Annotated in this window: 52 protein-coding genes; 36 read left to right on the forward strand and 16 right to left on the reverse strand. The window is 46.3% G+C overall.

Features of this window, described 5'->3' with window-relative positions; translation table 11 throughout:
• Positions 1-213: 213 nt before the first annotated feature.
• Positions 214-1,578 (reverse strand): YjiH family protein, encoded by a 1,365-nt coding sequence (locus BBA02S_RS13990; protein ID WP_052475007.1) that lies wholly within the window; start codon positions 1,576-1,578, stop codon positions 214-216.
• Between the two features lie 485 nt (positions 1,579-2,063).
• Between BBA02S_RS13990 and ilvA the strand changes: the two genes are divergently transcribed.
• Positions 2,064-3,323: a threonine ammonia-lyase IlvA gene (ilvA, locus tag BBA02S_RS13995; protein WP_041095505.1), complete on the forward strand. Its 1,260-nt coding sequence runs from the start codon at positions 2,064-2,066 to the stop codon at positions 3,321-3,323.
• Positions 3,324-3,387: 64 nt separating this feature from the next.
• Here ilvA and BBA02S_RS14000 read toward each other — a convergent pair whose 3' ends face one another.
• The 7 genes from BBA02S_RS14000 to BBA02S_RS14030 form a co-directional block, all read right to left on the reverse strand.
• The gene (locus tag BBA02S_RS14000) at positions 3,388-3,855 is read right to left on the reverse strand and encodes a 2-thiouracil desulfurase family protein (RefSeq protein ID WP_041095502.1); all 468 of its coding nucleotides are present in this window, start codon (positions 3,853-3,855) and stop codon (positions 3,388-3,390) included.
• Positions 3,856-3,964: 109 nt separating this feature from the next.
• Entirely contained in the window at positions 3,965-4,654 is a 690-nt protein-coding gene (bshB2, locus tag BBA02S_RS14005; protein WP_041113873.1) for a bacillithiol biosynthesis deacetylase BshB2, read from the reverse strand.
• 38 nt (positions 4,655-4,692) lie between these two features.
• Positions 4,693-5,043 (reverse strand): YojF family protein, encoded by a 351-nt coding sequence (locus BBA02S_RS14010; protein WP_370670961.1) that lies wholly within the window; start codon positions 5,041-5,043, stop codon positions 4,693-4,695.
• 101 nt (positions 5,044-5,144) lie between these two features.
• On the reverse strand, positions 5,145-5,954 hold the full coding sequence (gene pdxK, locus BBA02S_RS14015; protein ID WP_041095498.1) for a pyridoxine/pyridoxal/pyridoxamine kinase: 810 nt from the start codon (positions 5,952-5,954) through the stop codon (positions 5,145-5,147).
• Positions 5,955-6,153: 199 nt separating this feature from the next.
• The gene (gene menC / locus BBA02S_RS14020) at positions 6,154-7,299 is read right to left on the reverse strand and encodes an o-succinylbenzoate synthase (RefSeq protein ID WP_041095496.1); all 1,146 of its coding nucleotides are present in this window, start codon (positions 7,297-7,299) and stop codon (positions 6,154-6,156) included.
• 3 nt (positions 7,300-7,302) lie between these two features.
• Positions 7,303-8,406 (reverse strand): M20 peptidase aminoacylase family protein, encoded by a 1,104-nt coding sequence (locus BBA02S_RS14025; protein ID WP_052475032.1) that lies wholly within the window; start codon positions 8,404-8,406, stop codon positions 7,303-7,305.
• A gap of 58 nt (positions 8,407-8,464) precedes the next feature.
• The gene (locus BBA02S_RS14030; RefSeq protein WP_041095492.1) at positions 8,465-9,271 is read right to left on the reverse strand and encodes a MurR/RpiR family transcriptional regulator; all 807 of its coding nucleotides are present in this window, start codon (positions 9,269-9,271) and stop codon (positions 8,465-8,467) included.
• Positions 9,272-9,381: 110 nt separating this feature from the next.
• Between BBA02S_RS14030 and BBA02S_RS14035 the strand changes: the two genes are divergently transcribed.
• The 5 genes from BBA02S_RS14035 to BBA02S_RS14055 all read left to right on the forward strand — a co-directional run bounded on the left by BBA02S_RS14035 (position 9,382) and on the right by BBA02S_RS14055 (position 12,856).
• Positions 9,382-10,785 carry a YfcC family protein gene (locus BBA02S_RS14035; protein ID WP_041113819.1) on the forward strand — a complete coding sequence of 468 codons (1,404 nt, stop codon included), beginning with the start codon at positions 9,382-9,384 and terminating at the stop codon, positions 10,783-10,785.
• A gap of 380 nt (positions 10,786-11,165) precedes the next feature.
• Positions 11,166-11,846: a uracil-DNA glycosylase gene (locus tag BBA02S_RS14040; protein ID WP_231557183.1), complete on the forward strand. Its 681-nt coding sequence runs from the start codon at positions 11,166-11,168 to the stop codon at positions 11,844-11,846.
• 149 nt (positions 11,847-11,995) lie between these two features.
• Positions 11,996-12,175, forward strand: coding sequence for a hypothetical protein (locus BBA02S_RS14045; RefSeq protein ID WP_041095487.1), 180 nt, complete (start codon positions 11,996-11,998; stop codon positions 12,173-12,175).
• A 17-nt stretch (positions 12,176-12,192) separates the two neighbouring features.
• The gene (locus BBA02S_RS14050; protein ID WP_052477321.1) at positions 12,193-12,477 is read left to right on the forward strand and encodes a YwdI family protein; all 285 of its coding nucleotides are present in this window, start codon (positions 12,193-12,195) and stop codon (positions 12,475-12,477) included.
• A gap of 10 nt (positions 12,478-12,487) precedes the next feature.
• Positions 12,488-12,856, forward strand: a complete 369-nt coding sequence (locus BBA02S_RS14055) for a DUF423 domain-containing protein (RefSeq protein WP_041095485.1) — start codon at positions 12,488-12,490, stop codon at positions 12,854-12,856.
• Between the two features lie 97 nt (positions 12,857-12,953).
• Here BBA02S_RS14055 and gerQ read toward each other — a convergent pair whose 3' ends face one another.
• Together gerQ and hemQ are read right to left on the reverse strand one after the other, a co-directional pair.
• Positions 12,954-13,325 (reverse strand): spore coat protein GerQ, encoded by a 372-nt coding sequence (gene gerQ, locus BBA02S_RS14060; protein WP_370511062.1) that lies wholly within the window; start codon positions 13,323-13,325, stop codon positions 12,954-12,956.
• A gap of 214 nt (positions 13,326-13,539) precedes the next feature.
• A complete protein-coding gene (gene hemQ / locus BBA02S_RS14065; RefSeq protein ID WP_041095483.1) occupies positions 13,540-14,286 on the reverse strand; it encodes a hydrogen peroxide-dependent heme synthase in 747 nt (248 codons plus the stop codon).
• A gap of 192 nt (positions 14,287-14,478) precedes the next feature.
• Here hemQ and pta point away from each other — a divergent pair, with 192 nt between their 5' ends.
• Together pta and lipL are read left to right on the forward strand one after the other, a co-directional pair.
• A complete protein-coding gene (gene pta / locus BBA02S_RS14070; protein WP_041113818.1) occupies positions 14,479-15,453 on the forward strand; it encodes a phosphate acetyltransferase in 975 nt (324 codons plus the stop codon).
• A 197-nt stretch (positions 15,454-15,650) separates the two neighbouring features.
• Positions 15,651-16,496 carry an octanoyl-[GcvH]:protein N-octanoyltransferase gene (gene lipL / locus BBA02S_RS14075; protein WP_041113817.1) on the forward strand — a complete coding sequence of 282 codons (846 nt, stop codon included), beginning with the start codon at positions 15,651-15,653 and terminating at the stop codon, positions 16,494-16,496.
• A 35-nt stretch (positions 16,497-16,531) separates the two neighbouring features.
• On the opposite strand, the gene BBA02S_RS14080 is transcribed toward lipL, so the two are convergent.
• Entirely contained in the window at positions 16,532-17,224 is a 693-nt protein-coding gene (locus tag BBA02S_RS14080) for an RsfA family transcriptional regulator (protein ID WP_041095476.1), read from the reverse strand.
• Positions 17,225-17,442: 218 nt separating this feature from the next.
• Here BBA02S_RS14080 and BBA02S_RS14085 point away from each other — a divergent pair, with 218 nt between their 5' ends.
• From BBA02S_RS14085 to BBA02S_RS14095, 3 genes are all read left to right on the forward strand, one after another.
• Positions 17,443-17,667, forward strand: coding sequence for a YuzB family protein (locus tag BBA02S_RS14085; protein WP_041095474.1), 225 nt, complete (start codon positions 17,443-17,445; stop codon positions 17,665-17,667).
• 230 nt (positions 17,668-17,897) lie between these two features.
• The gene (locus BBA02S_RS14090) at positions 17,898-19,196 is read left to right on the forward strand and encodes an HD domain-containing protein (protein ID WP_041095472.1); all 1,299 of its coding nucleotides are present in this window, start codon (positions 17,898-17,900) and stop codon (positions 19,194-19,196) included.
• 33 nt (positions 19,197-19,229) lie between these two features.
• Positions 19,230-19,733, forward strand: a complete 504-nt coding sequence (locus BBA02S_RS14095) for a YwgA family protein (protein ID WP_041095470.1) — start codon at positions 19,230-19,232, stop codon at positions 19,731-19,733.
• Positions 19,734-19,887: 154 nt separating this feature from the next.
• Here BBA02S_RS14095 and BBA02S_RS14100 read toward each other — a convergent pair whose 3' ends face one another.
• Complete coding sequence (locus BBA02S_RS14100; RefSeq protein WP_255211758.1) at positions 19,888-20,106, reverse strand: 2-hydroxymuconate tautomerase; 219 nt, start codon at positions 20,104-20,106, stop codon at positions 19,888-19,890.
• 93 nt (positions 20,107-20,199) lie between these two features.
• On the opposite strand from BBA02S_RS14100, the gene BBA02S_RS14105 reads away from it, so the two are divergent.
• Positions 20,200-20,844: a site-2 protease family protein gene (locus BBA02S_RS14105; RefSeq protein WP_041095466.1), complete on the forward strand. Its 645-nt coding sequence runs from the start codon at positions 20,200-20,202 to the stop codon at positions 20,842-20,844.
• 27 nt (positions 20,845-20,871) lie between these two features.
• A complete protein-coding gene (locus BBA02S_RS14110; RefSeq protein WP_041095464.1) occupies positions 20,872-21,378 on the forward strand; it encodes a YwhD family protein in 507 nt (168 codons plus the stop codon).
• Between the two features lie 358 nt (positions 21,379-21,736).
• Here BBA02S_RS14110 and BBA02S_RS14115 read toward each other — a convergent pair whose 3' ends face one another.
• Positions 21,737-23,791 (reverse strand): transglycosylase domain-containing protein, encoded by a 2,055-nt coding sequence (locus BBA02S_RS14115; RefSeq protein ID WP_041095462.1) that lies wholly within the window; start codon positions 23,789-23,791, stop codon positions 21,737-21,739.
• A gap of 191 nt (positions 23,792-23,982) precedes the next feature.
• On the opposite strand from BBA02S_RS14115, the gene speE reads away from it, so the two are divergent.
• Both speE and speB read left to right on the forward strand, forming a co-directional pair.
• Positions 23,983-24,813, forward strand: coding sequence for a spermidine synthase (gene speE / locus BBA02S_RS14120; RefSeq protein ID WP_041095460.1), 831 nt, complete (start codon positions 23,983-23,985; stop codon positions 24,811-24,813).
• A gap of 32 nt (positions 24,814-24,845) precedes the next feature.
• Entirely contained in the window at positions 24,846-25,733 is an 888-nt protein-coding gene (speB, locus tag BBA02S_RS14125; protein WP_041113816.1) for an agmatinase, read from the forward strand.
• Between the two features lie 55 nt (positions 25,734-25,788).
• Here speB and BBA02S_RS14130 read toward each other — a convergent pair whose 3' ends face one another.
• Positions 25,789-26,160 (reverse strand): hypothetical protein, encoded by a 372-nt coding sequence (locus BBA02S_RS14130; protein WP_052475000.1) that lies wholly within the window; start codon positions 26,158-26,160, stop codon positions 25,789-25,791.
• Between the two features lie 126 nt (positions 26,161-26,286).
• Here BBA02S_RS14130 and BBA02S_RS14135 point away from each other — a divergent pair, with 126 nt between their 5' ends.
• The gene (locus BBA02S_RS14135; RefSeq protein ID WP_231557182.1) at positions 26,287-26,730 is read left to right on the forward strand and encodes a YwiB family protein; all 444 of its coding nucleotides are present in this window, start codon (positions 26,287-26,289) and stop codon (positions 26,728-26,730) included.
• A gap of 68 nt (positions 26,731-26,798) precedes the next feature.
• Complete coding sequence (gene argS / locus BBA02S_RS14140) at positions 26,799-28,469, forward strand: arginine--tRNA ligase (protein ID WP_041095456.1); 1,671 nt, start codon at positions 26,799-26,801, stop codon at positions 28,467-28,469.
• Positions 28,470-28,603: 134 nt separating this feature from the next.
• On the opposite strand, the gene BBA02S_RS14145 is transcribed toward argS, so the two are convergent.
• Positions 28,604-29,791 carry a phospholipase D-like domain-containing protein gene (locus BBA02S_RS14145; protein WP_041113871.1) on the reverse strand — a complete coding sequence of 396 codons (1,188 nt, stop codon included), beginning with the start codon at positions 29,789-29,791 and terminating at the stop codon, positions 28,604-28,606.
• Positions 29,792-30,008: 217 nt separating this feature from the next.
• Here BBA02S_RS14145 and BBA02S_RS14150 point away from each other — a divergent pair, with 217 nt between their 5' ends.
• From BBA02S_RS14150 to BBA02S_RS14195, 10 genes are all read left to right on the forward strand, one after another.
• Complete coding sequence (locus tag BBA02S_RS14150; RefSeq protein WP_082040231.1) at positions 30,009-32,189, forward strand: (Fe-S)-binding protein; 2,181 nt, start codon at positions 30,009-30,011, stop codon at positions 32,187-32,189.
• 202 nt (positions 32,190-32,391) lie between these two features.
• Positions 32,392-33,570, forward strand: coding sequence for an acetyl-CoA C-acetyltransferase (locus tag BBA02S_RS14155; RefSeq protein ID WP_041113869.1), 1,179 nt, complete (start codon positions 32,392-32,394; stop codon positions 33,568-33,570).
• 144 nt (positions 33,571-33,714) lie between these two features.
• On the forward strand, positions 33,715-34,566 hold the full coding sequence (locus BBA02S_RS14160) for a 3-hydroxybutyryl-CoA dehydrogenase (protein WP_041113815.1): 852 nt from the start codon (positions 33,715-33,717) through the stop codon (positions 34,564-34,566).
• Between the two features lie 34 nt (positions 34,567-34,600).
• Complete coding sequence (locus BBA02S_RS14165) at positions 34,601-35,737, forward strand: acyl-CoA dehydrogenase (RefSeq protein WP_041113814.1); 1,137 nt, start codon at positions 34,601-34,603, stop codon at positions 35,735-35,737.
• A gap of 14 nt (positions 35,738-35,751) precedes the next feature.
• Positions 35,752-36,891, forward strand: a complete 1,140-nt coding sequence (locus tag BBA02S_RS14170; RefSeq protein ID WP_041095451.1) for an acyl-CoA dehydrogenase — start codon at positions 35,752-35,754, stop codon at positions 36,889-36,891.
• Between the two features lie 139 nt (positions 36,892-37,030).
• The gene (locus BBA02S_RS14175; protein WP_041113813.1) at positions 37,031-37,669 is read left to right on the forward strand and encodes a TetR/AcrR family transcriptional regulator; all 639 of its coding nucleotides are present in this window, start codon (positions 37,031-37,033) and stop codon (positions 37,667-37,669) included.
• Positions 37,670-37,681: 12 nt separating this feature from the next.
• Positions 37,682-40,951 carry a fused isobutyryl-CoA mutase/GTPase IcmF gene (gene icmF, locus BBA02S_RS14180; RefSeq protein WP_041113812.1) on the forward strand — a complete coding sequence of 1,090 codons (3,270 nt, stop codon included), beginning with the start codon at positions 37,682-37,684 and terminating at the stop codon, positions 40,949-40,951.
• A 210-nt stretch (positions 40,952-41,161) separates the two neighbouring features.
• Positions 41,162-41,383, forward strand: a complete 222-nt coding sequence (locus tag BBA02S_RS14185) for a hypothetical protein (RefSeq protein ID WP_041095445.1) — start codon at positions 41,162-41,164, stop codon at positions 41,381-41,383.
• 91 nt (positions 41,384-41,474) lie between these two features.
• The gene (rpoE, locus tag BBA02S_RS14190; protein ID WP_041113811.1) at positions 41,475-42,008 is read left to right on the forward strand and encodes a DNA-directed RNA polymerase subunit delta; all 534 of its coding nucleotides are present in this window, start codon (positions 41,475-41,477) and stop codon (positions 42,006-42,008) included.
• A 199-nt stretch (positions 42,009-42,207) separates the two neighbouring features.
• A complete protein-coding gene (locus BBA02S_RS14195; protein ID WP_041113810.1) occupies positions 42,208-43,806 on the forward strand; it encodes a CTP synthase in 1,599 nt (532 codons plus the stop codon).
• A gap of 49 nt (positions 43,807-43,855) precedes the next feature.
• On the opposite strand, the gene BBA02S_RS14200 is transcribed toward BBA02S_RS14195, so the two are convergent.
• The gene (locus tag BBA02S_RS14200) at positions 43,856-44,377 is read right to left on the reverse strand and encodes a DUF2529 family protein (protein WP_041113809.1); all 522 of its coding nucleotides are present in this window, start codon (positions 44,375-44,377) and stop codon (positions 43,856-43,858) included.
• A gap of 189 nt (positions 44,378-44,566) precedes the next feature.
• On the opposite strand from BBA02S_RS14200, the gene BBA02S_RS14205 reads away from it, so the two are divergent.
• The 9 genes from BBA02S_RS14205 (at position 44,567) to BBA02S_RS14240 (ending at position 51,926) form a co-directional block, all read left to right on the forward strand.
• Positions 44,567-44,929: a response regulator gene (locus tag BBA02S_RS14205; protein WP_041113808.1), complete on the forward strand. Its 363-nt coding sequence runs from the start codon at positions 44,567-44,569 to the stop codon at positions 44,927-44,929.
• Between the two features lie 121 nt (positions 44,930-45,050).
• Positions 45,051-45,917 (forward strand): class II fructose-bisphosphate aldolase, encoded by an 867-nt coding sequence (locus BBA02S_RS14210; protein ID WP_041095438.1) that lies wholly within the window; start codon positions 45,051-45,053, stop codon positions 45,915-45,917.
• 129 nt (positions 45,918-46,046) lie between these two features.
• Positions 46,047-46,694 carry a fructose-6-phosphate aldolase gene (fsa, locus tag BBA02S_RS14215; RefSeq protein WP_041095437.1) on the forward strand — a complete coding sequence of 216 codons (648 nt, stop codon included), beginning with the start codon at positions 46,047-46,049 and terminating at the stop codon, positions 46,692-46,694.
• Between the two features lie 126 nt (positions 46,695-46,820).
• Positions 46,821-48,107 carry a UDP-N-acetylglucosamine 1-carboxyvinyltransferase gene (locus BBA02S_RS14220; RefSeq protein WP_041095435.1) on the forward strand — a complete coding sequence of 429 codons (1,287 nt, stop codon included), beginning with the start codon at positions 46,821-46,823 and terminating at the stop codon, positions 48,105-48,107.
• A gap of 105 nt (positions 48,108-48,212) precedes the next feature.
• Entirely contained in the window at positions 48,213-49,178 is a 966-nt protein-coding gene (gene glpX / locus BBA02S_RS14225) for a class II fructose-bisphosphatase (RefSeq protein WP_041095433.1), read from the forward strand.
• Between the two features lie 23 nt (positions 49,179-49,201).
• Complete coding sequence (locus tag BBA02S_RS20735) at positions 49,202-49,366, forward strand: hypothetical protein (protein ID WP_156477589.1); 165 nt, start codon at positions 49,202-49,204, stop codon at positions 49,364-49,366.
• Positions 49,367-49,579: 213 nt separating this feature from the next.
• On the forward strand, positions 49,580-50,863 hold the full coding sequence (rho, locus tag BBA02S_RS14230) for a transcription termination factor Rho (RefSeq protein ID WP_041095431.1): 1,284 nt from the start codon (positions 49,580-49,582) through the stop codon (positions 50,861-50,863).
• A 135-nt stretch (positions 50,864-50,998) separates the two neighbouring features.
• Complete coding sequence (rpmE, locus tag BBA02S_RS14235) at positions 50,999-51,205, forward strand: 50S ribosomal protein L31 (protein WP_041095429.1); 207 nt, start codon at positions 50,999-51,001, stop codon at positions 51,203-51,205.
• A 103-nt stretch (positions 51,206-51,308) separates the two neighbouring features.
• The gene (locus BBA02S_RS14240) at positions 51,309-51,926 is read left to right on the forward strand and encodes a thymidine kinase (protein WP_041113868.1); all 618 of its coding nucleotides are present in this window, start codon (positions 51,309-51,311) and stop codon (positions 51,924-51,926) included.
• Positions 51,927-52,042: the final 116 nt, after the last annotated feature.

Below are 52,042 nucleotides of genomic sequence, written 5' to 3' on the forward strand. Positions count from 1 at the left end.
CGGAGTCTGCGCGTCTTCCATTGCAATCAACAGGGTGAATAAAAAATCAGCCATCCTTTTTCTTTTGCTTGCAGAGGGGGACTATTGCTTTCCGCATAGCGGGAACGCTGTTTAAACAAAAATGACCAAAGGGGTTCGGAATAAGGTTATTCCGAACCCCTTTGGCCGGCACACTTACACATATTTTTGTGGGAAATATATGTAAGCGTTTAACTAAAATAGCAAATGAGCGATTCCTGCGATAATTGGCAGGGAGATTAACGTTCTTAATAAGAAAATGAGGATCAGATCTTTAATAGAAACAGGGATCTTTGTTCCAAGAATCAGGCCGCCGACTTCAGACATATAGATTAATTGAGAAACGGACAGGCTGGCAATGACGAAGCGGGTTAACTCGCTTTCGATGCCTGAACCGATAATAGAAGGCAGAAACATATCAGCAAATCCGACCACAATCGTTTCGGAAGCTTCCTTAGCAAACGGAATTTGCAGAAGTTCCAAGAGCGGAATGAACGGTGTTCCGAGCCATTGGAAAAATGGCGTTGTTTCCGCAATGATTAAAGCGATGGTTCCGATAGCCATGACAATCGGAGCCACACCAAGCCACATGTCAATAACGTTTTGCAGGCCGTCTTTTACAATAGCAGCGGGCTTGTTCTTCTCCGCTTGGGCGACTGCTTGTTTGAAGCCGTAGCTGAACGGCGTGTAGCCTGCAGGGATGCTTTCATCATCGCTTTTTCTGTCTTCGCCGTTGACGAACGTATCCATTTTCTTTGACAGCGGCGGGATGCGCGGCAAAATTAGTGCGCAGACGATTCCTGCCAAAATGACTGTTCCATAGAATGGAAGGAAATACTGGGATAAGCCAACCTGACCAATAACGACTAAACAGAATGTAACCGATACAACGGAAAATGTAGTCCCGATAATCGCGGCTTCCTTCTTCGTGTAAAAGCCTTCTTCGTACTGTTTGCTTGTCAGCAATACGCCGATGGTTCCGTCGCCAAGCCATGAAGCCAGACAGTCAACAGATGACCGGCCTGGAAGCTTGAAAAGCGGGCGCATAATTTTAGTTAGCGAATAACCAAAAAACTCAAGCAAGCCGAAATTCAGAAGCAGCGGCAGCAGCAAGCCGGCGAATAAAAATGTAGAAAACAAGATAGGCAAGAGCGAATACAGCAGCATGCCGCCAGTGTCATCTGAATGCACCCATTCAGGCCCAAGCTTGTACAGCGTCATGACGGCAAAGATCGCTCCAATAATGCGTACAAACGCCCAGACAGGAGCTACATCGAATAAAGAAGCCAGAAATGACGAGTGACGGACAAAGGACGGGCGTACCGTTTTAACAAAAATTGTCCCCGCAGCCGCCAGCACGACTAAATAGGTCATGATGATTGGAATCGCTTTGCCCATAACTGACTGTAAAAAATTAGACAAAATAGCGATTGGAATCGTCAGTTCGCCGTCAACAGGCACAGGCGTCATAAAAAAGAAAACTCCTATTAAGGAAGGAATGACAAAACGTAAAATGCTCGGCAAGGAGCTTTTAGTAGCAGTAGCAGCAGTAGTTTTCATTCAACCTTTTCCTTTCAATGTATAGTATTGAATAATTATTAACTATTTTTAAATTTTATACATAATTAATTAAAAATACAACCCCCTTTATTATTATTCGAATATATAAAAAATTCGAATCTGTTTTATGAATATAGCATAAAACACTAGTATTGAGAAGAGAATTTGTCTAAATCTTTTAAAGATAAAAATAATAAAAAAAGGAAAAGTATATTTAAAAATAAAAACTTTTGAATATACAAAAATGAACAAAAATATAATGAAGTGATTAAAGAGAAAAAGAGGGATGGAAAGCTGGTTTATCAGGGCAGAAATGGAGTTTTCCCAATAGATTGTTTTAAAAAACAGGCTGTTCATATGAAAGCGGCATGCATGCTTCAATTCATTAAAGAAGAAAAGAAAAAAGAAATGGGCAGAATTCCTATCCACGCATGAACAGGTATGTTAAAATAATTCTTAAAATTCAATTAAAGAAGGGGAAAAATGTGAGCAAAGCTTTAACGAAGATCAAAGTAGAAGACATCGTAGTGGCTAATCAAACGCTAAAAGACGTTGTGGTGAAAACACCGCTGCAAAAAAATGAATTGCTTTCTGCCTACTATGGCTGCAATATCTATTTAAAAAGGGAAGATCTGCAAGTGGTTCGTTCATTTAAGCTGCGGGGAGCGTATAATTTCATTTACAACCTGCCGACTGAAGAACGGGCGAAGGGCGTTGTGTGTGCGAGCGCGGGCAATCATGCGCAAGGAGTAGCCTTCTCTTGCAACGCACTAAATATTAAAGGCGTCATCTTTATGCCATCGACCACGCCAAGACAAAAAATAACACAGGTAAAGCGCTTTGGCGGCCAGCATGTCGAGGTAGTGTTAATTGGCGATACATTTGATGATTCTTATGAGGCAGCAAGGGAATATTGCACGAAGGAAGGAATGGTATTTGTCCATCCGTTCGATGCATACCCAACCATTGCGGGCCAGGGCACGGTCGGCGTGGAGATTATGAATGAAGCGCCCCAGCCGATTGATTATGTTTTTTGTTCCATCGGAGGCGGCGGTCTTGCCGCAGGGGTTGGCTCCTATATGAAAAGCATCAGCCCCCATACTCGCATGATTGGCGTTGAGCCGGAAGGAGCGGCGGGAATGAAAACGTCGCTGACGCAGGATCAAGTAGTGACGTTAGAAAAGATTGACCCTTTTGTCGATGGGGCAGCGGTGAAGCAAGTCGGCCATTTAACAATGGAAGTTTGCCGGGAAGTGATTGATGATATTGTTGTTGTACCTGAAGGAAAAGTATGTACGACTATCTTGAAACTTTATAACGAAAATGCAATTATTGCTGAGCCGGCGGGCGCTTTGCCGATCGCGGCCCTTGATTTTTATAAAAATGAAATTAAAGGAAAAAATGTCGTCTGTGTCATTAGCGGCGGCAATAACGATATCGACCGTATGCAGGAGATTAAGGAGCGATCTCTTATTTATGAAGGCATGAAGCATTATTTCATTGTCAATTTTCCGCAGCGAGCCGGTGCTTTGCGTGAATTCATGCATGAGGTTTTGGGTGAGCACGATGATATTACGCGCTTTGAGTATACGAAGCGCACAAACCGTGATGAGGGGCCGGTTCTCGTGGGCATTGAGCTGAAATCAAAAGCTGACTATTTGCCGCTGATTGAACGGATGCAGCAAAAAGGATTTCCATACATCGAGATCAATAATGATCCATTCCTATTTAATTTATTGATTTAAAGCACAAAAAAACACATCGGTTTCCAAGCCGGTGTGTTTTCCGTTGTCACAAACAGGAAAAAGGCTACTCTATTTCAGCTAGAATAGAGTGAAGCTTTTCCTCAGAGACAACTTTCACCTGATTTTTTAACAGCAAGGCTGCGGTGACGCCGATGCCTGCCATTTTTTTATGTTGAAATTCGCCATTGTAAATCATTGTGCTCCCGCAAGAAGGGCTGTATTCTTTTAGTACCACAATCGAGGCGTTCACCTCCTTGGCTTTTTCTAATGTTTCATAGGCGCCCTTTATGTAAAGCTCCGTTACATCCCGTCCCGATTTCTCGATGACTTTCGCCGTTCCGCGCAGAACATCTTCTCCGGTTCCCCCTACTATCTCAGCAGGCTCTCTTGGAGTCGAAAACCCGCCCATTAGTTCCGGGCAAACAGCGATCGCCTTTCCGTTTTTGATCAAATCGCGCACGCTGCTGTCCAAGCTGTGCGATCCATTATACCTGACCTCCAAGCCGGCTAAGCAAGAGCTTACTAAAATCATAGCCAATCCTCCGTTTTCCATTTATTCTGCCAATTAAAAAAGAAGAAAAAGGAGTCGGCCCAACCATTCATTTTTCATGACCTTTTGGGACAGCTCCTTCGATACTAGTCTATAGTTCACTTACTTTGTCATCGTCCCAGCGATAGGACCAAAACCGCTCGAACGTAATGCGCTCTACAGTGGCTTCATCATTTTGTGCCAGCAGCTTCTCTATTTCCTTCAGCATCCAGACTGTTTGAGAAATATGCGCGCGCAAAGCAGCCATCTTTTGCTCCAGAACGTCTGAAACATCATACACGAGATCAGGCGCCCCTAGATCCGCGTCTGTGTTGTTGGCAAAAGCGACAAGGTGAAGCTTCGGCCGCTTTTCCTCTGGAAGCCGGCGGACGGCACGGACAACAGCGCGTGCGGTTGCTTCATGATCGGGGTGAACGGCGAATCCGGGATAGAAGCTAATAATAAGAGACGGGTTCAATTCAGCAATCAAGTCGGAAACGAGATTGGCCATTTTGTTGTCATCTTCAAACTCCAGCGTTTTATCGCGCAGCCCCATCATGCGCAGATCTTGAATGTCGATCGCTTCGGCCGCTTTAATAAGTTCGGCCTTGCGAATGTCTGGAAGCGATTCCCGGGTAGCGAACGGCGGGTTCCCGAGATTTCGGCCCATTTCGCCAAGTGTCAAACAGGCATATGTAACCGGTGTCCCTCTTTTTCTATGTGTCGCAATTGTGCCTGAAACACCGAATGCTTCATCATCGGGGTGGGGAAACACGACGAGTACGTGCTGTTCTTTTTCAATTTCCGTTAACAAGGAGAATCACCTTCCTTTGCTTATTATTAAAACGGTTCTTCGCCTATTTGCAGCGCAACGGCCAGTTTGCCATCAAAACCATGGCCGGCAAGAAGAAGCCTGCCTTTTTCATCAAAACTGAAATGGGTCAGCCCTTCAGCATACACCCAGCCGATGGAAAGCTTTAAACCTGCGCGGTAGGGGCCTTCTCCCACGATTTTTCCATGCTCATACGTAAGCTTGGCATTGCGGATATAAGCACCCGCCGAAAAGAAGCTTTCATCAAAGTGAGAAGCATACGCTCCATTGGTTGTTTCTAAATGAATATAAACTTCCTTGTTAGCAAATCTATCAATTGACTCTTGAACTTTTGCTGCGATAATTGGCTCCACGTTCATCCACCTCCATAAGCGCCTGTAATGAATATTTTACAAGAAATGAACGCGGATTGCGAAAAATGAGCCTAAAAAGCCACCCGTGAAGAAGGGTGGCTGATTGATTACTGTTTGATTTGATTAAAAGCACCGTGCATAACTGGCCCGACGTATTGGTTCAGCTTAAAGCCATGGCGGATCGCTGCGCTGACAAAGTCCTTGGCGTTTGAGACGGCTGTTTTGACATCCTGTCCTTTAGCCAGATTCGCTGTAATGGCAGCCGCAAATGTACAGCCTGCTCCATGGTTGTATGTAGTCGCTACTTTTTCTGCTTCTAGCACAGTGAACTCTGTGCCATCGTAGAAGACGTCTACCGCTTTTTCATGCTCAAGCTGTTTGCCGCCTTTTACCACAACGTTTTTGGCGCCTAAATCATGAATCTTCTGAGCGGCTTCTTTCATTTGCTCAACTGTGCGGATAGGACCGATGCCGGAAAGCTGTCCAGCTTCAAATAGGTTCGGTGTCACCACTGTAGCGATAGGAAGCAAGAACTCGCGCATAGCAACCGGTGCTTCCGGATTTAACACTTCATCGTCGCCTTTGCATACCATGACCGGATCAATCACGACCTTGTCCAATCCGTTTGCTTTGATGTGCTTGCCCGCTGTCTCGATAATTTCTGCCGTAGCCAGCATGCCTGTTTTCACCGCGTCAATGCCGACAGACATCGCTGTTTTTAATTGAGCTTCCAGCGTATCAATGGATAGCGGGTGAACGCCATGGCTCCAGTGGTTGTCCGGGTCCATTGTAACGATCGTTGTTAGCGCTGTCATCCCGTAAACGCCATGTTCCTGGAACGTTTTTAAGTCCGCCTGAATGCCGGCGCCGCCGCTTGTATCTGAGCCCGCAATGGTTAATACCTTCTTCATTTCCATGCTGTAAAAAGCCTCCTTTGAGTGTATAGCGATATAAGTTGCTACTAACATTTTAAAAAATTAAGACACTTTGCACAAGCCTTTTCAGGTATGCGGCTGTTAAGATCAGGGAAATCAACAGGCGCAGAAGTGGGAGAAGGGCCAAGAGAAGAGGGGCATCTGTCAGCCAACAACCTGGCTGGCAGATGCCCCTGTTTGTTTAGGATGGAATCGGATGCGGTGTCTCCGCTGTTGTGATCTTTTCTGTACGCACCAGCACTTTAGCAAGCTTTTCATGGTCGACCTCATAGCCGATTCCGATTTCGCTCGGCACATAGATCACACCATTGTTCATCGTGATTTCAGGTGTCACAATATCTTCCGACCAATAATGAGAGGAAGGAGCTGTGTCGCCTGGAATCGTAAAGTTGTGAAGCGCGGTCAGCTGGATATTGTGAGCTCTTCCTACTCCTGTTTCGAGCATGCCGCCGCACCAGACAGGAATGTTATGCTCGGCGCACAAGTCATGAATGCGCTTGGATTCATAAAGGCCTCCCACGCGGCCGATCTTAATGTTGATGATTTGGCAGCTGCCGAGTTCAATCGCCTTGCGGGCGTCCTCGAGCGAGTGGATGCTTTCATCCAGACAAACCGGCGTTTCAAGAGTTTTTTGCAAAGTCGCATGATCAATGATATCGTCATGGGCTAAAGGCTGTTCGATCATTAACAGCTTGTATTGGTCCAGTTTTTTTAAATGATCTGCATCTGCTAATGTGTAGGCTGAGTTGGCATCGGCCATCAGCGCAATATCAGGAAATTCAGCGCGCACGGCATCAATATAGTCAATGTCGGCGCCAGGCTTAATCTTCACTTTAATCTTTCTAAAGCCTTCAGCGGCATATTGGCGCACCTTTTCGACGAGCACGGCAGGAGATTGCTGAATTCCGATGCTTTTGCCGACCTCGATCTCTTTTTTGGTGCCGCCCAGCAGCTCAGCGATGGATTGGTTATTTTTCTTTGCAAAGGCATCCCATATCGCCGTTTCAAGCGCGGCCTTCGCAATGTTGTTCCGGCGGACAAATTGCAGCATATCATGCACTTCCGCAGGATGATTGATTTGTTGATGAATCAGTCTTGGAATAAGAAACTCCTTCAGCATATAGACAGTAGTGAATGTTGTTTCTTCATTATAATACGGTTCGTTGCTTGTTACTGTTTCTCCCCAGCCTGAGATGCCGGATTCATCGATTACCTCGACAAGGCAGACATCTTTATTTTCCATCGTGCCAAAACTGGTGGTAAATGGGGCGATAAGTTCCACATTTACATGATGAAGGACCACTTCTTTGATTGTTAATGATTTCATGATTTAGTTTGCTCCTTTTGCATGTAGTTCAATTATGTTGGCAAGGACATGTATGCCATTAAACAGCGCTTCTTGGTCAAATGTCATATGCGGATGGTGCAAACCTGGCTGCAGTCCACAGCCGAGCCCGACCATCGTAGCCTTCAAATGAGGCTTCTTGATGGTATAGAAATGAAAATCATCTCCGCCAGGTGTCACGATCGGCGCCGCCGTATATTCTTCGCCTATCGAGCGTATAATGGCCTGTCTGGCGATTTCTTGAGCCTCCGGATGCACCTCGGCAGCGGCCACTCCATTTTCTTCAGTTATGTTGATCGTCACATTAAATAAGCTTTGGGTAGATTGCAGAATCTCATGGATGCGGCTGACCAGCTGCTCCATCAGCTCGTTTGTTTGCGCCCGCAAGTCAACAGCCAGCGTGGCGCTTCCGGGAATAATGTTCGTATTGCGTTCTCCGGCCAGGAAGCGGGTCACTTTTGCAGAATGCGCAATATTCGGATCGAGATGGATCGTATGAATGGCGTTCACAATATGGGTGCCAATCTCGACCGCATTATGGGTAAGGTGAGGGCGGGCGCCATGGGCATCCTCTCCCCGAATGTCAAATTCCAGCGAACCTGTTGCACCGTGCAAAATGGCGGGTGCTGCTTTGCCATTCGGCAGCTCTTGAATCGGCCGCAGGTGAATGCCGTAATAGTAATCCACCTGATCGACTGCCCCTTTTTCGATCAGCTTTAGGGCGCCGGCCCCGACTTCCTCGGCCGGCTGGAAAATGAACCGGACGCCGACCTTTTGCAGAATATCTGCGCGGTCCTTGATGCTCCACAGTGCTCCCAAGACCATGGTCATGTGGGCATCATGGCCGCATGAATGGTTTGCTTTCAATTCTCCGTCCACTTCCTGCCACAGCGCGTCCATGTCTGCACGGATAGCGATAACCGGAGCCTCTCCTGAGAAATTGCCGATATCTCCGATTACACCTGTACAATCATCGAAGACAGTGACCGAGCAGCCGGCCTCTTCTAACTTTTCTTTTATATATTTCGTCGTTTCAACCTCTTCCCAGCTCAGTTCAGGGTTGGCGTGCAAGTGATTGAAAGTATCCATTACCCGTTCTTGAAGTGTTGCTGCCAAATGTATGACCTCCTAATAAATTTTTTCCTCATTACTTAATGTAGTAGTTGCTCGTCGGATTAATAAAATCCAGCTTGCCGATCTTTTGAGCAATGTGGAGCAGAAGGCTATTTAAGACAGAGAATGTGACGGGCCCTTTTTCCAATACAGATTTCTTGGCTATTGGTATAACAAGAGTATGATCGGCATACTCAATAAGTGGAGAGAGAAGGGAGTCGGTAATGATGATGACTTCATTTCCGTTATTCCGCGCTTCTTCAGCCAGCCTGATGGTCCCGAGGGCATAGCGGTAGTAAGAGAAAATAATGACGCAGTGCTCTGCTCCATGCTTAGTAAGGCCGATGTCGGTTTCCGGACGGTAGAGTGTCGTGTTATCCAGAAGACTGTTCAGCAGCACCGCGAACCAATGGGCATAAGCAAAAGACTGGTAGTACCCGATCACCTTAATCGTTTCGGCTCCTGCTAAGCTATGAACAATTTTTTCAATGGTAGGCCAATCTAAGTGCTCGGCAATTTGGAGAATGTTTTTGCTGTCGCTTTCCATTACAAGACTGAACGGATGAGTATCCTTTTTCGGTTCTTTTTCAGGAGGGCCTACGGTAAGCAGGCTTCTTTGAACATCCGATTGAAGGGCACCGTATCCTTCATACCCAACAGCTTTTGAAAAACGAATCACCATTGTTTCGCTCACATCCAAGATGCTGGCGATTTTTTTTGCCGGATGGGTGGCAAATAAAATTGGGTTGTTCAAGAGCGCCTCTGCCACTTTTTTAAGACCTGGCGTCAAATTTTCATATTCTTTTTTTGTGTTCTCGTAATAGCTCATTCTGTGTTCCATTCCCTCTTCAAGAATAAATTTTATGATTTATTGTTGTCAAAATAAATTATAAGATTTACGATGGATATAGTCAATTGAAAATTAAAACAATTCAGAACGGAGTGAGGGGAATGGGGGAAAAGAAACGGAAGATCACTTTGGGAATTCCGGACGCTTATGTGATTTTATTCATGATTTTGGTGTTAATGGCTCTATTGACATATGCGATTCCGGCGGGGGAGTTTCAAAGAGAAGAGGTAGATGGAGTAACGGTTGTGGTTCCTGGCAGCTATACACAGATTGAAGCATCCTCAGCCAGTTTGATGGATATCTTTATTGCTATTCAAAAAGGAATGATTGAATCAGCGCCGCTTATTTTTCTCGTATTGATGATCGGCGGGGCGTTTGCGGTTATTGAGTCAACAGGGGCGATTGATGCATTAATTTTAAAGACGATTGAGAAAACAAAGAATAAAGAGCTCGTCTTGATTACGATTGTGATGATTTTATTTTCAATTTTTGGCACGCTGGGCATTATCGTTAATGCGGTGATTGCTTTTATTCCGATTGGCATTATTTTGGCCAGATCCATGAAGCTTGATGCTGTAGTGGGGGTGTCCATGATCTATTTAGGGGCCTATGCAGGATTTAACACGGCCTTTCTTGATCCGCTCACTACAGGAACAGCCCAGCAAATTGCCCAGCTGCCTCTTTTCTCAGGCATCGGCTATCGGGTCATTATGTATATAGCTGTCTTGCTGGCTACGATTTTGTATGTCGCTTGGTATGTCAAACGCATACAAAAAAATCCGATGAACAGCGTCCTTGGGAACACGCCTTTTCCGAAAATTGAGGAGAAGGATGAGCTGAGCGGGGAAGTGAGCGTGACAGGCACTCATAAGCTTGTTCTTATATGGCTTGTATTAGGTATTGGATTGTATGTGTTCGGCGTTTTCAAGTATAGCTGGTCGCTTAATGAGATGGCCGCAATCTTTTTAATGATTGCTGTTGGGACGGCAGTGATTGCCCGTTTAACGCCGAACCGGCTGGTGAAGGAGTTTTTTGCTGGAGCGAGAGGATTGGTATACGGAGCCATGATCATTGGAATGGCCCGTTCCATTGTCGTGATTTTAGAAGACGGAAAAATCCTCGATACGATCGTCCAGGGAATGGCGAATGTGATGACGCCATTTACAAGCGTCAGTGGGGCGATTGTTATGTTTATTGCCAATGAATTGTTTAATATTCTTGTATCTTCAGGAAGCGGGCAGGCCGTGATTGTTATGCCGATTATGACTCCGTTGGCCGACTTAATGGATATCCCGAGGCAAGTAGCTGTGCAGGCGTACAAGATGGGAGATGGTTTCACCAACGTGATTACCCCTACATCAGGCATCTTGATGGCAAATTTAGCGATTGCCGGTGTTGCCTGGACGAAGTGGATTCGATTTATTCTGCCGCTGCTGTTAATTTGGACTGTACTGGGCATTATCTTCCTGGCAATTGGCGTTCTGATCGATTGGGGGCCATTTTAAGCTTGGTGCCAGTGAACGTGTACTGAATCATCACTTAACTAGGCTGCTTTGGATTAGGTGATTTCTGCCTCCCAAGCGGCTTTTTGTTTTGCCGTTAGCCATAACAAAACAGTCGTTCGAGCTATTTTCATCCCCGGCCATTAAGGGATTGGCCGACACTGTTTCCCTTCATTTGCCTGTCCCGTCATAGGAAGGTTACAATATCTTCAAGTGAGTGAAGAAAAAGGGGAAATGTCAGACAGTCTATGCCCGCTTTCAAAAAAGAGCAGCTGAACACTCAGTTTTTGGCGAGGATGACCTTATTAGGTTGGGTCATCATTTGGCGTTAGTGAAAGAAACTTAGACAGTCTGTTGAATATCCATAACAAGGAGTGATGTTTGTGACAAAGAAAATATTAAAAAATGACTGGTCCGACCTGCTTGCCGAGGAGTTTGAGAAGCCCTATTATCAGCAGCTTCGGGAATTCCTGAAAGAAGAGTATGCGACGAAAACGATTTATCCTGAGATGAATGATATTTATAATGCCCTTCATTATACTCCTTACAAGGATGTAAAGGTGGTTATTCTTGGACAGGATCCGTACCATGGCCCGGGGCAGGCGCATGGACTAAGCTTTTCTGTCAAGCCGGATGTTCCGCTCCCGCCGTCGCTGCGGAATATTTTCAAAGAACTGCACAGCGATCTTGGCTGTCCGGTTCCCCAAAATGGCTACCTGGTGCCTTGGGCTAAGCAGGGGGTGCTCTTGCTGAACACAGTCCTTACTGTCCGCCAGGGTGAAGCGCATTCTCATCAGGGAAAAGGCTGGGAGCGGCTGACTGACCGGATCATTTCCTTAATCAGCGGCCGGGAAAAGCCTGTTGTCTTTATTTTGTGGGGAAGGCCGGCCCAGAAAAAGCTGGCGCTCATTGATCAAGAAAAGCATTGCATTATCCAGGCGCCGCATCCAAGTCCTTTATCAGCTTCCAGAGGCTTTTTTGGCAGCCGACCATTTTCCAAGGCAAATGAGTGCCTGAAAAGCTTTGGGGAGCAGCCGATTGACTGGGAACTAATTGAGCAATAAAGAAACGTCTTCCTGCCGCCCGCCTGCGGTTTCGGCAACTTTCGCTGTTTCACGTGAAACAGCGCCTTCAAGCGACAAGATTCGCCTTTGTCAAAAAGAATTCGTATTCTGGCCGAGCCAAATTTGTTAGAATGAAAAGCAGGAGGGAAGTGAGCGGAGCCAATGAACAAAGTGAATTGCTTTCAGTGCAAGTTCTTTTTCGTTACATGGGACCAGAAAAGTCCGCGCGGCTGCCGGGCCTATGGCTTCAAGTCCAAGCAATTGCCGTCAGCCGTCGTTTTGCACGCTTCCGGCCAACCGTGCCGCCAATTCTCATCCAAATCAGTTAAGCCCTAGCAGGAGGTGCTTGAACATAAACATTTCTCATTTATCTGTTTTGAAGAAAATAGAAGAAGAAATCCGGCAAGCCCGTCTTGCTGAAAAAAGAGGAAGCATGAAACAGCATATTTATACGGTCCGGACATTATGTGATATGCTGCTTGATGAACCGGACAAGGCAGGAGTTGTTCTGCCTGAACCGCAGCCAATCAGCGGTCAAGTCACCCAACAGCCGGCACAGCCCGCCTTCAATCAGGCAGAAAAGCTGCAAACAGATGATGGGGCAAACGGCGATTCTATATTTGATTTTTAAGGAGAAGAACATGAAACTATTTATTATTATAGGAGCAATCAATGCTTTCTTATCTGTAGCGCTCGGTGCATTCGGTGCTCACGGACTAGAAGGAAAAGTAGAACCGAAGTATCTGGAAATTTGGAAAACAGGTGTACAATATCAAATGTTTCATGCAATGGGCATGATTGCGGTCGGCATTCTTATGGGGCAAGTCCAGGCTAGTTCTATGCTGAACTGGTCAGGCTGGATGATGCTGATCGGAACTGTGATCTTCTCGGGCAGCTTGTATGCTCTCACATTGTCAGGGATCAAGGTGCTCGGTGCGATCACGCCAATCGGCGGTGTTGCTTTTCTAGTCGGCTGGGTGCTGCTTATTGTGGCTGCGATGAAATTTTGAGGGACTGTTCAATAAGTCTTTAAGTAAGAGCAGGAGAAGAAAAAGGGGCGGCCCAAAAAGTCATTTTTCATGACCTTTTGGAGCCGCTCCTTTTTGGTTACCGCGGCGGATAAGAGGCTAACCCTCCGCCGCCGCCGAATGGATATTGATATTCAATTTCTTCGTCGAACGTGACGTAATCAACGTACACCATCGGTATTAAATAGCGCTTTCCTGTTTGCGGATCACTTAATACCAGGTGGTCGCGTCCGGCTGCTTCAATCAGCCCTTTGAAAATCTTGGCATTCCACTCGCGGTTATTTTCGAAAGTTGCATAAACTGTTGCTACCTTTCCCCGGTTCAGGCGCAAAATGTTCTCTATATAAGACTCTTCCGCAGGCAGCATGCCGGGGATGCTTTGGCTTCCCCCTGCCGGCGGAGTGCCAGTGCCTGCAGGAGGCGTTGTCGGAGTGGCAGGATACGTATACATAGGGCTTGGCTGATAATAGGAAGGCATACTGTACATATAAGGGTTAGCAGTTGTTTGATTCACAAGAATCCTCCTTGAACAAATGGTTTTTTAAAACGGTTTGTCAATTAATATGTATGTGAAAATTTATGTTTCATGACAAAAGAAAAAGCCTTTCCTAAAAAACAGGAAAGGCTTTCAAACCGTTCATCATCAGCTATAGATGAAAAATATCTCAGTTAATTTGCAGCATCTGTTCCAGCTTGGAATCATCAAGCAGGTTGCCGACGAAGAAAGCGCCGAATTCGCCGTAACGGGCACTCACTTCATCAAAGCGCATCTCATATACGAGCTTTTTGAATTGAAGAACGTCATCAGCAAACAGGGTCACGCCCCACTCATAATCGTCAAAGCCGACAGAACCGGTAATGATTTGTTTGACTATGCCGGCATATTGGCGGCCAATCATGCCATGGCTGCGCATCAGCTTGCCGCGCTCTTCCATTGGAAGCATGTACCAGTTGTCTTCGCCTTGGCGGCGCTTATCCATCGGATAAAAGCAAACATGCTTCGCTTTTGGCAGCTCAGGATACAGACGGGCACGGATTTGCGGGTTTTCATACGGGTCTTCATCACCAGCTAAGTAATTGCTCAATTCAACAACTGATACGTAAGAATAGCCTGGGATGGTGTAGTCGGCAATTTTCAGCTTATTGAATTCTGTTTCCACTACATTCAATTCTTCCATTGTCGGACGGAGGATCATCAGCATAAAGTCTGCTTTTTGGCCAACAATGCTGTAAAATGCATGGCTGCCTTCCTTGGCTTCATGAACGGTGTTTAATTTATTGAGAAACTGCTGGAATTCATAAATAGCCGTTTGGCGTTCATCACTTGAAAGCATCTTCCAAGCTGTCCAATCAATCAGGCGAAAATCATGAAGGCAATACCAGCCATCAATTGTTTTTGCTGCTTCACTCATTGCGATCCACTCCCTATGTAAATGTTGTCAGTTATTAATATAACATACATCTAGCAGCAATCCATAAAAGTGCTTTGACGGGTGTGTGAACGCGGCGGCAGAAGGGAATGATGAAGAAAGATCCATTTTATTATTTAAAATCATCCTGACAGGCGGTATGCTGAGTATAAGAAGAGACAAGGAGGAAATGGCATGAGTGATTTATTTACAGCTTTAAAAAACAAGCTTTCCGGCCAACAAGTCAAGATTGTATTTCCGGAAGGGCTTGACGAGCGGATTTTAGCGGCTGCCGGCCGTTTAGCACAAGAGAAGTTATTAACTCCCGTCATTATTGGTCATAACGAAGAAGTATATCAGAAAGCTTCTCAGCTGCAGGTGGAACTCGAAGGAGTAGAAATTGTCGACCCGGCAAGCGACGCCCGTTTAGATGAATTGGTTCAATCATTTGTGGAACGGCGTAAAGGCAAAGCTACAGAGGAAGAAGCAAGGAACATTCTGATGGATGAAAACTATTTCGGCACCATGCTTGTCTATAAGGGATATGCTGAGGGGCTCGTAAGCGGAGCAGCCCATTCGACCGCTGATACTGTCCGTCCAGCCTTGCAAATCATCAAAACCAAGCAGGGCGTCCAAAAGACGTCCGGCGTGTTTATCATGGTGCGGGGAGAAGAGAAGTATGTTTTTGCTGATTGCGCGATTAATATCGCTCCTGACAGCAATGATTTGGCAGAAATTGCTATTGAGAGTGCAAAGACGGCAGAAATGTTTGATATCGAGCCGCGCATAGCGATGCTGAGCTTCTCGACAAAAGGGTCCGCCAAGTCCCCGGAGACGGAAAAGGTAGCCGAGGCGCTTCGGATCGCCAAAGAAAGAGCACCGGGTCTGGCTATTGATGGAGAATTTCAATTTGATGCCGCCTTTGTTCCAGCTGTCGCTAAGAAGAAGGCGCCTGATTCCATTATTCAGGGAGATGCAAATGTGTTTATCTTTCCAGGGCTGGAAGCAGGGAATATTGGCTACAAAATTGCCCAGCGGCTTGGCAACTTCGAAGCTGTCGGACCTATTCTGCAGGGGTTAAATGCTCCGGTGAACGACTTGTCCCGCGGCTGCAGCGAAGAAGATGTCTATAAGCTGGCGCTCATTACAGCGGCTCAATCGTTGAAATAGCGGTTGCAAGGCCTGTTTGTTCCCGCTAAAGTGGAATAAGACCGGCAATGGCCTGCAGATAACGACTGTTTTCTAATGCCAGGCTGATTGAAAATACTTGTCTTTCTAAGGCGCGCCGCTTGCGGCGGCCAAGGCAGCGAGATATTTGTCAATAGCCTGGGTTTTTTAATGTTAATGATCGAGAGGAAGAACGAACGATGAATGAATCGCTACAATTATTAAAGCAGCCCGAGTGGCGCTTGATTGACCAGTCCAGTCTGGGACCGATGTTTGGCGCCCTTCAATCCTTTGCGGCCGATGATACATTATGCACGGCTGTCGGAGCCGGCATCAGCCCGTCAACTGTCCGGGCATGGGTCCATCATCAAACAATCGTACTCGGCATACAAGATACAAAGCTTCCTTTTTTACAGGAAGGAGCAGCGTTCTTGCAGGAGGAAGGGTTCACCGTCATTGTCCGTAATTCAGGGGGGCTGGCGGTCGTTCTTGACGAAGGCGTGCTGAATTTGTCGCTTATCTTTCCTGACACGGAAAAGGGAATTGACATTGACCGCGGGTATGAAGCGATGTTTTTGCTGATTAAGGAAATGTTTGCTGACTTTCCGGTGGACATAGAGGCTTATGAGGTTGTCGGCTCTTATTGTCCCGGCAGTTATGATTTAAGCATTGGAGGAAAAAAGTTTGCCGGTATTTCCCAGCGCCGGATTCGCCGCGGGGTAGCGGTGCAAATTTACTTATGCGTAAGCGGCAGCGGTTCGGACAGGGCAGCGCTCATCCGCCGTTTTTATGAGATTGCCAAAAAAGCAGAAAAAACAAAATGGGAGTATCCCGATATTCGTCCGGAAGTGATGGCCTCTTTATCTGAATTGCTAGGCTGCGAGCTCACTATACAAGATGTAATGATGAGATTTTTACAGACGATTCACCAGCATGCCGGCCGCCTATACGCCAGTTCGTTGCAAGGAGAAGAGATGGATCTCTACCAGGGATACTTGCAGCGTGTGACCGAGCGCAATGAAAAAGCCTTATCTGCAGAGTCTTAAAGAGGGCAGATAAGGCTTTGTATTTACACTAAGCTTTATTCAGCGAGTTTTTCCAAGTTGCCGTTGCGATCCATTTTAAAAGCGGTAGGGCTAGGCTCTTCTTCATCAAAGAGAACGAGCTTTCTAGCACGGTTCATGATTTTTATTAATGTTTCATAGTCTTCCTGCATCGTCACTGAATTTTGCTCCAGCTCGCGGACTGCTTCCTCCAAGGAAGCTTTTTCCTTGGCTAATTGATCTATTTCCTGCTTTAATCTTGCATTCTCTTGTTTCAGACGGTCTGACTGGTAAGTAGAGCTGGAAAGAGTCTGCAAAAAAGCAATGACTTTTTCGATCGACATGTCTTCATGAACGGAAACGAGCGACATTTGCGGCACTTGTTCTGTTTCCACTTCGATATCATTCGGAAGCGGCAAAGACATGGCTTCTACTTCTTCTATAGAAGGAACCGGAGGCTGATATAGCAGCTTTTTTTTGCCGCCCTGCTCTTTTCCAAGCAGACGGTTCCGTTGCTTGCGCTGTTTTTTGGCGAGGGCAAGCGCTTTTTCATATTGATGGCGCACGACTGCATTCCAGCGGAACCCGCAGGCAGCAGATGTCCGGTTTAATTTGTCCCCAACCTCTTCAAACGCATTCAATTGTGTGCTTCCTTCACGCACATGGCGCAATACGGTTTCCGCGAGCAGCAGGTCGTTTTCTTCTGACCATGCATCTTGTCTGTTTTTCATTCTAATCATCTCCTTGTTTTAGTAAAAGTTTAATTACTGACAGGATGATCCAAATACGTTAGATTTATACCAATATGAAAAAATAATTTTTTTCTGCTAGTTTCCCTGTCTAACCGGCACACGGACGCCCTGCTTGTGAGTGAGGTGCTTGCCAACAGCTTTTTTTCGAGGTAAAATACCGTTTAGTTCAACCTTATTTAAGAAAGGATTGTATATAGATGGCAAACGAATTTCGAGTTTGTGATGACTGCCAAGCAGTTAACTTGAAAACTCTAGTGCCAAGGCTAAAGGATGTTGATCCGGAAGCAAAAATTGACGTGGCCTGCCAGTCTTACTGCGGACCTGGCCGCAAAAAAACATTTACTTTCGTCAATAACCGGCCGGTTGCTGCTTTGACAGAAGAAGAATTGATGGAAAAAGTAAAGAAGAAGCTAAAGAGATAAAGATGAATCACCTGCCGGAAATAGGATAAGGTGATTTTTTGTTTAAGAAAGCCGGCTGCAGAAATAGCCAGTCATTCTATGAATTTGGCTTCCTGCCGGTATTTTATAAAGAGAATATAGAACTCCCCCTTTATTTCACTATATGCGGAGGAAGGACGGTTTCTTCCTCCTATCTTCATAATTTTTCCGTTATAATTAAATAGATGAATAAGCACGAATGGGGGGGCAAAATGGAATACTCAAACAGCAAGCTGAAGGAAGAAAAGGTATTTAAAGATCCTGTTCACCGATACATTCATGTTCGTGATTTAGTGATTTGGGATTTGATTGGCACGAAGGAGTTCCAGCGCCTGCGGCGAATTCGCCAGCTCGGAACCACCTATTTAACATTTCACGGGGCAGAGCACAGCCGCTTCACGCATTCATTGGGCGTATATGAAATTGTCAGGCGCATCGTAGATGATGTGTTCGCTGAGCGGCCGGAATGGAACAAGGAGGACCGCCTGCTCTCGCTATGCGCGGCTCTTTTGCATGATGTGGGGCACGGGCCGTTTTCACATTCGTTTGAAAAGGTATTCCACCTTGATCATGAAGCGTTTACAAAAGAAATTATTCTGGGAGAAACAGAAATAAACGCCGTGTTGTCAAAGGTTCACAAAGGTTTTCCGAAGCAGGTCGCCGAGGTGATCGGCAAAACTCATGAAAATAAGCTCGTCGTCAGTTTGATTTCAAGCCAGATTGATGCCGATCGAATGGATTATTTGCAGCGGGATGCTTATTTTACAGGGGTCAGCTACGGGCATTTTGATATGGAGCGCTTGCTGCGCGTCATGCGTCCGCGAGAGGATCAAGTCGTCTTTAAGCAAAGCGGGATGCACGCAGTGGAAGACTATATCATGAGCCGCTATCAAATGTATTGGCAAGTGTATTTTCATCCGGTCACAAGGAGTGCGGAAGTCCTGCTGACTAAAATACTTCACCGGGCGAAAGAGCTGAATCAGCAAAATTACCCATTTACATACCCGCCTCTGCACTTTTACTCTATTTTTCAAGAGAAATACATTCTTGCAGACTATTTAAAACTCGATGAAGCTGTTATGCTGTATTACTTTCAAGTGTGGCAGGAAGAAAAAGATCCTGTACTAAGTGATTTATGCCGCCGGTTTGTTAATCGTGACTTATTTAAGTATGTAGAATTTGATCCTGCGAAGGAGTACCGCAAACACAGTGAATTAGAAGCGTTATTTAAAAAAGCCGGCATTGATCCGGAATATTATCTTGTATTTGACTCTTCATCCGACCTTCCGTATGATTTCTATCGGCCGGGAGAAGAAGAAGAACGGCTGCCGATCTATTTATTGATGAACACGGGTGAACTGCGCGAACTGTCACGCGAGTCCGACATTGTGGATGCCATTTCGGGTAAAAGAAGAACAGACCATAAATTATATTTTCCTGCCGATTTATTGACTGATGATTCATCCAAGCGCAATATTAAGCGGCAGATTCGATCGATTTTAGAAATTTGACGCCGGGAATGATACAGTGGGAGTTGAGAAAATTTGTTGAAAGAGCATGCGAAATTAATGGGGGTCTTTGCGGCCTGCGGAGAAGTCATCGGGCGGAAAAAACTGCAGAAAATGATTTATATTGCGAAGAAAATATCATTTCCCTTCCAGGAAAAGTTTGAATTCCATTTTTACGGCCCCTATTCAGAAGAATTGACGCTGCGCGTGGAAGAGCTGTGCAACATGGAATTTATTGATGAAGTGCGCGAAAAAAAGGGCGGGTACTACCAATACCGTTATACGCTGACAACAGAAGGAGAAGCGTTTCTGGAGCACGCGGCTGTAGACATACCTTGTTTGCGCGAAACGGTGGCAGAAATGAATAACCAAAGCGCCCGCTTTCTTGAACTCGTATCCACCGTTTTATACTTCGATACGCTCACCAAAGAAGAAGTAGCTGAAAAAATCTTTACCTTGAAAAGAAAACAACGCTACACCGAAGAAGAAATTCAAGAAGCCTACACATACATTGAAAAATTAAAAAACAACCTGCAATAAGAAAAGCGGAAGCGCCTGTTATGCTCCGGCGAGCAAATGTTCTTCCCGGCCAGAAGCCGTTTTTTGGCTTCGTGCCGGGAAGGCTATTTGACTAGAGGAGCAAGGCGCTGCAGCTGGATAGAAAAACCCGCCTTCCAGCGGGTTTTACCGGCAATTAATCTTCGTCGCTTAATCGTTTACCGGCCACCGCATAGTGGTTTTTGGACATTTCTTCAATGAAAACAACCACTTTTTCAGCAGGAGCGCCAGTTGTTTCAGCTACCGCAGCTGTTACTTTTTCAGCGAGTGCTTTTTTTTGTTCTTCTGTGCGGCCTTCCAGCATTTTTACAGTTACATAAGGCATATGTCTTGACCCCTTCCAATATGTTTCAATCACGATATAAACAAATTGTATGCTTTTCAAGGGGCACAAGCAATAGAGCAAAGGAGAAAATCTTTACTAATATAAAATAAAGGGGTTTAGCATTTGGACCGATTTTTAGCATTTTCATTGCCAGAGTTGCCGTTTGTTATTATTACTCTCATCGTGGCGTTCACCATCCATGAGTTCGCCCACGCATATGTAGCCTATAAATTTGGAGATGATACGGCGAAGAGCCAAGGGCGCTTGACGCTGAACCCTGTCCATCACTTGGACCCCATAGGCACGATCCTCATCTTAATTGCCGGGTTTGGCTGGGCGCGTCCGGTGCCGGTTGACCGCCGAAACTTCCAAAACCCTCGTCTGGCGGGGATATTTGTTTCGCTGGCTGGTCCGCTGAGCAACTTTTTAATTGCGGCCATTGCATATGCGATTTTGTTCTTTTCAGTGCGGACAGGAGTGCCGCCGTTCTTTGTTGACTTGCTCAACATGATGGTCTGGCTGAACGTCGTTTTATTTGTGTTTAACCTGCTGCCGCTGCCGCCGCTGGACGGTTACCGGATTATTGAGGATGTCGTCTCTCCGTCTGTCCGGGCAAAATTAACCCAGTATGAGCAATATGGCACGCTTATCTTTCTGATTATAGTTATTACACCGCTTTACCAATATACGATCCAGCCGATTTTCAGCTTTGTTCTGCCGTCCATTATTCAAGGCTTTAACACGATGTTTATGTTATTGTTTGGTTAATACGATTGAAGGAAAGGAGAAGGTCTTATGGAGAAAAAGAAAAAGGTTGGCTTTAATATTATTAAAAACGATCCGACAGACGGTCATAAAGGCTTTGGAAAAGGCGCTCTGTCCCTCGAGAATGTCTCCCCGGTTTTTATCGATGTAGAAGAAGGGGAAGCCTTCATCGATGTAGGGGCAATGCATGCCCGCAGCGCTGTCGAGAAGGGCATCAAGTTTCTTCCCAATAAAGAAGAAGTTCCAGAAGGTGCCAAGCCGTATTGGCTCGTATGGGTGACGGTGGACCAAGGAGAGCAAGGCCCGTTTTATACAGGAGTGACAGCCTGTGAACTAACGGTAAACAGAGAAAAGCGCCGTGGCTACAAGTCGCTGCCAGAACATGTGAACCGGATGGATAAATCGTTGAAGGGCCATATAATTGTCGATCATATGGACGGCTACTCCAAAAAAGTGCTAAAAGCTTTTCTGAAAAATCATAATGAAACGATGTGGGCAAATTCTTCAGCCGAGCTAAAAGAAGGTCTAGAGGACTGATTATCCTTTTATTCCCTTTTTGGTGAACAATGTTTGAACGTTGTTTGAAAATGATATTCCCATCTTGCCCAATAACTAGAAAGAAAGTACACTTAATGTAATGCATAAATTGCATAAACTAGGACATGACAAAGCCCCGGATCGCACAACCGGGGCTTTGTCATGTCCTTTTTTCTGTCTGGCAGAACGGTGATTCGACAGCTTGTCTAAATACGGCAGAGAATAGTCTTTTTTGTCTAAAGCTTCTCTCAATGGCCGTGTCGGATGATGTCTTTTATTTGCAAAGAAGCACCATGCTATTTTTCGAGCAGAAATTCGGCAAGTGAGCCAAAATATATTTTTATGGCAAAACATTTGTCTAAAAAAGCGGAAACAAGCGCTGCAGCCAGCCTTCTTCTTTTTGATCCTCTTTCTCTTTTTTCTTTTTCGGCAAGTGGTCTGTACAGTATTCCTCCGGTTCTGTTCCTTTGACAAAGTACATCGTTCGGGTGACCGGGCAATCGCTGCTGGCAACCTTGCCGTTCTCCGGATTAATATCCACAGCTATTACGCCTTTAGGCTTTTGGAATTTCTTGACTGGCTTGCCGCGATGGCTCCCTTCCATGAATCCGAGCCAAATGTCTTTTGCATAATGCTTATCTTCTGCTTTCACAATCTTTCTGCCGTCATCATATCCCGTCCAGATACCGGCAGCAAGCTGAGGAGTAAACCCGATCATCCAGTAATCGTAGGCTGTCGATCCTGATTTACCGGCATACGGGCGGGTTATTTTCCGAGTGAGCGAAGCGCCTGTGACATTCGCATAACTGCTTAAATTTTCATCAAACATGCCAGTCATCATATGGGTGAGCACAGCGGCTTGTTTTTTATCCAGTCGCTGCTTTTTGTCCGGCTCGTGTTCATAAATGACTTCTCCGTCTGCCGTTTCTACTCGCTGGATAAATACCGGTTCTTCATATTTTCCGCCATTTGCTATGGTGGCATAAGCATTGACCATCTCCAGCACGCGGACTCCGGATGTGCCGAGCGCCAAGGAGGGCAGCGGCTTTAACGGGGTGGAAATGCCGAAGCGTTCCGCGGTTTGCACAAGCGTTTCCGGCTTTAAAAACAAGTTTGTCTTCACGGCATAAATGTTGTCGGAGACAGCCAGTGCTTGCTCCATTGTTACGCTGCCATTTGCATAGCGGTGGTTAAAGTTGCTCGGCTCATAGACCTTTTGGCCATTGTCGTACCGAAAAGCCGTTTTTTCGCTCGTTAACTGTGTAGCCGGCGTATAACCGTTTTCAAGCGCCGCATAATATAAAAACGGCTTAAACGTCGATCCTGGCTGCCGGACTGCTTGAACAGCACGGTTGTAGGGGCTGGTGGCAAAATCCTTTCCGCCGGCAAGAGCGGTAACAAAATGTGTTTTTGGTTCAATGGAGACGAAGGCTGGCTGTATGTCCGAGTCTTCGGCAATTACTTTTTTTATTGTTTTTTCAGCAATGGCTTGGTGCTCCCGGTTTAACGTCGTATAGACACGAAGGCCGCCGAGGGCGATGGTTTGTTCATCTAAGCCGAGCTTATCGGCGAGCACCTGCTGGACGGCCTGCCGAAAGTAAGGAGCGGTATCTGAGTCTGTGTGCAAATGCTCGCCGGTAATATGAACACGGTCAGCCAGCGCTTGCTCACGTTGTTCAGGGGTGATCGCATCGCTTTTTTCCATCTCCGCCAGAATGACTTTCTGCCGTTCCTTCGCCTTAGGAAGCGAAGCAAGGGGAGAATAAATGGAAGGTCCTTTTGGAATGCCGGCCAGTATGCTGGCTTCGGACAAGCTTAAGCTTTTTGCGCTTTTGCCGAAGTAGAATTGGCTGGCAGCCTCAATGCCGTAGGCGCCATGTCCATAGTAGATGGTATTTAAATAACCTTCCAAAATCTGCTCCTTCGTATAATTCATCTCAATTCGCGCGGTATAGACGGCTTCAGATAATTTGCGCTTCCACGTTTTATCATGGGAAAGATACAGGTTGCGGGCATATTGCTGGGTAATGGTGCTGGCTCCCTGCACCTTTGCCATCGCCTTGATGTCGGCGACAGCTGCTCCTGCCATCCGTTTAAAATCAAAGCCGTGATGCTTGAAAAATTTCTTATCCTCCACGGCAATCGTCGCTTGCACAAGATAGGGGGAAATTTCATCCAGATCAACCCAATACCGTTTTTCGCTGGCATGGCTTTCACCGATCACTTGGCCATCCGCTGCCAAGTAAAGGGTCGATTGCGGGACAGCAACTTCCGGTTCGCCTAATAGTTTCATGTATAAAAATCCGGCTCCGATCAACAGCAATAGGCCCGCAACAGCAAAAAAACCGAGAAACAATACTGCGCGCACCCATTTAACTGTTTTACGATAGCCTGACAGGGTAATGACTGTCATATGAGGTTACCTGCCTTAACAAAGAATAATTATGAATAGTATGAAAAAAAATCCTTCTTTTTAAACATAAGAAAGGAAAATTTTCATGAAAGCCTGCTTAAATAAAAAAAATAACTTGAATTTTTGGTGGATTCCACTATACTTTTTTCAGTGCAATTGGAAAGATTCATTTGCGGAAAGGAAGAGATGAAATGAGCGGACTGTGGTATACAGAAAAGCAGACAGATCACTTTGGAATTACAATGAAAATTAAGCGTACGCTTCATACAGAGCAAACAGATTTTCAATATTTAGAAATGGCAGAGACCGAAGAATGGGGAAACATGCTGTTTTTAGACGGCATGGTCATGACTTCGCAAAAGGATGAATTTGTTTATCATGAAATGGTCGCACACGTGCCGCTATTTACTCATCCAAATCCGGAAAATATCTTAGTTGTCGGCGGCGGCGATGGCGGGGTCATCCGTGAAGTGCTTAAGCACCCGAAAGTGAAAAAAGCGACGCTCGTTGATATCGATGGAAAGGTCATCGAGTACTCAAAGAAATTCCTTCCGGAAATTGCAGGAGAACTAGACAACGAGCGCGTAGACGTGCGCGTGGATGACGGTTTTATGCACATTGCCAAAAGCGAAAATGAGTATGACGTCATTATGGTTGACTCTACAGAACCTGTCGGCCCGGCAGCGAACTTGTTTACGAAGGGCTTTTATGCAGGCATTTCAAAAGCTTTAAAAGAAGATGGCATTTTCGTTGCCCAAACAGACAACCCTTGGTTTAAAGCGGATTTAATCCGTGAGGTGCAGCGTGATGTGAAGGAAATCTTCCCGATCACCCGCTTATATACAGCTAATATTCCAACGTACCCAAGCGGTATGTGGACTTTTACCATCGGTTCTAAAAAATATGACCCGCTGGAAGTAAGCGATGAGCAATTCCATGAAATCGAGACGAAGTATTATACGAAAGAGCTTCATAAAGCCGCTTTCGTCTTGCCGAAATTCGTAAAAGATTTAACCGAGTAAACGGTGACTTTTGATAAAAAGGTGGGAAGGTTATGCGTTTTGATGAAGCGTATTCAGGCAATATTTTTATCGGTGCCCAGCAAGACTACGAGAATAGCCGCGTGGTGCTATACGGCATGCCGATGGATTGGACCGTCAGCTACCGCCCAGGCTCCCGCTTTGGTCCGGGACGAATTCGGGAAGTGTCGATCGGTTTGGAGGAATACAGCCCCTATTTAGACCGGGAGCTTGAAGAAATCAGCTATTTTGATGCTGGTGATATCCCGCTTCCATTCGGCAATGCAGCCAAAAGCCTAGAGTTGATTGAAAACTATATAGACGGGCTGCTGGCTGCTGGCAAATTTCCGCTTGGCATGGGCGGCGAACACCTTGTTTCCTGGCCGGTCATGAAAGCCGTGGCGAAAAAATATCCCGGCTTGGCGATCATCCATATGGATGCTCATACAGATCTCCGGACGGAATATGAGGGTGAACCGCTTTCTCACTCTACCCCGATCAGGAAAATTGCTGAACTGATTGGCCCTGAAAATGTTTATTCATTTGGTATCCGTTCAGGCATGAAGGAAGAATTCCAATGGGCAAAAGAAAATGGCATGCACATTTCCAAATTTGAAGTGCTTGAACCGTTGAAAGAAATTTTGCCTCAGCTTGCCGGCCGTCCAGTATACGTGACAATTGATATTGATGTGCTGGATCCGGCTCATGCGCCCGGTACGGGAACCGTAGATGCCGGCGGAATCACATCCAAGGAACTGCTGGCTGCTATTCATGCCATTGCTCATTCAGAAGTGAATGTGGTCGGCGGCGACCTTGTAGAAGTGGCTCCGATCTATGATTCTTCTGAACAAACGGCCAATACCGCCTCCAAGCTGATTCGCGAAATGCTGCTTGGATGGGGACTAGTCAATCAGGGTAAATAATAAAAGGCACTCGGCAACGATCGCTGCCGGGTGCCTTCCTTATGATCAGCCTCATTTAAAAATCCTTTTGATTATTGAGACGGTATTCGTCTAAAATGCCCATTTCGTCAATGTGGCGTCTCGCTTTTTCATCTCCAAATTCATAAATCAGCCCGTAAATAGCGATAAGGGCCCGGTCATAGTGATCATTTTTTTCTTTATAGGAATAATCAAGATAGGGAACATGCGCGCGGACAAACGTTTCTAGTTCGGCGTCATATTCCTCTTGAAACACTCTTCTGATAAAGGCCGCCTCTTGATCGGTCGCTTCTATGCGGAAATTGCCTTCACTAGCGGCTGTTGGCAGCACTTCTTTACTGGCAGGGTCCACATAATACATTCTTTTCACTTCTTCCATGTTAACAGCTCCCATTCCTTTTTTATTCATATACCACCGATTGTCTCCTTTTAATCCTGCGCCGCTGAAATTTCGGGGATGTCCATTGCATTTTTAAATAAACATTTTTATACTTAATAAGTTATAGAGAAGAAATTTTAAAAGGATGTGAACAGCTTGGCCCATCATCTGCAAGCATCTGTTCCTGTCAATATCCACTTAACCACCAGCATTGAACATGAAGGAGAGAAGGAAGTGTTTGAACTGATGCTCTCCGGAGAGTTTCAAGAAAAGAACGGTTCTTTTTTTCTGAAATATAATGAAGTTCAAGAAGAGGGCACGATTCAAACGGTCGTGAAGTTTTCTGATCAAAGCGCCGTTATTTTGCGCAGCGGTGCCGTGAATATGAGGCTGCCTTTTCATGAGAAGGAGCAAATGAATGGCTCCTATACCAGCCCGCACGGTACATTGGCCATGTCCACGCGAACAAGCAAGCTGCTGCATAGCCGCGCATACAATGAATCCCGGCTTGAAGGAAGGCTCCAGCTCGACTACCATTTGCTTATGCAAGGCACGGCAGTCGGCAGCTATACATTAGATTTACTATTTAAAAGTACATAAAGAGTTGATCCGGGGAGGACAGCCCCCAACCCTTTACCTGTTGAACAATAATGAGGAGGTATATCGAGATGAATGTGGCAGAGAAGGTACAAGAGCAATTAAAGGAGGAAGTGAAGGCGGCTGTATTGAAAGCCGGGCTGGCTCAAGAAGAAGAGATCCCGGCCGTTGTGCTTGAGGCGCCGAAAGAAAAGGCGCACGGCGATTACTCGACGAACATGGCGATGCAGCTGGCCCGTGTGGCAAAGAAAGCTCCGCGTACGATTGCTGAAGAAATGATCGCCCATTTTGATCATTCCAAAGCGTCCATTGAAAAAATCGAAATTGCCGGTCCCGGTTTTATTAACTTTTACATGAATAATGCTTATTTAACAGATTTGATCCCGGTTGTTCTTGCAGAAGGCGCGGATTACGGAAAAACCAATTTCGGCAACAGCCAAAAAATCCAGGTGGAATTTGTTTCTGCGAATCCAACGGGAGATTTGCATCTTGGCCATGCCCGGGGAGCCTCTGTGGGCGATTCTTTGTGCAATGTGCTTGAAAAAGCCGGCTACGATGTCACAAGAGAATATTATATTAACGACGCCGGCAACCAAATCCATAACTTGGCCCTATCTGTCGAAGCCCGCTATTTTCAAGCGCTCGGCCAGGACAAGGAAATGCCAGAGGATGGTTATCACGGTCAGGACATTGTCGGAATCGGCCGGAAATTAGCGGAGGAATTCGGCGATAAATTCGCCGGAATGCCGGAGAAAGAACGCTATGACGCATTCAGAGAATATGGTCTTAAATACGAAATGGAGAAGCTGAAGAAAGATTTGGAGAACTTCCGCGTTCCGTTCGATGTTTGGTACTCTGAAACCTCTCTTTATCAAAACGGCAAAATTGATGAAGCACTGGCTGCTTTGCGCGAAAAAGGTCATATTTACGAAGAAGGCGGGGCTGTTTGGTTCCGTTCGACAGCATTCGGGGACGACAAAGATCGCGTACTCGTGAAAAATGACGGCACCTACACATATTTAACGCCAGATATCGCCTATCACAAGGACAAATTTGAACGCGGCTATGAAAAGGTGATTAATATTTGGGGAGCCGACCATCATGGATATATTCCGCGGATGAAAGCGGCAGTGGAAGCACTCGGCTATCATCCGGCTAATTTGGAGGTAGAAGTGATTCAGCTCGTTCATCTCTATAAAAACGGCGAAAAAATGAAAATGAGCAAGCGGACTGGAAAAGCAGTGACGATGCGGGAGCTTGTGGAAGAAGTCGGATTAGACGCTGTACGCTATTTCTTTGCTATGAGAAGCGGCGATACTCATATGGACTTTGACCTTGACCTTGCTGTATCTGAATCAAACGAAAATCCAGTGTATTATGCTCAATACGCTCATGCGCGCATCAGCAGCATTTTGCGCCAGGGAGAAGAGCAGGGAATGACGATGAACAAAGAAGCCGACCTATCACTGATCGGTGCAGAGAAAGAAATTGACCTGTTAAAGAAAATTGGCGATTTCCCTCAAGTAGTCGCTGAAGCTGCGGAAAAGCGCATTCCGCACCGCATTGCTAATTATATCCAAGAGCTGTCCGCTGCGTTCCACAGCTTCTACAATGCTGAAAAAGTATTAGACGCCAGCAACCAGCCGTTGTCGGAAGCTCGTCTTGCTTTAGTGAAAGCTGTGCAAATTACGCTGAAAAACGCTTTACAGCTGATCGGCGTGTCTGCACCAGAAAAAATGTAAATGCAAAAAAGCTTGCCCGTTTCGGTGCAAGCTTTTTTTGATGGAATCCGTTAAAGAGTGCGGCTGATTTTTCTGCAGCTGTCCTTGTAAAAAGCCGCCTTTTGCTTTTCTAGGAACAGTCACAGAGTCTATCGTTATAAAAAGTCCTTCAATAAATAGGCGGCTTTCGTTTTTGCTTTTCCGCCGATAGAATGGACAGATAGGTCTGCTGCGGCAAGCGTTTCACTATCACAAAGATCTTTCTCAATAAAAGGGCGAATTTGCTTAATAAAATCCTGGCTGTAAATAAAGCAATTGCACTCGAAGTTAATGCGCTGGCTGCGGGCATCAAAATTCGCTGTGCCAATATCGCATACTTCTTCGTCAAAAATAATAATCTTCGCGTGATAAAATCCATTGGTAAACGATTGAATCCGGGCAGTTGGAAAGCGCATCATCTCTTTTAAAAAGGGGCGGGCTGCTTCTTGCACAAACGGATGATCTTCGTGTTTAGGGATAAGCACTGTCACATGAACACCGCGCGCCAGCGCACCAATCAGTTCGTGGAAGACAAGCGCAGACGGGACGAAATACGGGGTTCCAATGAAGATAGATCGTTTGGCGCTGCGCACCAATCCGATTAATTTCTCTTCCAGGTTTCCGCTTCCCGAAGGCACGATCACATGCTCGATCCCGCTTCCGTTGTCTTCTGCTTGCTCATGCGGCTGTAAGTAAGGCTGATTTTCCTCATTCCAGTCAGCTATAAACTCTGATTCTAAATCGATCGCACTCGGTCCCGATAAGCGCAGGTGATAGTCGCGCCACGGAGACAAGTTGGGGTTGTCGCTCTCTCCCATGTATTCCAGGCCCATATTAAAGCCGCCGAGGTAGGCAATGTTGCTGTCGATCACAGTAATTTTTCGATGATTCCTCTGTTGCAGGGAAAAAAAGAAATAAGGAAGACGCGGCTTTCTAGAACATCCGACTCGCACACCTGCCTGCTTTAAGCTGTTGAGATGGTGTTTTTTAATTTTTGAGCTTCCTTGCCAATCCATCAGCAAGCAGACATCAACGCCGCTGCGTGCCTTTTCTTTCAGCAGATGAAAAAATTCCCCGGTTATCCGGTCGTCTCGTATAATATAAAAAAGGCAGTATATACGCTTGCGGGCGCTCCTTATATCAAGAAAAAATTGCCGGAAAAATTCAGGGCCGCTGCAGATAAAATCAATCGTGCCTTTTCTTTTTGGATATGTTCGCTTCGGAGCTTGTTTTTTTGCCTGTTTTTGCCCCAAGTAAAGATCCAGCCCCAGCCATGAAACGAAACAAGCGAGCCAGAAAAGCATCTTCTTCAATTTCTTTCCTCCTCTAAGAAAGCAGCGTTACTTCTAGGCTTCCCAAAAAGAAAGAAGACCTTTCTAAGAAATGATGAAAAATATTTTTAATTATGGGTTGACTGAATGCTCATTCATAATATAATAAAGATATAAACATTCTGAATAGTTGTATTGTTTTTACAAAGGGGAAAGGTCGGCGTATTTTTTCTGGAAGGGAGAGCAGGTCATGAACGGATTGTTATGGATCAATCTTATTGCAACAATTTGTGTAATCGCTTACGGAGCGTATTTATTCGTTTATTTACTAAAAACCCGTTTTGAATACATCAAGTTGGGCAAGAAGCAAGAGTTTGACAACGATGTGAAGCAGCGGTTGGAGAAAATTTGGGTATTTGTTTTCGGGCAGAAAAAGCTCTTGAAGGACAAAAAGAGCGGCGCCATTCATGTCATGTTTTTTTATGGCTTCCTGCTTGTGCAGCTTGGCGCGATTGACTTTATTATTAAAGGCATTGTACCGGGAGCCCATTTGCCCCTCGGACCGCTGTACGGGGGATTTAAGTTTTTCCAAGAGCTTGTTACATTGATGATTCTGGTGGCGGTTGTATGGGCATTTCACCGCCGCTATGTTGAGAAGCTGGTTCGCTTAAAGCGCGGCTGGAAAAACGGTCTCGTCCTTATCTTTATCGGCCTGCTGATGCTGTCTGTGCTGATAGGAAACGGCCTGGATTTAATTTGGCATGAGGGAGCCGATGTCCACTGGACGGGCATTGAGCCAATCGCCTCAGCTGTTGCGGTTCTATTATCAGGAATCGGCACGAAGGCGGCCATTGCTTTGTTCTATGTTTCTTGGTGGGTGCATTTGCTCGTGCTGCTCACGTTCCTCGTATATGTGCCGCAATCAAAGCATGCCCATTTGATTTTCGGGCCGGTCAATACGTATTTTCACCGGCTGGATCGTCCGGGGACATTGAAGCCGATTGACTTTGAAGATGAAACACAGGAATCATTCGGTGTAGGGAATATTCGCGATTTTAACCAGCTCCAGATGATTGATTTTTATGCGTGCGTCGAGTGCGGGCGCTGTACCAATATGTGTCCGGCTACTGGGACTGGAAAAATGCTGTCGCCGATGGATTTAATTGTGAAATTGCGCGACCATTTAACCAATACAGGGGCGGCGGTGACGTCCAAACAGCCGTGGGTGCCGGCATTTGCGTTTTCCAATACGCAAGGCAACCAGCTGGCGCTCGCCGGCGGGGAGGAAGCGGCTGCCGCTATGTACAGCCCAAGCTTGATTGGCGATGTGATCACCGAAGAAGAGATCTGGGCTTGCACCACCTGCCGCAATTGTGAAGATCAGTGCCCGGTGATGAACGAACACGTTGATAAAATTATTGACTTGCGCCGTTACCTTGTTTTAACAGAAGGAAAAATGGACCCGGAAGCTCAGCGGGCCATGCAGAGCATTGAACGCCAAGGCAATCCGTGGGGCTTGAACCGGAAGGAGAAAGAAAACTGGCGTGATTTGCGGGAGGACGTCCGCGTGCCAACCGTGAAAGAATTGAAAAAAGCGGGCGAAGAGTTTGAGTATCTGCTATGGGTTGGTTCCATGGGAGCTTTCGATAACCGCAGCCAAAAAATTGCGCTGGCTTTTGCCAAATTGTTAAATGAAGCAGACGTGAAATTTGCCATCCTTGGCAATAAAGAAAAAAATTCCGGCGATACACCGCGCCGCCTCGGGAATGAGTTTTTATTCCAGGAGCTGGCGTCCGCAAATATTGCCGAATTTGAGAAAAATGATGTGAAGAAAATTGTAACGATTGACCCCCATGCTTATAACATCTTTAAAAACGAATACCCGGCCATGGGCTTTACGGCTGAAGTCTGCCATCATACTGAATTGCTTGCCCAGCTTGTGAGAGAAGGGCGCTTGAAGCCGCAGCATGCGGTAAATGAAACAATCACCTTCCACGATTCCTGCTACCTGGGCCGCTACAATGACGTATATGATCCGCCGCGTGAGATTTTAAAAGCCATTCCGGGAGTGAAGCTTGTAGAAATGACACGGAATCGACAAGACGGGATGTGCTGTGGTGCGGGAGGCGGATTGATGTGGATGGAAGAAGATACGGGACACCGCATTAACGTAGCCCGTACAGAACAGGCACTGGCTGTCAATCCATCAGTGATCAGCTCAGGCTGTCCGTATTGCCTGACGATGCTTTCAGACGGTACAAAGGCGAAGGAAGTGGAGGAAGCTGTTGCTACTTACGATGTAGCCGAATTGCTGGAGAAAGCCGTAATCGGTCCGCAGAAGCTTGAAGAGGTTCCTGAAGATGAACAAGCGAAAGAGCAGCGCAAAGCCGTTGTTGCTGAAACAGCTGCCGATGCACAGCCGGAAGCGTAATCGAGCAGAGAGGGTCTTCCTCTCTCGCTCTCTTATTTTTTTGAATGTTCATTATTTTCGTTTGATTTTTAGCGCCATTCCTTTAAAATAAAAGATAGAGAAAAAAGGGAGGATCTCCCTTTTCTTATAGTTAATTTTCGAGCGAGCGTTCAGTCAAAGGTGTAAGCGTTTTCTGAAAAATGAACGAAGGGGGAAATGAATGATGGTAAAAACAGTGATAATTGATGGGGCCCGCACGCCTTTTGGAAAATTTGGCGGAGGATTAAGCGCGCTGTCCGCCTCCCAGCTTGGGGGGATAGCCATTAAGGAAGCGTTAAAACGTGCCGGGGTGAGCCCAGATCAAGTCGATGAAGTCATCTTTGGCAATGTGCTCCAGGCAGGACAAGGCCAAATTCCTTCCAGACAGGCAGCGAGGGAAGCGGGGATTCCCTGGAACGTAAAAACAGAAACAATCAACAAAGTATGCGCATCCGGGCTGCGAAGCGTAACGCTCGCTGATCAAATTATCCGCGCAGGCGATGAAGAAGTGATCGTGGCTGGAGGCATGGAATCAATGTCCAACACACCTTATGCTTTGCCTAAAGGCCGCTGGGGCATGCGCATGGGAGATGCGCCTATGGTCGATCTGATGGTTCACGACGGATTATCCTGCAGTTTTACCGGTGTTCATATGGGAAATTACGGGAATGATACAGCTGAAGAATTTGGCCTGTCAAGAGAAGAGCAGGATGAATGGGCGGTGCGCAGTCATGAAAGAGCAATTGCAGCTATCGAGTCCGGCCGCTTGGCAGAGGAAATTGTCGCGGTGGAAGTGCCGCAAAGAAAAGGAGACCCTGTAAGAATCGAGCAGGACGAAGCTCCCCGTAAAGATACGAGAAAAGAAGTGCTGGCAAAGCTGCGTCCGGCATTTGGAAAAGACGGCACGATTACAGCCGGCAATGCGCCCGGCATTAACGATGGAGCCGGCGCGCTCGTTCTGATGAGTGATGAGAGGGCTGAGAAAGAAGGCAAACAGCCGCTGGCTGCCGTGATTGGCCATGCTGAGGTAGCGGTAGAAGCGAGCAAGTTTCCGCAAACGCCGGGACTTGTCATTAATGAGATTCTTAAAAAGACAGGCAAATCCTTAAATGAGATTGATCTTTTTGAAGTGAATGAAGCCTTTGCGGCAGTTGCTCTTGCAAGCGGGAAAATTGCTGATCTAGACCCTGAAAAAGTGAACGTGAATGGTGGGGCCATCGCGCTCGGCCACCCGATTGGCGCAAGCGGAGCGAGAATTATTCTTACGCTCGCCTATGAACTCAAAAGAAGAGGCGGCGGCATTGGCATTGCAGCCATCTGCAGCGGAAGCGGCCAAGGCGACGCCATCATGATTGAAGTATAGAAAAGCGGAGCCGACTGTCATGCCCCGACCGGCAAATATCCTTAGGCCAAAGAAGCCGTTGTGTGGCTTCAAGGGCCAAGGTTATTTGACCTCGAGGGGCAAGACCGTGCGTACCAATCATAAAACGGGAGGGGAAATGAAGCAATGGAAGTAAAGAAGCTGATGGTGATTGGAGCCGGGCAAATGGGATCGGGCATCGCCCAAGTTTGCGCCCATGCCGGTTATGAAGTCGTGTTAAATGACTTGAAAACAGAGTTTGTGGAGCGCGGGCTCAGCATGATCGAGAAAAACCTGTCTCGCCAAGTTCAAAAGGAACGGATGACAAGCGGGGAAAAAGCCGAAATTACGGGAAGAATCTCGAAATCGACGGACTTGCAGGATGCGCAGGATGTCGATTTAGTGATTGAAGCAGCGGTGGAAAATATGGATGTGAAATGCAAAATCTTTTCCCATTTAGATAAAATTACGCCGGCGCATACGATTTTGGCAACAAATACGTCCTCACTGCCCATTACAGAGATCGCCGCAGCTACTGATCGTCCGGAGCGGGTGATTGGTATGCATTTTATGAACCCGGTGCCGGTCATGAGGCTTGTTGAAATCATTCGGGGACTTGCCACAGCAGATGAAGTGTATGAAACGATCGAGGAAATCACAACAAAGCTGTCCAAAGTGCCCGTTGAGGTCAATGATTTTCCAGGCTTTGTAGCTAACAGAATATTAATGCCAATGATCAACGAGGCCATTTATACGCTTTACGAAGGGGTAGCAACGAAAGAAGCGATAGATGAAGTGATGAAACTTGGCATGAATCATCCGATGGGACCGCTGACGCTGGCTGACTTTATCGGACTTGATACCTGCCTGTATATCATGGAAACGCTTCACGACGGTTTTGGCGACGATAAATACCGTCCCTGCCCGCTGCTTCGCAAGTACGTGAAGGCTGGCTGGCTCGGCAAGAAGACAGGACGCGGCTTCTACACATACGATTAAAACGCTCAACCTTAAACAACAGGAGGAAAAAGATATGGAATTGCGATTTTCAGAAGAGCAGCAGATGATGAGGAAAATGGTCAGAGATTTTGCGGAAAGCGAAATCGCCCCGTTTGTCGAGAGAATGGAAATGGGAGAATTTCCTCGTGAGTTGATTGCGAAAATGGCTGAATTAGGACTAATGGGAATTACCGTGCCTGAGCAATATGGCGGCAGTGAAATGGATTTTCCTTCATATATTATTGCGATTAATGAGCTGTCAAAGGTCAGTGCCACGATTGGGGTCATTTTATCCGTTCACACATCTGTTGGAACAAATCCAATTCTGTACTTTGGCACCGAGGAGCAAAAGCGCAAGTATGTGCCCAAATTAGCATCAGGGGAATATTTGGGAGCCTTTTGTTTAACAGAGCCGGGAGCAGGCTCTGATGCAGCTAACTTGAAAACAAAAGCGGTCAAACAAGGGGATTATTATACGATAAATGGTTCAAAAGTGTTTATTACAAACGGGGGAGAAGCAGATACATATATTGTCTTTGCTTCAACTAACCCGGCGGCAGGCTCGAAAGGCGTCTCGGCTTTTATTGTGGAAAAAGACACGCCGGGGCTGATGATCGGCAAAGACGAACATAAAATGGGGCTTTACGGTTCTCGGACCGTCCAGTTGACATTCGAGGATATGAAAGTGCCGCAAGACCAGCTGCTTGGAAGAGAAGGAGAAGGGTTTAAAATTGCGATGGCTAACCTTGATGTAGGCCGCATTGGCATTGCTGCGCAGGCGTTGGGGATCGCTGAAGCAGCATTGGAGGCCGCTGCGCAATACGCAAAGGAACGAAAACAGTTCGGCAAGCCAATTGCCGCTCAGCAAGGGCTCGCTTTCAAGCTTGCGGATATGGCCACAAGTGTAGAAGCGGCCAAGCTGCTCGTTTACCGGGCGGCCGACTTGCGGGCGAAAGGCCTTCCTTGCGGCAAAGAAGCATCCATGGCTAAATTGTATGCTTCAAAAACAGCCGTTGAGGTTGCCATTGAGGCGGTTCAAGTGCACGGCGGATATGGCTATACGAAAGAATATGCAGTAGAACGGTTTTTCAGAGATGCAAAAGTGACGGAAATTTACGAAGGCACCAGCGAAATCCAAAGAATGGTCATTAGCAAGCAGTTAATCAAATAAAGGCGGGGAATAAAATGAACTTCCAATTGACAGAAGAACATGAAATGATTCGCAAAATGGTGAGGGATTTTGCCAAGAATGAAGTAGAGCCGACAGCGGCGGAGCGTGATGAAGAAGAGCGATTTGATATGGAGCTTTTTCACAAAATGGCAGAACTCGGGTTAACCGGCATTCCATGGCCGGAGGAATACGGCGGCATCGGCAGCGACTATTTGGCTTATTGTATTGCTGTAGAGGAGTTATCAAGAGTCTGCGCCTCTACAGGCGTTACGCTTTCCGCCCACACCTCTTTGGCTGGCTGGCCGGTTTATAAGTTCGGGACGGAAGAGCAAAAGCAGAAGTACTTAAAGCCGATGGCGCAAGGGGAAAAGATCGGCGCTTATGGATTAACAGAGCCCGGATCCGGTTCAGACGCTGGCGGCATGAAAACAACTGCCCGTTTAGAAGGCGGCGAGTATATCTTGAACGGCTCGAAAATTTTTATTACGAACGGCGGCATCGCTGATATCTATATTGTGTTTGCTTTGACAGACCCGGCTTCAAAACAGCGGGGCACAACGGCCTTCATTGTAGAAAAGGACTTTCCCGGCTTTTCTGTCGGCAAAAAAGAAAAGAAGCTGGGGATTCGTTCCTCGCCGACAACAGAAATCATTTTTGAAGATTGCCGTGTGCCAAAGGAAAATATGCTTGGATCAGAGGGCGATGGATTTAAAATTGCCATGATGACGCTGGACGGCGGCCGCAATGGCATCGCAGCGCAGGCGGTGGGAATTGCTCAAGGAGCGCTGGACGCGGCAATTGAATACGCCAAGGAGCGCAAGCAATTTGGCAAGCCGATCGCTGCCAACCAAGGTATTTCCTTTAAGATTGCCGATATGGCGACAGCTGTTGAAGCTTCCCGTCTGCTTACTTATCAGGCAGCCTGGCTTGAATCTAATAACCTGCCGTACGGAAAAGAGTCGGCGATGTCGAAGCTGATGGCTGGCGACACGGCCATGAAGGTGACGACAGAAGCCGTACAGATCTTCGGCGGCTACGGCTATACGAAGGATTACCCGGTTGAGCGTTATATGCGTGATGCAAAAATCACCCAAATTTATGAAGGCACACAGGAAATACAAAGGTTAGTCATTTCAAGGATGCTGACGAAATAATCAAAGCCCGGAACCGATAAAATCAGTTATAATGTGAAACAGCAGGATGAATGCAATAAAAAATAAATCAGGGAGCAGACAGAGGGAAGTGCCGCTCTGCTGCTCTCGTTTAGGTATTTATTAAAGGCGGTTGATAACATTGCACGCGGGCAAAAGAAAAGTACACGCATCAGTAAAAGACGAACAGCTGATTGAAAAAAGACGATCAGAAATGATTAAGGGAGCCGTTCATCTTTTTAAACAAAAAGGGTTCCACCGTACGACAACGCGAGAGATTGCGAAAGCGGCTGGTTTCAGCATCGGCACGCTCTATGAATATATCCGGACAAAAGAGGATGTTCTCTATCTTGTTTGCGACAGCATTTACGATCAAGTAAAAGACCGTTTGCAGCGAATAGATTTAGAGGCGGGAACACTAGAAAGCCTGAAGCTGGGGATTGGGTATTATTTTAAAGTCGTCGATGACATGCAGGATGAAGTGCTTGTCATGTATCAGGAAGCGAAATCTCTTTCCAAGGACGCGCTGCCGTATGTGCTGAAGAAAGAAATGGATATGGTCGGCATGTTTGAGAGGCTGATTCGCCGCTGTGTAGAAAATGGAGAGCTGGAGATGGAAGAGCGCAAGATTCATATGCTCGCCCAGGATATTTTCGTGCAGGGGCAAATGTGGGGCTTCCGGCGCTGGGCGCTGCAAAAAGAATTTTCAATTGATGACTATATAGATTTACAGACGGATTTATTGTTTTCAGGCATTAACGGCTATAAAGCAAAACAATAAGGGGGAAAAGATATGGGTCAGACAGTGGAGGTTTATAAACCGAAACATCATATTCGTTTTGTGACAGCTTCCAGCCTTTTTGATGGACACGATGCATCGATTAATATTATGCGCCGCATTTTGCAGTCAAGCGGCGCTGAGGTGATCCACCTCGGCCATAACCGTTCGGTGGAGGAGGTTGTCAATGCCGCTATTCAAGAGGATGTGCAGGGGATTGCGATTTCTTCTTATCAAGGCGGCCATGTTGAATATTTCAAGTATATGTATGACCTGCTCAAAGAAAGAGGCTGTCCGCACATCCGCATTTACGGAGGCGGAGGCGGAGTCATTATTCCCCGGGAAATAAAAGAACTCCATGATTATGGCATTGCTCGGATATTTTCTCCGGAAGACGGCCGCGTGAATGGCTTGCAAGGCATGATTAACAGGATGATGCAGGAATGCGATTTCTCTACTGTTTCCGGCAATCTTGGAGAAGAAATCAACAAGCTTCCAAGCGGGGAGATTACAGCTGTGGCGAGACTAATCTCGCTGGCGGAGAACCAGATAGAGGCAAGTAAAGAAGAAAAAGCAGAAGCAGCTGCGGCCTTTGAACAAATTCAGTCTTTAGGGAAAGAAGCGCCGGTGATCGGCATTACCGGTACAGGGGGAGCAGGGAAAAGCTCTTTAACCGATGAGCTGATCCGCCGCTTCCTTAATGAATTGTCTGATAAGAAAATCGCTATTTTATCAGTGGACCCAACGAAGCAAAAAACAGGCGGGGCGCTTTTAGGGGATCGGATCCGCATGAATGCCATTTTTTCTGACCGCGTATTTATGCGCAGCCTGGCCACCCGCAATTCCCGCTCGGAGCTGTCGCTCGCGATTCAAGATGCTATTCGCGTGGTGAAGGCCGCTGGTTACGACTTGGTTATTGTAGAAACGAGCGGAATCGGCCAGGGAGATGCAGAGATTACTGAAATTTCGGACTTGTCAATGTATGTGATGACAAGTGAGTTCGGGGCTCCTTCCCAGCTCGAGAAAATTGATATGATCGACTACGCTGATTTAGTTGTCATTAACAAGTTCGAACGGAAAGGATCGGAGGACGCCAGACGCCAAGTTCAAAAGCAATACCAGCGCAGCCGTAACTTATTTGAGGAGCCGCTCGATAAAATGCCGGTGTACGGAACGATTGCCAGTCAATTCAATGATCAGGGGACGAATGCTTTATTTGCCGCCCTGGTTGAAAAGATCAATGAAAGAGCGGGGACTGACTGGGAAGTGTCTTTCAGCAAAGAAGTGGATGTCGAAAAGCAGAACGTCATTATTCCGAACGACCGCCGCTACTATTTGCGGGAAATTACAGAAACGGTCCGGCGCTATCATCAAAAGGCAGAGGAGCAGGAGCACCTTGCCCGCCGGCTGTTCCAGTTGGAGGGAGCGCTGGAGGAAGCCAAGGCGAACCGTGCAGGCCAGGAAGTGATCCATCCGCTGGAAACATTTAAAGCTGCAGTTGAGGAGCAGCTGACGCCGGAATCGAAAAAGATATTGGCCGGATGGAAAGAACTGAAGGAAACGTATGCCGCTTCTAAGTATGTTACTAAAATCCGCGACAAAGAAATTGTTACTGAACTGACGACAACGAGCTTGTCGGGGCTTAAAATTCCGAAAGTCGTTCTGCCGAAATTTACAGACTACGGAGAAATTCTGCGCTGGGTGTATAAAGAAAACAGGCCGGGCTTCTTCCCTTATACCGCCGGTGTCTTTCCGTTTAAGCGGAAGGGAGAAGATCCAAAGCGGCAGTTTGCCGGAGAGGGCACGCCGGAGCGGACGAACCGCCGTTTTCACTATCTGTCTAAAGATGACGATGCCAAACGGTTAAGCACAGCGTTTGATTCGGTGACGCTATATGGAGAAGACCCGGATTACCGTCCGGATATTTATGGGAAGGTCGGCGAAAGCGGGGTTAGCATTTGTACGCTTGAGGATATGAAAAAGCTGTATGACGGCTTTGATCTTTGCCACCCATCCACCTCAGTATCGATGACGATCAACGGCCCGGCCCCGATCATTTTGGCGATGTTTATGAATACAGCGATTGATCAGCAGGTGAAGCGCAAAGAAGAAGAGCTTGGCCGCGTGCTGACGGTGGAAGAATTTACTGAAGTGCGGGCTCAAACGCTAAAGACAGTCCGGGGAACCGTCCAGGCTGATATTTTGAAAGAGGATCAGGGGCAAAATACATGTATCTTCTCAACAGAATTTGCCTTGCGGATGATGGGGGATATCCAGCAATATTTCATTGATTACGCAGTTCGCAATTATTACTCTGTCTCCATTTCCGGCTACCACATCGCTGAAGCCGGTGCCAATCCGATTTCACAGCTTGCGTTCACACTGGCAAACGGATTTACGTATGTGGAGTATTATTTAAGCCGCGGCATGGCGATCGATGACTTTGCGCCGAATTTATCCTTCTTTTTCTCCAATGGCCTTGATCCTGAATACACAGTCATTGGGCGCGTAGCACGGCGGATTTGGGCAGTAGCCATGCGTGAGAAATACGGGGCCAATGAGCGCTCTCAAAAGCTCAAGTATCACATTCAAACATCCGGCCGGTCCTTGCATGCTCAGGAAATTGATTTCAATGATATCCGGACCACGCTGCAGGCGTTAATGGCTTTGCAGGATAACTGCAACTCTCTGCATACAAATGCATATGATGAGGCGATTACAACTCCGACCGAGGAATCGGTCCGCCGTGCGATGGCCATTCAATTGATTATTACCAAAGAACATGGATTATCGAAAAATGAAAATCCGCTTCAAGGCTCTTTTATTGTTGAAGAATTGACGGACCTTGTGGAAGAAGCGGTATTGAAGGAGTTTGAACGTCTGGATGACCGCGGGGGAGTGCTTGGCGCAATGGAAACGCAATATCAGAGGGGAAAAATCCAGGAAGAGTCCATGCATTATGAAATGCTGAAGCATACAGGAGAGCTTCCGATTATCGGCGTGAACACGTACTTAAACCCCAACCCGCCATCTGAAGAGGAAATTAACAGCATGGAGCTGGCACGAGCCACGAAGGAAGAGAAAGAACACCAGATCACTGAACTGCAAGCTTTCCAGCAAAAGCATAAACAAGAGGCCGAAAAAGCATTGAAGCGCCTCAAGGAAACAGCTGTAAACGGGGGCAATATTTTTGCCGAGTTAATGGAGACGGTGAAAGTGGCCAGTCTCGGCCAGATTACAACTGCTCTCTATGAAGTCGGCGGACAATACCGAAGAAATATGTAAGGCAGGACAGCCGTGAAAGAATGGCCTTTCTTTCACGGTATTTTTTTCATTAGGTAAGATTATAATTGTAAAATAAAGGGTAACTTAATGGGAAAAGGCCGATTTTTGCGCAATTGCCCCTAAAGTTTTTTATAAAATGGGCGGATTTTTACTTTTATAATGATTGCCGAAGAGTATACAATAAGAAAAGGGTAAAAGGCGGGGTGTGAAATGATGAAGCAAATAGTGAACTTTATAGTGATCGGCGCCTGCGTGCCTGCCGCTGTTTGGCTTTATCAAATCCAGCTTGGAGCAGTGCCTTTTCTTGTACTGGCCCTTTTCTTGTTTTATCTCATGCGGACAGAGATGAAAAAAGACCGTCCATCCGCCGCTCCTTCTGAAGAAATCCTTCCGGAGAAGACGGACAAAAAAAAAGCGGAAATCGTTACATAAATATGGCATAATGAAAGCGTCGATGTTTATAATGGTGAATATGACCTTTTTCACTCAATAGAGTGCGTAAATAGAGAAGGGAAGTGCGGATGTGAATTTGAAGCAACTGTCTAAAGAAGAATTGAAGGAAATGTCCTTTATTGAAATCGCTTATGCTCTTTTAAAAGAGAGCAGAGAGCCTGCAGCATTTCAGGAAATACTTTCTCAAATCCAGGAGTATCAAGAGTTGAGCGAGGCTGAATTAAAAGCGCGCATGATTCAATTTTATACGGATCTGAATATCGACGGCCGTTTTATTACGTTCGGAGAAAATCGCTGGGGCCTTCGTGCTTGGTATCCAGTGGATCAGTTAGAAGAGGAAGCAGCGCCGGCTGTAAAAGCGAAAAAGAAGAAAACAAAGAAAGCAGTAAAAGAAGAACCAGATTTCGAAGAAGAGCTCGAGGAAGAGGAAGAGCTTGAGGATGATCTTGACTTTGAAGACGAGGATCTTGACGAACTTGACGAAGAAGTGGACAGCCTTGACGACCTAGATGATTTGGAAGAGGACGACGAAGAATTCGAAGAAGATCTCGGCGAAGAGGATGAGTACGATTTGGAGGACGAAGAGGAAGAAGACTTAAAATAAAGAAAATTAATCTTTTCTTGACTTCCTTTATCTCAAATTGTAGTATTTTATTTGGGCTCTCGAAAGAGACATGATTAATGCTTATAACGCTCCCTTTACTTTTTAAGTAATGGGGCGTTTTTGTTTTTTTTGCCCCAATAAGATTTGTGTATTCATTTAATCAATAAAAGAAACAATAGATTGAAGGGGGCTTTTCAAGTTGACTAAATATATTTTTGTGACAGGCGGGGTTGTTTCTTCTTTAGGAAAAGGGATTACAGCTGCTTCTTTGGGACGCTTGTTGAAAAACCGTGGGTTAAAGGTGACCATTCAAAAGTTCGATCCATACATTAACGTCGATCCCGGAACAATGAGTCCCTACCAGCATGGAGAGGTATTCGTAACCGATGACGGAGCGGAGACCGATTTAGACCTTGGCCACTACGAACGTTTCATTGACATTAACTTAAATAAGTACAGCAATGTCACTACAGGTAAAATCTATTCAACAGTATTGCGCAAAGAGCGCCGCGGCGAATATTTAGGCGGAACAGTCCAAGTCATTCCGCATATTACAAATGAAATCAAAGATCGTGTCTTCCTTGCAGGCAGAGAGACAAAAGCGGATGTCGTCATTACAGAGATCGGCGGAACAGTAGGGGATATCGAGTCTTTGCCGTTCTTAGAAGCTATCCGCCAAATCAAAAGCGATGTGGGTGCCGATAATGTAATGTATATCCACTGTACGCTGATTCCATATTTAAAAGCGGCGGGTGAGATGAAAACGAAGCCGACTCAGCACAGCGTGAAAGAACTGCGCAGCCTGGGCATTCAGCCAAATATTATTGTCGTCCGGACAGAGCTTCCTGTTTCACAGGAAATGAAAGACAAGCTGGCTTTATTCTGTGACATCGCGCCTGAAGCGGTCATTGAAGCGATGGATGCAGACACGCTATATGCCGTTCCGCTTTCTCTTCAAGAGCAAAAGATGGATGAGCTGGTTTGCCGCCATCTAAAACTTCAATGCCATGATGCAGAAATGGATGATTGGACAGCGCTCGTTGATAAAGTGCGCAACCTGTCCAAGAAAACCAAAATTGCTCTTGTTGGTAAATATGTAGAGCTGCAAGATGCATACATCTCCGTAGTGGAAGCTTTGCGCCACGCAGGTTATGCCTTTGATGCAGATATCGAGATCGACTGGGTAAATGCAGCTGAACTGCTTGCTGAAGATGTAGAAGAGCGCTTGAAAGACGCAGACGGGATTTTAGTGCCTGGCGGCTTCGGCGATCGCGGAATCTCCGGTAAGATTGAAGCAATTAAATATGCGCGCGAAAACAAAGTGCCGCTATTTGGCATTTGTCTCGGCATGCAGCTTGCTTCCATTGAATATGCGCGAAACGTTGTTCAGCTAGATGAAGCGAATTCATCTGAAATTGATCCAAAAACTCCATATCCGGTAATCGACTTGCTTCCGGAACAAAAAGACGTTGAAGATCTTGGCGGAACACTTCGCCTCGGCCTGTACCCATGTAAATTACAAAAGGGAACAAAGGCTTACGAAGCTTATCAAGATGAAGTAGTATATGAGCGTCATCGCCATCGCTATGAATTTAATAACGAGTTCCGCGAGGTTATGGAGAAAAAAGGATTTATTTTCTCCGGTACAAGCCCGGACGGCCGTTTAGTGGAAATCATCGAGCTTGAAGATCATCCGTGGTTTGTGGCAGCTCAGTTCCATCCGGAATTCACGTCACGCCCGACTCGTCCGCAGCCGCTTTTCCGTGCGTTCGTTGGAGCGACTTTGGCGAATAAATAAGATTGAAAAAGCCTTTAAAGCGCCATGCTTTAAAGGCTTTTTCAGTCGCCTATTCCAGCTCCTGCAAAATTTCCTCAATGGTCAGTTTGAGGGCAAAGTAAATATAAAGCGCGGCGAGGCTGGAAGGAAAACCTGTCCGGCCGCCATTTTCGTCAGGAAGCAGTCCTTTAGTCAGCCTTGTATCAATAAAGACGTCGGCCATTTGAGCTAATGACGGCTCCTCATTTGGCATGCGTCCGGCAGCGGCAACGAAAGGAATGCCCCGTTCCCTGAGAGCAGCGGCGGCCGCTGCAGCTTCAGGGTCATGGGCAAAGCGGCTGACAAGCAGCACCCGGTCGTGTCCGGCCAGATCGTCCATTGAATCCAATGGACAGCCGCATGGCAGCGGTTCGGCCCCTGACGCTGCTTCGGCTTCTACAGCTTTCATTTCCTGAAATCCTTTTATGTAAATCTTTCCTTCACCGACAGCGGCTTGCGCCAGCAGGCGGGCACCATCTTCTATTTGGTCCGCTTCTTTATCGGCAATTCGCTGGAAAAGGCCATTTAATTGAGTGGTCAGCATTTTTAACATGGTTCGTCCTCCTTGATTGTGAAGTATATTATACATGTCTTTGAACTTTGGAGCAAAAGTCATAAATTATTTCCGCAGGCAGGAATTTCTAGTAGCTAACTAGAATTAAATTAGACATAAAGGGGAAAGAGTCAGTTGTTTTAAACCGTACATAGCAGAAAGACAATAAAGATCAAAGGGGCGAGGCAATTGAATGGGAAAATACTTATTGTAGATGATCAGTTTGGGATACGCATCCTGTTAAACGAAGTGCTTCAAAAGGAAGTGTATGAAACATTTCAAGCGGCGAATGGCATACAAGCTCTCGAAATTGTAGATAATCATTCGCCGGATCTAGTGCTGCTGGATATGAAAATCCCCGGGATGGACGGCATTGAGATTTTGAAGCGGATGAGACAGAAAGATGAAAGCATCCGAGTGATTATTATGACGGCTTACGGGGAGCTGGATATGATTCAAAAGGCGAAAGACCTGGGGGCGCTGACTCATTTTGCCAAACCTTTTGACATTGACGATATTCGCAAAACAGTGAAAGAATACATAGTTTCTTAAAGTGAAACCGGCTGCTTTTACATTGGTAAAGGGCCGGTTATTTTGGTATGATACAAATGTAAATTTATTCGAAAGTGTATACTAAGATGTGTATTTTAGTTCATCAAGGAGGAAAATCATTATGCCTTTAGTTTCCATGACAGAAATGCTCAATAAAGCAAAAGAAGAGAAATATGCTGTTGGCCAATTTAATTTGAACAACCTTGAATTTACACAAGCTATTTTACAAGCAGCAGAAGAAGAGAAATCACCGGTTATTCTTGGTGTATCTGAAGGGGCAGCGCGCTATATGGGCGGCTTCAAGTTTGTTGTTGCTATGGTAAAGGCGTTAATGGAAGAGTATAAAGTGACGGTGCCGGTCGCTATTCATTTAGACCATGGCTCCAGCTTTGAAATGTGTGCAAAAGCGATTCAAGCAGGTTTCACATCTGTTATGATTGATGGCTCTCACCATCCATTAGAAGAAAACATTGCTTTAACGAAAAAAGTGGTAGAGCTTGCTCATATTCACGGAGTATCTGTTGAAGCAGAGCTTGGCCGCATCGGCGGACAAGAAGACGACCTGATTGTAGAAGATGCGGAAGCTGCTTATGCGATTCCAGCAGAATGTGATCAATTGGTGCGTGAAACAGGAGTAGATTGCTTTGCTCCAGCGCTTGGCTCCGTTCATGGCCCATACAAAGGAGAGCCAAAACTGGGCTTTGACCGCATGGAGGAAGTTATGAACCTGACAGGTGTTCCGCTCGTGCTTCATGGCGGAACAGGCATCCCGACAAAAGATATCCAACGCGCGATTTCACTGGGAACGGCCAAAATTAATGTGAATACAGAAAATCAAATAGCGTCAGCGAAAACAGTACGCGAAGTTCTTGCCGAAAAACCAGATCTGTATGATCCGCGTAAATACTTAGGACCGGCGCGTGAAACGATTAAAGAAACTGTTAAAGGAAAAATGCGCGAATTCGGTTCATCTGGAAAGGCGCAATGATTGGATAAAGACGCATAAAGAGACCGCCTTAGTTACATAAGGCGGTTTAAATTTAGAAAAGCGGAAGGCGCCCGTTCTGAAATTTTCTTTCGGCATGGGAGCCGCCCAACAATAAGGAGAGAATGAATCATGAAATTATTCATCGATACAGCGAATATGGAAGAAATTAAAGAAGCCCATTCTTGGGGTATCTTATCCGGCGTGACAACGAATCCATCCCTGGTGGCAAAGGAAACTGTTCCTTTTCATGACCGCCTTCGTGAAATCACTGATCTAGTCAGCGAGTCTGTCAGCGCCGAGGTTATTTCCCTTGATGCAGAGGGAATGATTAAAGAGGGCCGCGAATTAGCAAAGATTGCCCCAAATATTACGGTAAAGGTGCCAATGACGCCAGACGGATTGAAAGCGGTCGCGGTTTTTGCGAAAGAAGGCATTAAAACGAACGTCACATTGATTTTTAGTGCCAACCAGGCGCTATTGGCCGCCAGAGCTGGAGCTTCTTACGTTTCTCCATTTTTAGGCCGCCTCGACGACATCGGCCACAATGGATTGGATCTGATTGAAACCATCGCTTCTATTTTTGCGATTCATGGGATTGAAACAGAAATTATTGCCGCTTCTATCCGCCATCCGCAGCATATTACGGATGCAGCATTGCGCGGTGCCCACATTGCAACCGTGCCGTTTAAGGTGTTAAATCAAATGTTTAATCATCCATTAACCGATAAAGGAATTGAAGCTTTTCTAGCTGATTGGGAAAAGCGCCAAGTAAAATAAAATCATTTTTTTACATGTTTTTACTTGGTTGGGATAAACTATGACCAACGAAAATTTTTGCCAAGGTATGATGGAATAATTCTTTTTTTCGATGCTTAGCCAGTGCGTGAAGGAAGGGAGCATAACATGGAAAAGCTGAAAATTGTAGGAGGGCATCCGCTAAGAGGCACAATTAAAGTAGACGGGGCAAAAAACAGCGCGGTTGCTTTAGTGCCTGCTACTATTTTGGCGGAATCTCCAGTAACAATTGAAGGAATGCCCGATATTTCCGATATTCATATTCTGAAAGGATTGCTTGAGGAGATCGGCGGCCAAGTCACCTTTCAAAACGGTGAAATGGTGGTTGATCCGGCAGGCATGGTAGCTATGCCTTTGCCGAATGGCAAGGTGAAAAAGCTGCGCGCTTCCTATTACTTAATGGGGGCCATGCTCGGAAAGTTTAAGAAAGCGGTTATTGGCTTGCCGGGAGGGTGCCACCTTGGCCCGCGGCCGATCGACCAGCATATTAAAGGGTTCGAAGCTCTTGGAGCAGAAGTGACAAATGAGCAGGGCGCCATTTATCTGCGGGCGAATGAGCTGCGGGGAGCAAGAATTTATCTTGATGTAGTCAGTGTAGGAGCAACTATCAATATTATGCTGGCCGCTGTCAAGGCAAAAGGACAGACCGTTATTGAAAACGCGGCAAAAGAACCGGAAATTATTGACGTGGCTACACTCTTAAATAACATGGGCGCCAAAATTAAAGGTGCAGGCACAGATATTATCCGTATTGATGGTGTGGACAAGCTGGACGGCTGCCGCCACACGATTATTCCCGATCGGATTGAAGCAGGAACATTTATGATTTTGGCAGCAGCGGCAGGGGATGGCATTGTGATTGATAATGTCATTCCTCTTCACCTGGAGTCGTTGACAGCGAAGCTCCGTGAGATGAATGTACCGGTAGAGATCGGCGATGACCAAATTTTCGTCGGCCGGGCTGAAAAGCTGAAGGCCGTTGATATCAAAACACTCGTTTATCCGGGGTTTCCGACCGACCTGCAGCAGCCGTTTACTTCACTTTTAACAAGGGCAGAAGGCTCTTCGATTGTTACGGATACAATTTATTCCGCGCGTTTTAAGCATATCGATGAATTGCGCAGAATGAATGCTGTCATGAAAGTAGAAGGCCGCTCAGCTGTCATCAATGGGCCGGTGCAGCTTAAGGGAGCAAAAGTGAAAGCGAGCGACCTGCGAGCAGGAGCTGCTCTTGTGATTGCCGGCTTAATGGCGGAAGGATTAACAGAAGTGACCGGACTTGAGCATATTGATAGAGGCTACAGCATGCTTGTGGAAAAACTGAGACTCCTTGGCGCCGAGCTTTGGCGTGAAAACTTATCAGAGGAAGATCTTGGACAAATGAAAAGCGGCTGAATTCTTCCCCTCATTTCTCGTTTAATGTGTTACAATATATATGTTAATTAGGTTATACTCATGAGAATGTAAAATTGTAGCTCTAATACGGGAGGAAAATATAAAATGGAAAGAAGTTTATCAATGGAGCTTGTCCGTGTAACGGAAGCAGCCGCTTTATCATCTGCACGCTGGATGGGCAGAGGACAGAAAATGGAAGCGGACGATGCTGCTACGACCGCTATGCGTGATGTGTTTGACACGATTCCAATGAAAGGCACCGTAGTCATCGGCGAAGGAGAGATGGACGAAGCTCCAATGCTGTATATCGGTGAGAAGCTTGGCACAGGATCCGGCCCGCTTGTGGACATCGCCGTAGATCCGCTCGAAGGCACAAACATTGTCGCTTCAGGCGGCTGGAATGCTCTGGCAGTACTTGCCGTAGCAGACCATGGCAACCTGCTCCATGCACCTGATATGTATATGGATAAAATCGCAGTCGGTCCCGAAGCGGTCGGACAAATTGATATTAATGCCTCCGTTATTGATAATTTAAAAGCGGTCGCTAAAGCGAAAAACAAAGATATTGAAGATGTGGTTGCTACGGTGTTAAACCGTCCGCGCCACGAAGAGATCATTGCTCAGCTTCGCGAAGCGGGCGCCCGCATTAAATTAATTGAAGACGGCGACGTAGCAGCGGCGATCAACACGGCCTTTGATCAGACAGGTGTCGATATTCTATTCGGTTCCGGCGGCGCTCCTGAAGGGGTCATCTCAGCCGTTGCGCTCAAATGCCTCGGCGGAGAAATCCAAGGAAGATTGCTTCCGCAAAATGAGGAAGAAATTAAACGTTGTGAGAAGATGGGCATTGACTTGAAGCAAGTGCTTCGCATGGAAGATCTTGTACGCGGTGACGATGCCATTTTTGCAGCGACTGGCGTAACAGACGGCGAATTGCTTCGCGGTGTTCAATTTAAAGGTTCGTACGGACAAACTCATTCTGTTGTTATGAGAGCAAAATCCGGCACGGTCCGTTTTGTCGACGGCCGTCACAGCCTGGAGAAAAAACCGCACTTAGTTATGAAGCCTTAATCAACGAATAACTGTTTTTATTTATGATCATTCAACAGCATGGAGCGGGCTTGCGCCGGGAATTACCGGCTCTTCAGCCTGCCTTTGCTGTTTTTCAACACCACTCACAATATCGCCCGGTATGGATACCAGTGAAAGATTCCCTCCTTTTTTATTCAGTGATTGCGGCATTTACCCGAACAGGTTAAAATAGATATTATTTTAAGCAAAAGCCGATCAAGTCTAGGGCAAGATGGGAAATCGATGTTTCCCTTCACAGAAACGGCCCGGCATCGAGCAGGCTGAGAATACGGTCATCGACCGGCCTGAATGGGAGCACAGATCAGGCGCGGCTGGCGAAAGAAAGAACCGCTCATCTTAATCTACATAGGATGAGAATTAAATAAAAGTGTGGTGCCCAAATGGAAGAGTTAACAATTTCTTATTTAGAGAATTTAAAATTAAAGGAACTTTATGAGCTTGCGCGCACATACAAGATTTCCTATTACAGCAAACTCACGAAAAAAGAATTAATCTTTGCTATTTTGAAAGCGCGCGCCGAGGAACAGGGCTTCTTTTTTATGGAAGGCGTTCTTGAAATTATCCAATCTGAAGGCTTTGGTTTTTTAAGACCGATCAACTATTCGCCAAGCTCTGAAGATATTTATATTTCTGCTTCACAAATCCGCCGGTTTGATTTAAGAAATGGTGACAAAGTATCAGGTAAAGTGCGCCCTCCGAAAGAAAATGAGCGTTACTATGGCCTCCTGCACGTTGAAGCGGTAAATGGAGATGACCCTGAATCTGCTAAAGAGCGTGTCCACTTTCCAGCATTAACTCCTTTATATCCGGATCGCCAAATTAAGCTTGAAACGACTCCAAGAAATTTGTCAACGCGAATCATGGACTTAATTTCACCTGTCGGCTTTGGCCAGCGGGGATTAATTGTGGCGCCGCCCAAAGCAGGGAAAACCATTTTGCTGAAAGAGATTGCCAATTCGATTACTGCTAACCATCCGGAAGCAGAACTGATTGTTTTGCTCATCGATGAGCGTCCAGAAGAGGTAACTGACATTGAGCGGTCTGTTCAAGCGGAAGTGATCAGCTCCACCTTTGATGCCGTGCCGGAAAATCATATTAAAGTAGCTGAACTTGTGCTGGAGCGGGCGATGCGCCTCGTCGAGCATAAGCGCGACGTCATTATTTTGATGGACAGCATCACAAGACTGGCTCGGGCATATAACCTTGTCATTCCGCCGAGCGGACGTACGCTTTCCGGGGGGATTGATCCGGCCGCATTCCATCGCCCGAAACGCTTTTTTGGCGCGGCGCGCAACATCGAGGAAGGCGGCAGCCTGACGATCTTGGCGACGGCCCTTGTTGATACCGGCTCACGGATGGACGATGTGATCTATGAAGAATTTAAAGGAACCGGGAATATGGAGCTTCATCTGGATCGTTCCCTTGCTGAGCGCCGCATCTTCCCGGCTATCGATATTAGACGCTCGGGCACTCGGAAAGAAGAGCTGCTTATCGAAAAAGAACAGCTTGATATGATCTGGTCAATCCGCAAAACAATGTCTGATTCACCGGATCTTGCTGAGAAGTTCTTGCGCCGTCTCCGCCAGACAAAAACAAATGAGGAATTTGTTTCCCAGCTGGCAGAGGAAATAAAATCCAGCGGTTCTTCTAAACGAATTTTATAATTGCTATTTGATTTTTGGACAAACCCTTGTTATAATAATACAGTGTGCTTAGCCTATAAGTACGGGGTAATCTTGCCGTACTTCGTATAGACAACTCTGTTTCGAAATGATTCAGGGCGGAAGGAGATGACAAGAATGAAAGCAGCTATTCATCCAGATTATAAAAAAGCAATGGTGAAATGTGCATGCGGAAACGAGTTTGAAACTGGTTCCGTAAATCAGGAAATCCGCGTAGAGGTTTGCTCTGAGTGCCACCCATTCTATACTGGCCGTCAAAAATTCGCTGATGCTGGCGGACGTGTTGATCGCTTCAACAAAAAATACGGCATGAAGAATAAGTAATTGAACAATAAAAAACAGGCAAGGAGTTATCTATAACTGCTTGCCTGTTTTTTGCCTTTTGGGACTAAATGCAAAGCGGAAAGTTGAAAGTGAGGCTTGTTCGATGTATGTGATGAAACAAACCGGGTGGGTGGAAGTCATTTGCGGCAGCATGTTTTCCGGAAAATCCGAGGAACTGATCCGCCGTGTCAGACGCGCTCAATTTGCCAAACAAGAGATCATGGTATTTAAGCCTAAAATTGATGATCGTTATAGTGAAGATTCTGTTGTATCGCACAATGGCTCGGCGGTTATTGCTGTGCCGGTGGCAGAAGCAGCAGCTATTTTGGCGGCTGTCTCGTCAGATGTGGACATTGTTGCGATTGATGAGGCTCAGTTTTTTAATAAAGAGATTGTGTCGATTGCCCAGCTGCTGGCCAACCGCGGCCATCGTGTCATCTTAGCCGGGCTTGACCAGGATTTCCGGGGAGAGCCGTTTGGGCCGATGCCTGCTTTGATGGCTATTGCTGAATTAGTCACGAAGCTTCAGGCCGTGTGTGCTGTCTGTGGATCGCCAGCCAGCCGGACCCAGCGTCTAATTAATGGCCAGCCGGCAGGCTATGATGATCCGGTTATTTTAGTAGGAGCATCCGAGAGTTATGAACCGCGCTGCCGTCACCATCACGAAGTGCCCCTTAGTTCTGTACATACACAGAAGGCAGCCGTAGAAAAAACTCAATAAGCAGCTAACAAGCGAGCGTCCAGGATGCTCGGTCAGACGGCGGGCAAACTCACCTTTCATCGAGTTTGCCCGCCGTCTTTTCTATTTTGTATGAGGGTGGGAGCGGTTGATTTCCA

The sequence above is a fragment of the Bacillus badius NBRC 15713 genome, assembly GCF_001591605.1.
Classification (GTDB): domain Bacteria; phylum Bacillota; class Bacilli; order Bacillales; family Domibacillaceae; genus Pseudobacillus; species Pseudobacillus badius.

Coding starts and splice junctions, on each gene's coding strand:
- menC (WP_041095496.1), bottom strand. CDS start 7,299: ATGAAATCATTAACAATCAAAGAAGTGGTCCTTCATCATGTAAATGTG.
- BBA02S_RS13990 (WP_052475007.1), bottom strand. CDS start 1,578: ATGAAAACTACTGCTGCTACTGCTACTAAAAGCTCCTTGCCGAGCATT.
- rpmE (WP_041095429.1), top strand. CDS start 50,999: ATGAAAGCAGCTATTCATCCAGATTATAAAAAAGCAATGGTGAAATGT.
- pta (WP_041113818.1), top strand. CDS start 14,479: ATGAGTGATTTATTTACAGCTTTAAAAAACAAGCTTTCCGGCCAACAA.
- BBA02S_RS14115 (WP_041095462.1), bottom strand. CDS start 23,791: ATGACAGTCATTACCCTGTCAGGCTATCGTAAAACAGTTAAATGGGTG.
- lipL (WP_041113817.1), top strand. CDS start 15,651: ATGAATGAATCGCTACAATTATTAAAGCAGCCCGAGTGGCGCTTGATT.
- speE (WP_041095460.1), top strand. CDS start 23,983: ATGAGCGGACTGTGGTATACAGAAAAGCAGACAGATCACTTTGGAATT.
- BBA02S_RS14085 (WP_041095474.1), top strand. CDS start 17,443: ATGGCAAACGAATTTCGAGTTTGTGATGACTGCCAAGCAGTTAACTTG.
- BBA02S_RS14025 (WP_052475032.1), bottom strand. CDS start 8,406: ATGGATACTTTCAATCACTTGCACGCCAACCCTGAACTGAGCTGGGAA.
- BBA02S_RS14220 (WP_041095435.1), top strand. CDS start 46,821: ATGGAAAAGCTGAAAATTGTAGGAGGGCATCCGCTAAGAGGCACAATT.
- BBA02S_RS14165 (WP_041113814.1), top strand. CDS start 34,601: ATGGAATTGCGATTTTCAGAAGAGCAGCAGATGATGAGGAAAATGGTC.
- hemQ (WP_041095483.1), bottom strand. CDS start 14,286: ATGAGTGAAGCAGCAAAAACAATTGATGGCTGGTATTGCCTTCATGAT.
- gerQ (WP_370511062.1), bottom strand. CDS start 13,325: ATGTATACGTATCCTGCCACTCCGACAACGCCTCCTGCAGGCACTGGC.
- icmF (WP_041113812.1), top strand. CDS start 37,682: ATGGGTCAGACAGTGGAGGTTTATAAACCGAAACATCATATTCGTTTT.
- BBA02S_RS14145 (WP_041113871.1), bottom strand. CDS start 29,791: ATGCTTTTCTGGCTCGCTTGTTTCGTTTCATGGCTGGGGCTGGATCTT.
- BBA02S_RS14035 (WP_041113819.1), top strand. CDS start 9,382: ATGGGGGAAAAGAAACGGAAGATCACTTTGGGAATTCCGGACGCTTAT.
- BBA02S_RS14170 (WP_041095451.1), top strand. CDS start 35,752: ATGAACTTCCAATTGACAGAAGAACATGAAATGATTCGCAAAATGGTG.
- BBA02S_RS14240 (WP_041113868.1), top strand. CDS start 51,309: ATGTATGTGATGAAACAAACCGGGTGGGTGGAAGTCATTTGCGGCAGC.
- pdxK (WP_041095498.1), bottom strand. CDS start 5,954: ATGGAAATGAAGAAGGTATTAACCATTGCGGGCTCAGATACAAGCGGC.
- BBA02S_RS14185 (WP_041095445.1), top strand. CDS start 41,162: ATGATGAAGCAAATAGTGAACTTTATAGTGATCGGCGCCTGCGTGCCT.
- BBA02S_RS14200 (WP_041113809.1), bottom strand. CDS start 44,377: ATGTTAAAAATGCTGACCACTCAATTAAATGGCCTTTTCCAGCGAATT.
- BBA02S_RS14080 (WP_041095476.1), bottom strand. CDS start 17,224: ATGAAAAACAGACAAGATGCATGGTCAGAAGAAAACGACCTGCTGCTC.
- BBA02S_RS14090 (WP_041095472.1), top strand. CDS start 17,898: ATGGAATACTCAAACAGCAAGCTGAAGGAAGAAAAGGTATTTAAAGAT.
- argS (WP_041095456.1), top strand. CDS start 26,799: ATGAATGTGGCAGAGAAGGTACAAGAGCAATTAAAGGAGGAAGTGAAG.
- BBA02S_RS14055 (WP_041095485.1), top strand. CDS start 12,488: ATGAAACTATTTATTATTATAGGAGCAATCAATGCTTTCTTATCTGTA.
- BBA02S_RS14110 (WP_041095464.1), top strand. CDS start 20,872: ATGGAGAAAAAGAAAAAGGTTGGCTTTAATATTATTAAAAACGATCCG.
- BBA02S_RS14000 (WP_041095502.1), bottom strand. CDS start 3,855: ATGATTTTAGTAAGCTCTTGCTTAGCCGGCTTGGAGGTCAGGTATAAT.
- BBA02S_RS20735 (WP_156477589.1), top strand. CDS start 49,202: ATGATCATTCAACAGCATGGAGCGGGCTTGCGCCGGGAATTACCGGCT.
- BBA02S_RS14030 (WP_041095492.1), bottom strand. CDS start 9,271: ATGGAACACAGAATGAGCTATTACGAGAACACAAAAAAAGAATATGAA.
- rho (WP_041095431.1), top strand. CDS start 49,580: ATGGAAGAGTTAACAATTTCTTATTTAGAGAATTTAAAATTAAAGGAA.
- BBA02S_RS14155 (WP_041113869.1), top strand. CDS start 32,392: ATGGTAAAAACAGTGATAATTGATGGGGCCCGCACGCCTTTTGGAAAA.
- speB (WP_041113816.1), top strand. CDS start 24,846: ATGCGTTTTGATGAAGCGTATTCAGGCAATATTTTTATCGGTGCCCAG.
- glpX (WP_041095433.1), top strand. CDS start 48,213: ATGGAAAGAAGTTTATCAATGGAGCTTGTCCGTGTAACGGAAGCAGCC.
- BBA02S_RS14160 (WP_041113815.1), top strand. CDS start 33,715: ATGGAAGTAAAGAAGCTGATGGTGATTGGAGCCGGGCAAATGGGATCG.
- BBA02S_RS14210 (WP_041095438.1), top strand. CDS start 45,051: ATGCCTTTAGTTTCCATGACAGAAATGCTCAATAAAGCAAAAGAAGAG.
- BBA02S_RS14010 (WP_370670961.1), bottom strand. CDS start 5,043: ATGAACGTGGAGCCAATTATCGCAGCAAAAGTTCAAGAGTCAATTGAT.
- BBA02S_RS14150 (WP_082040231.1), top strand. CDS start 30,009: ATGAACGGATTGTTATGGATCAATCTTATTGCAACAATTTGTGTAATC.
- fsa (WP_041095437.1), top strand. CDS start 46,047: ATGAAATTATTCATCGATACAGCGAATATGGAAGAAATTAAAGAAGCC.
- BBA02S_RS14130 (WP_052475000.1), bottom strand. CDS start 26,160: ATGAATAAAAAAGGAATGGGAGCTGTTAACATGGAAGAAGTGAAAAGA.